Here is a 57,671-nt window from a genome sequence, read left to right as displayed (position 1 = left end):
AGGAGGTCGCGGTCTCCGGCACGCTGGCCGGCCCGAAGCACCTGCAGAAGCTCGTCGCGGTCGGCGAGTACGACGTCGACCTCGCGCTCGCCGACCACATGGTCGTCCTGCGGTACGAGGACCGTCCTGGCGTCGTCGGCACGGTGGGCCGGGTCTTCGGCGAGGCCGGCATCAACATCGCCGGTATGCAGGTGTCGCGGGCGGTGGCGGGCGGCGAGGCGCTGGCCGTGCTGACCGTGGACGACACCGTGCCCGCCGGGGTGCTGGCCGAGGTCGAGGCGGAGATCGGCGCGACGTCCGCGCGTGCGGTGAACCTGGTCTGAGAGTGGCCGTCGGCCGGGTTGCCGTACCTGGGGGCTCCGCCCCCGGACCCCCGGACCCCCGGCCTATGCCCACCCGCCGCCCGACTCGGTGGGCTGACAGGTGGACCTTCAAACGCCGGATGAGCTGAGGCAACTCGGCTCGTCCGGCGTTTTGCCGTGCACCTCGACCCGTCGCAGCGTCACCGCCGCCAGCACGGCGGCCCCCGCCAAGACCACCGCTCCGGCGATCGCCGCCCCCTGCATCCCACTGGTGAACGCCTCCCGAGCGGCCGTGGCCAGCCCGGGCACCTGGTCGGCCACGGCCAGCGCCCCGCCCAGCGTCTCGTGGGCCACGTCGGGCGCCGAGCCCGGAATCTCGTGCCGGTAGACCGCCGCACCGATCGCTCCGAGCACCGCCATGCCCAGCGCGCCGCCGAACTCCGCGCCCGTCTCCATCAGCGAGGAGGCGGAGCCCGCCCGCTCCACCGGGGCGGTGCCCATCGCGAGGTCCATGAGCTGGGACATCACGATGACGCCGCCGACGGCGAGGACAGCGCACGCGGCCAGCACCAGCCACATCGAGTCCGTGCCGGCGAGGGACAGCAGTGCGAAGCCGCCCGCGGAGATCGCGAAGCCCGCGGTGACGACGTGGGCGCGGTCGACGCCCCGCTGGACCAGGGCGGCGGCGACCGGGGCCGCCGCCGCGATGGGCAGCGACGGCAGCAGCGCCCACAGGGCCGCCTCCAGCGCGCTCTTGTCGAGCACCGACTGCAGGTACTGCGTGGTGAAGTAGGCCGACCCCATGATCCCGAACGCCGAGACCAGGTTCAGGGCGACGGCGGGTGCGAAGCCGCGGCCGCGGAACAGGGCTGGGGAGATCATCGGCGAGGCGGCGGTGCGCTGGCGGTGGACGAAGAGGGCCGCGAAGAGCAGACCGACGGTGATCGAGACGACGTAGCGGACGTTCCAGCCCTCGGACGGGATCTCCTTGAGGCCGTAGACCACGGGGAGCACGGCGGCCATCGACAGCGGGGCGCTCGGCCAGTCGAAGCGGCCGGGCTCGGGGTTCTTGGACTCGGGGAGCAGCACTCGCCCGAGGAGCAGCAGCAGGGTCATCGCGGGCAGGTTGACCAGGAAGACCGAGCCCCACCAGAAGTACTCGACCAGCACACCGCTCATGACCGAGCCGAGTGCGATGCCGGCCGTCATCACGCCGGACCACATGCCGATCGCCTTCGCACGCTGTCCGGGGTCGGTGAACATCGTGCGGGTCAGCGCGATCGTCGACGGCATCAGGGTCGCGCCGCCGATGCCGAGGACCGCGCGGGCGGCGATCAGGGTCTCGGCGCTGTTCGCGTACGCCGCCACCAGCGAGGCCGCGCCGAAGGCGGCGGCGCCGATCAGGAGGAGCCTGCGGTGGCCGATGCGGTCGCCGAGTGAGCCCATCGTCATCAGCAGGCCGGCCAGCACGAAGGCGTAGATGTCGAAGATCCACAGCTGCTGGGTGCCGCTCGGCTCCAGGTCCGCGCTGATCGCCGGGATCGCGAAGTAGAGGACCGAGACATCCATGGAGACCAGCAGCAGCGGAAGCATCAGCACGCCGAAGGCGGTCCATTGGCGGCGCCCGGCTCGGGGGCCCACAGAAGTGCTCGTCGGGTTCGTCGTCATGCGGAGGAATGTACGCACGTATTAAACGCTTGTCTAGAACGGATGTATAAGACGAGCGTCTGGGACGGTTGTATGCGGCGGCGGTAAGGTGGCTCGCATGGGACACCGTGAGGATCTGCTCGAAGGCGCCAAGCGCTGCCTCCTGCAGAAGGGCTTCGCCCGCACGACGGCACGCGACATCGTCAAGGAGTCGGGGACGAACCTGGCGTCCATCGGCTACCACTACGGCTCGAAGGACGCGCTGCTCGCGCAGGCCTACGTGTCGATCGTCGAGGACATGGGCGATGCCTTCGAGGGGGACGGGGCCGGCCTGAGCGCCGAGCCCGGCTCTCTCGAACGGTTCCAGGAGGTGTGGTCGAACATCGTCGGTACCATGCGTAAACCGGGTTCCATCTGGCACCTCAGCATGGAGGTCGTGGTCATGGGCGACCAGATGCCCGAGGTGCGCGATCACCTGGCGCGCGCCCAGCGCGAGGCCGGGCGCGGGCTCGTCCCGCTGCTCATGGGCGGGCGCGAGGAGGACGTCTCCGACGAGACGGCGGACACGCTCGGCCTGTTCTACGTGACCCTGATGACCGGCCTCATCGCGCAGTGGAGCTTCGACCCCGAGACCGCACCCGGCGCGGAGCAACTCACCGAGGGGCTGCGCCAGGTGATCGCCGGAGCCACGAAGAGCTGACCCGCCCCTCCCGCATCTCGATCACCCGGTCCGCGAAGTGCCGTACGACCGCCCGGTCGTGACAGATGAACAGGTAGCCGAGCCCCAGCTCGTCCTGGAGGTCGGCGAGCAGGTTCAGCACGCCGGCCCGCACCGACGGGTCGAGGGCCGACACCGGTTCGTCGAGGACCAGCAGGCGCGGCTCGGAGGCGAGCGCGCGGGCGATGCCGGCGCGCTGACACTGGCCGCCGGAGAGTTCGTGCGGGTGGCGGTCGCCGTACGACGGGTCGAGGCCGACCCGGTCGAGGAGTTCGGCCACGCGGGCGGGGCCGGTCTCCGCGTTCCAGCGGCCCTGGACCTTCAGCGGTTCCGCGACCGCGTCGCGGATGCGGTGGCGGGGGCTGAGGGAGCCGTACGGATCCTGGAAGACGGGCTGCATGCGCGGGCGGAGGGGGCGCAGCTCGCGTTCGGTCAAGGTGGTCAACTCCCGGCCCTCGAAGCCGACTTGGCCGCCGTCCGGGCGGCGCAGTTGCAGTACCGCCAGCGCCGTGGAGGACTTGCCGCAGCCGGAGGGGCCGTTGAGGGCGAGGGTCTCGCCGGCCTCCAGGGAGAAGGAGACGTGATCCACCGCCGTGACCGGTCCGTAGCGGACGACGAGGTCGCGGACCTCAAGAAGAAGAGGCATGCGGTTTCTCCATGAACAACTCGACGGCGAGGTCCGGGACTTGTGCCCATCGGTGACAGGCGACCAGCCGCTCATCCACCGGGACCGGCTCCGGCTCCTCGTGGTGGCAGGCCTCCGCGGCGAGCGGGCAGCGCGGCGCGAAGGCACAGCCCGCGGGCAGGGCGCCCGGGGCGGGCGGGGTGCCGGGGAGCGTGGGCAGGCGGCGGCCGCGCGCATGCTCGGGGAGTGAGGCCAGGAGGCCTGCCGTGTAAGGGGCCAGGGGCCGGGTCAACACCTCTTCCGCCGGGCCGAGTTCGGTCAGGCGCCCGGCGTACATCACCAGCGCGCGGTCCGCGTGCTGTCGTACGACGTCCAGGTCGTGGGTGACCAGGACGAGTGCCGCCCCGACCGCCTCGCGCTGCTCGCCGAGCACCCGGAGCACCTGGTCGCGGCGCTCCTCGTCCAGCGCGGTGGTCGGTTCGTCGGCGACGAGGACGTCCGGTTCGTTGATGGTCGCCATCGCGATCACCGCGCGCTGCCGCATGCCGCCGGAGAACTCGTGCGGATAGGCGCGGGCCTTGTTGGCGGCGTCCGGGATACCGACGCGGGCGAGCGCGGCCACCGCCCGGGCCCGGGCTTCCCTCCGGGAGACGCGGGCCACCGACCGTACGGCGGCGGCGAGTTGGTCGCCCACCCGGTGCACGGGGGAGAGGGCGGAGAGGGCGTCCTGCGGGACGAGGGCGATACGGCGGCCGCGCTGGGCGGCGAGGTCGGTCTCGCCCAGGAGCCGGACGGTCCCGCCGACCGTCGCGCCCGGGGGGAGCATGCCGAGGAGGGCGCGGGCCGTGAGGGACTTCCCCGCGCCCGACTCGCCGACCACGGCGAGGACTTCGCGCGGGCGGACGTCGAAGGACAGGCCGCGGACGGCCTCGACGCCGTCGAAGGCGATGCGGAGATCGCGTACCGAGAGCAGTGCCTCAGACCTCAACGAGGGCCTCCTTGTCCTTCGTGACGTGCTTAGTGACGCGCTTAGTGCCGCGCTTCGTGACGCGCTTCTTCGTGCCCCGCCCGGTGTTCCGACGACCCTGTGCGTACGCCGCGCCCGACACCGCGAGCCCCGCCAGCAGCGCCAGGGCCACCGCCGGGGCGAGGGCCGCCCACGGGGCGCGTTCCACGTAGGCGCGGGACTCGTCGAGGAGCAGGCCCCACTCGGGGGCCGGCGGCTGTGCGCCGAGGCCCAGGAAGCCGAGGGAGGCCAGGGCGAGGGCGATGCCGGGCAGCCGGAGGAGGGCGTGCCGGGCGACGGGCGCGGCCACCGACGGCAGCACGTGCCGGGTGAGGATCCACGACGGGGAGGCGCCGATGGCGCGTTGGGCGGTGAGGAAGGAGGACGCCCGGACCTCCTGCACCAGCGCCGCCGCGTGCGCGGCCAGGGGCGGCCAGGAGATCAGCGCGACCGCGAGGGCCGCCCCGCCGGTGCCGGGTCCGGCCGCCGCGGCGACCAGGATGCCGACGATCACCGGGGGCAGCGCGTTCGCGATGTCCGCCGCGCCGGCCGCGACGCCGGGCAGGAAGCCGAGCGCCAGCGCGACCAGCAGGCTGAGCAGGCATACGGCCGCCGCGGTGCCGACGGTCGGGGCCGCGCCGTGCCCGAGCCGGGCGAGCACGTCCCGGCCGAGACCGTCGGTGCCGAGCGGGTGCGACCAGGAGGGCGCCGCCAGGCGGGCGGTCGTGTCCACGGTGTACGGGTCGCGCAGCAGGCCCCAGCCGATGGTCACGGTCAGCACGGTGAGCAGTGTCAACGGGATCACCGGGTGGGTACGGACCGGCCGCACCGGCGGCAGCGACAGCCCGGCGTCACGCAGCGCCGGGCCCAGCAGCCGACGCCGTACGAGAGCCGCCGCCGCGCCCGCGACCAGGCCGAGCAGCAGCAGCGAGAGGACCGAGCCCTGGAGCAGCGGAAGATCCTGCGACTTGGCGGCGCCGAGCGCCGTACGGCCGATGCCGGGCACCGCGAACACGGTCTCGACGGCGACCGCGCCTCCCGTCAGTCCTACGGCCACCATCCCGAACTGCGGTACCAGCGGCGGGAGTACGCGCTTGAGCGCGGCCGCCGAGATGGTGCGCCGGCCGACTCCGGCGCCCCGCCACAGCTCCACCCACCGCTCGTCCAGCACGGCCGGCAGCGCGTCCGCGACCAGCCGGCCGAGCAGACCGCCCGCAGGGACGCCGAGAGCCAGCGCGGGCAGCACCATGTACTCGGGTCCCTGCCAGCCGGACGTCGGCAGCCACCCCAGCCACACCCCGCACACCAGCAACGCGAGGGTGGCCAGCAGGAACTCCGGCAACGCCGCCGCCATCGCGGCCCACGCCCCCGCCGACCCGCGCCCCCGCACCAGCACGGGCGCGACCAGCGCGCACGCCAGCAGCACCGCGACCGCGAAGGCCGCGCCCATCAGCCCGAGCGACACCTGAAGCCCGGCGGTGACGGACGGCAGGACGTCGGTACCGGAGACCCAGGACGTGCCGAGGTCCCCGCGCAGCAGGTCCGAGGCCCAGTTCCCCAGCAGCGACAGGGGGCCCGCGTCGAGCCCGAGATCCTGTCGTACGGAGTCCAGGGCCTCCTCGGTCGGCTCCTGCTCGGCGGAGCGGGCGCGCAGGACCGCCAGGGCGGGGTCCCGGCCGGAGAGCCAGGGCAGCAGGCCGACGGTGGTCAGGACGGCGAGGAGGCAGAGGGCCCGGGTCGCCCCGGCCGCTCGTGTGCGGAGCCTCACTTGACGTACGTGTCCGCCGTGATCAGCTCCCGCTCACGGGGGTCGTGGGCGGCGGCCGTGACCCCGGCGGCGTCGCCCTGGATCACCCGCTCGTGCAGCATCGGCACGGCCGCGTCGGTGGCGAGCACGGCGGCCTCGGCTTCGATCACGGCCTTGCGGCGAGCCTCGCCGGCCTGGGTGCCGCCCGCCTTCGTCAGGGCCTTGTCCACGGTCGGGTCCGCGAGCTGGGAGAGGTTGAAGGAGCCGTCGGAGGCGAAGTCGCTGTAGAGGTAGGCGGCCGGGTCGCCGGAGTCCAAGACGGTGGCGCGGGAGAGGATGAACGCGTCGAACTCGCCCGCCAGCGCGTCGGATTCGATGTTGGCGTACTCGCGGACGTCCAGCTTCACCTTGAAGCCGGCCTTCTGGAGCTGTTGCTGGAGGATGGCCGCGACCTCGGGGAGTTCGGCGCGGTCGGTGAAGGTGCCGATGGTGAGGGACTTCCCGGACGGGTTGCCCGCCATGGCGTGGGACACCGGTGTGCGCAGGTCGGCCGCCCACGGCAGCGCGGGTCCCAGCAGCCCCTCGGCGACGTCGGCGCGCCCCTCGTACACACCCTTCACGATCGACTCGGCGTCGATCGCCGCACGGGCGGCGGCGCGCAGCGAGGCGTCCTTGAAGACGCCTTTCTCGGTGTTCAGGTAGAGCGTGTTGGTGCGCGGCATCGGGACCTCGGTGATCAGGTCCTCGTCCAGCAGCGCGGCCTGCGACACCGGCACCGCCTCGGCGATGTCGGCCTCGCCGCTGCGCAGGGCGGCGGCGCGGGCGGTGCCGTCCGGCACGAACCGCACGTCGATACCGGGGGACTTGGCCTTGCCGCCCCAGTAGGCGTCGTAGCGGTCGAGGGTGGCCGAGGAGGTGCCGTTGACCTTGGTCAGCTCGAAGGGGCCGGTGCCGGCGCCGACGGGGCTGACCGTCTTCCCCTCGTACGCCTTCGCCGCGAGGATCGACAGCTGCGGGGAGCTGAGCCGCTGCGGGACGAGGGGGTCCTCGTCGCCGGTGGTGACGACGACCGTGTCCTTGCCCCCGGCCTTCGCCGTCAGCTCGACGCCGTCGAGGATGCGGGGCTTGGGGGAGGCACCGGCGGCCTCGGTGAGCGAGCGGACGACGTCCTCGGCGGTGAGCTCCGTACCGTCGTGGAAGGTGACCCCGTCTCTGACGGTGAAGGTCCAACTCCGCCCCGACTGCGTCCACTTGGTCGCCAGCGCGGGCTCGGCGTCCCCCTCCTCGTCCAGCTTCACGAGCGTCTCGGCCGTCGACCAGCGCGACAGCTTGAACGCGTCGTCGGACAGCGGCGACAGCCCGGAGCGCGGGGGCTGCATCATCGCGACACGTATGCGCTTGCCACCCCCGGCGTCTCCCGTGGCCGACTCCGCACCGGCGAAGCAGCCGGTGAGCAGGGCGGAGGCGGCCGTGAGGGCGGTGGCGGGGAGCAGGCGGTGAGCGGGCAGGCGCACGGGGCCCTCCGGGTAAAGGGGTGGTCAAGGGGTGAGTGTGCGCTGACCGTAGCACGATGACAATCGTTTTCAACAGCTGGCCCTTTTCGGCAACAGGAGACAAGAGTGCCTGTGAGCTCGGTGTCTCAGTGCCGGTAGTGGCTCAGGTAGGCGCGCTGGTCCTCGTCGAGTGCCGGTTCACCGTCATGGTCGAGGGCTTCGACGATGCGGTTCTCGATCCAGAAGCGGTACGCCCACTCCTCGAAGCTCGGAGCGCAGTACTGGAGGGCTTCCATCTGCTCCTCCAGGTCCTCGATGTCGCTGTCCCCGTTGAACTCGCCTTGGCTGGCGTGGGCTTCGTACTCCGCTTCGTACTCGAGGTGGGAGTGCACGACGAAGGGTGAGCTGCCGGGGCGCAGATAGAAGTACCAGAGGACGCAGTCCTGTTGGTCGCGGAAGAACCGGACGAGGAAGGCGCCCGGTTCGACCGGGCTGGGTATCGGCCCGGAAAGGCTGTTCCAGCAGCAGGTCAACGCGTGGTCGCCCAGAACGTCCGGAAGCTTCGCCGAGGTGAAGTAGGCGATGTAGTCCAGGGGCAGCGACAGCCCCTGCCGGTCGAGGTCCGCCGATACGGCTTCGAGCCTGGTGACGCGGGCCGCGGAGGTCCCGGTGTGATCCCCGAGCCATTCGAAGGTTCCCTTGAAGCGCTCCGCGTCCAGTGGCGGCAAGGAGTCGTGGGGATAGTCGGCGTAGGTGGCGGAGCAGGCGCGGTAATCCCCCAGCTCGCTCCCGCACCAACTGGCCTCGAAGCGGACGTGCACCCCTGATGCTCCTCGCATGACTCACCCGGTCGTCGCCGGACGGCGGCTGCGGCCACCTGACCCTAGAGCCGCGCCCCCTTCAACGCCATGTGCAGCAACAGCCGATCCTCCCCGTCGTCCAGGTCCAACCCCGTCAGCTGCTCCACCCGCGACAACCGGTAGTACAGCGTCTGGCGATGGATCCCCAGCTCCGCCGCCGTGCGGCCCGCCTGGCCCGCGCAGTCGAGGTAGACCTCGGCCGTGCGGGCCAGTTCGTGGTGGGTGGGGGAGAGGAGGGTGCGTACGGCGGGGTCGTGGGCCGTTTCCGGGGGGAGGGAGGTCAGGAGGCGGTACGGGCCGATGGACGACCACTCGGCGATCGGGCCGAGGTGGGGTTCCGCGAGGGCCGCGCGGGCGGCGGCCGCGGCCTCCCGCCAGGCGACGCCCAGGTCCACCAGCCCGGCACGGGCCGCCGCGATGCCGGCGGCGGCGCCGGTGCTCCGCGCCCGCTCCAGCAACCGCCCCGCCGCCGACGTCGCCGGTGTCATCACGTCCGCCGAACGCAGCCGTACCAGCAGGGCCAGCGCCGTGGCCGTCGTCCCCCAGGGCAGCGTGCACAAGGCCGTCGCTCCCGGGACCGTACGGACGGAGGGGGCGTCGTCCGGGTCGGCGGAGGGCCAGGGGGTCACGCAGATCACCGTGTGGAGGGTGTCGGCGCGGGGGCCGAGGGCGGTGCGGAGTTCGGCGACCGCCATGTCGCGCTGCCAGTCGCGCTCGGCGGTGAGCACCGCACGGAGTTCCCGCGAGAGGTCCGCCCCGTGCTGCGCCTCGTCCGCGAGCAGGGCGCCGATCCGGGTCGTCACCTCCATGGCGGCGGTCAGTTGCCGATCGGTCGGCCCGGGGTCGTCGTCCAGCAGCCAGACGTAGCCGAGGACGACACCGCGATGGCGTACGGGGAGACAGATTCGTCCGCGGTACACCCCCGCCTCCGGGGTGGGCGGAATGCGGACCGGGGCGGTCGCCCGGGTGATGCCGAAGCCCTCGAACCAGGTGCGGACCGCGGCCGTGGAGCGCCGGGTCAGGATCGAGCGCGTGCGCACCGGGTCCAGGGCGGAGGCGTCCAGCTCGCCCTCGCTGTCGTACGCCCCGAAGGCGATCAGCTCGAAGTCACGGTTCTCCAGCGTCGCCGGTGCGCCGAGGAGCTCCGAGATCTCGTCGACCAGTTCCTGGTAGTCGCCCTTGTGGTCCTTGTACTCCGACGTCGTCACCCGGGCATTCTCCCGCATTTCGCGCGCCCTTCATACATCTGTCTGAGATCTGCGGCACGGATGCGTGACAGCTGTCGATGGCAGACGATCGGAGGGATCCTTAGGTTTCACGGTGGTTCTCCGTGCCGTACCCGAATGACCGGGTCCCGGCCATCCGCTGCTCCTGTGGAGGTGCCCCGTGCTGGGTCCCGTGATTCTCGCCGCGTCGCGCAGCGACCGGATACGACGGCTGATCTCGGCGGCCCCGGTGACCAGGCAGGTCGTGGACCGCTTCATCCCGGGTGAGACCGTCGACGAGATCGTGCCGATCGTCCGGGAGCTGACCGACCGAGGGCTGGAGCTGACGATGGACGTCGTCGGCGAGGACATCACCACGCCCGGGCAGGCCGCCGCCGCGCGGGACGCGTACCTGGAGCTGGTCGACCGGCTGAAGCAGCTGGAGCTGGGCACCCGCGCGGAGTTGTCCGTCAAGCTGTCGATGTTCGGGCAGGCGCTCGCGGGCGGGCACGAGCTGGCTCTCGCCAACGTCCGGCCCGTCGTCGAGGCCGCGGCCGCCATCGGGACGACCGTCACGCTCGACGCGGAGGACCACACCACCCTCGACTCGATGTTCGCGATCCACGAGGAGCTGCGGAAGGACTTCCCGCAGACCGGCTGCGTCATCCAGGCCTACCTCTTCCGCACCGAGGCCGACGCCCGCCGCCTCGCCGGGAACGGCAGCCGCGTGCGCCTGGTGAAGGGGGCGTACAAGGAGCCCGCCGAGGTCGCCTACCAGCAGAAACACGAGATCGACAAGGCGTACGTCCGGATCCTGAAGGCCCTGATGGCGGGCGAGGGGTACCCGATGATCGGCTCCCACGACCCGCGCCTCATCTCCATCGCCCAGGAACTCGCCCGGCAGTCCGGCCGCAAGCTCGACGAGTACGAGTTCCAGATGCTGTACGGCATCCGGAGCGACGAACACCTGCGGCTCGCCGCCGAAGGTCATCGGATGCGCGTCTACACCGCGTACGGCACCGACTGGTACGGCTACTTCATGCGCCGCCTGGCGGAGAAGCCGGCCAATCTGCGCTTCTTCGCCCGCAGCATGATCAGCAAGGGCTGAGGTCACGAACGGCCGATCCCGCACCCCGCTCGAAACACCCGCTCAGTAAGGAGTTACGGAACTCATGGACGCTGTGACCCAGGTCCCCACCCCCGTCAACGAGCCGGTGCACGGCTACGCCCCCGGCTCGCCCGAACGGGCCCGGCTGGAGGCCAAGCTGAAGGAGCTGGCCGAGAACCCGGTCGACCTGCCGTGCACGATCGGCGGCGAGAAGCGGCTCGGCGGCGGCGAGCGGTTCGACGTCGTGCAGCCGCACAACCACAAGGCCGTCCTCGGGACGTACGGCAACGCCACCCAGCAGGACGCCCAGGACGCCATCGACGCGGCCCTCGCCGCCGCGCCCGCCTGGCGTTCGATGTCCTTCGACGACCGCGCGGCGATCATCCTGCGCGCCGCCGAGCTGCTGGCCGGGCCCTGGCGCGAGACGCTGGCCGCCTCGACCATGCTGGGCCAGTCGAAGACCGCCCAGCAGGCCGAGATCGACACCCCCTGCGAACTGGTCGACTTCTGGCGCTTCAACGTCAAGTACGCCCGTGACCTGCTCGCCGAGCAGCCCCCCGCCAACTCCCCGGGCGTCTGGAACCGCCTCGACCACCGCCCGCTGGAAGGCTTCGTCTACGCGATCACGCCGTTCAACTTCACGGCGATCGCGGGCAACCTGCCGACCGCGCCCGCGCTCATGGGCAACGTGGTGGTGTGGAAGCCGAGCCCGACCCAGACGCACGCCGCCGTGCTCCTCATGCAGATCCTCGAGGAGGCCGGTCTGCCCAAGGGCGTCATCAACCTCGTCACCGGCGACGGCATCGAGGTCTCCAAGGTCGCCTTGGAGCACCGCGACCTCGCCGGCATCCACTTCACCGGCTCCACCAAGACCTTCCAGTACCTGTGGAAGACGGTCGGCGCCAACATCGAGAAGTACCGCTCCTACCCGCGCCTGGTCGGCGAGACCGGCGGCAAGGACTTCGTCGTCGCCCACCCGAGCGCCGACCCCGCGATCCTCAAGACCGCCCTGACCCGCGGTGCCTTCGAGTACCAGGGCCAGAAGTGTTCGGCGACCTCCCGGGCGTACATCCCGGCGTCGATCTGGAACAACGGTTTCCGCGAGGAGTTCGCCGCCGAGGTCGACTACATCACCATGGGTGACGTCACCGACCTGTCCAACTTCATCGGCGCGGTCATCGACGAGCGCGCGTTCGCCAAGAACAAGGCGGCCATCGACCGCGCGAAGGCGGACCCGGCCTGCACGATCGTCGCGGGCGGCTCGTACGACGACTCGACCGGCTACTTCGTCCGGCCGACCGTCATCGAGTGCGCGGACCCGGAGAACGAGGTCTTCACCACCGAGTACTTCGGCCCGATCCTCGCCGTGCACGTCTACGAGGACGACAGGTACGACGAGATGCTGACCCAGATGGAGTCGGTGTCCGACTACGCGCTGACCGGCTCGGTCATCTCGGGCGACCGCGCCGCCGCCGCGTACACGATGGACAAGCTGCGCTACGCGGCCGGCAACTTCTACATCAACGACAAGTCGACCGGCGCCGTCGTCGGCCAGCAGCCCTTCGGCGGCGGCCGCTCCTCCGGCACGAACGACAAGGCGGGCGCCCCCCAGAACCTGATGCGCTGGACGCTGACCCGCGCCATCAAGGAGACCCTGGTCCCGCCGACCGACTACACGTATCCGCACATGGGCTGACGGTCGGTCAGGACATCAGAGGGGCCGGGTACTTGCCCGGCCCCTCGCCGGTTCCGGAGCGGGCAGACTCTGCGCCATGACGCAGACAGTGACGACCGACGACGGTGTACGGCTGTGGGCTTCGCGGCAGGGGCAGGGGCAGGGGCAGGGACAGGGACAGGGCCGGCCCCTCGTGCTGTGCCACGGCGGGCCCGGACTGTGGGACCAACTGGAGGACGTGGCCGAGCTGCTGGCCGACCGGGCCGCCGTCGTCCGCTGGGACCAGCGTGGCTGCGGGCGGTCGGAGCGGTGCGCCGGGCCGTGGACCACCGAGCGGTTCGTGGCCGATCTCGACGCCGTACGACGGCACTTCGGGCTGGAGCGCATGGCTCTGCTCGGCCATTCCTGGGGCGCGCAGCTGGCGTTGAGCTATGCGCTGGCCCGTCCGGAGCGGGTCGATGCGCTGGTCTACGTCAGCGGTACGGGCATCGACCCGGTGTCCGACTGGCACGGGCCCTTCAAGGAGAACTTCCTCGCCCGCCTCGGGGAGGTCCCCGAACGGCTCGCCCGCTGGCGGGAGTTGCCGGACGGGGACCGCGAGCGGGCGGTCCTGCAGTGGTCGATCGAGTTCGAGGACCGCGAGCGGGCGTCGGAGCACGCGGGACGCATGGCCGACCCCTGGTTCGGGATCAACACCGAGTGCAACAAGGCCCTGAACGACGAGACGAGGCGCGCCTGGGGCACCCCCGAGCTGTACGCCGCCTGCGAGGCCCTCGATCTGCCCGTGCTCATCGTCGACGGCGCCGAGGACATCCGGCCCCGCTCGGCCGTGGACTCCCTGGAGCGGGCGTTGCCGCGGGGACGGCGGGTGGTGCTGCGGGAGGCCGGGCACCTGCCGTGGGTGGAGGACCCGACGGGCTTCCGGGAGGCGGTCACGGGCGTGCTCTGAGTCCCGGACGGCCTCAGTCCGGCATCACCAGCACCACCCCGCCCCGCACACTGCTCGCCTCGCCCAGCTCGTGCGCCTCGGCCACCTCCGCGAGCGGGAAAGTCGCGTCCACGTGGAGGCGGATGCGGTGGTCCGTCAGCAGGGCGGCGATCTTCGTCAGGCGTTCGGCGGAGGGTTTTGCCTGTACGACCGCGAAGCGCATCCCGCGGGCCTCCACGTCCTCCGGGGCGAGGCCCAGGTCGCCGGGAACGGCGCAGATCAGCAGGCCCTTCGGACGCAGGGTGCCCAGAGTGCGCGGGCCATGGGCGCCGCCGACCAGGTCGAGGGCGACCTCGATGTCGTGGACGACGGTGGTGAAGTCGGTGGTGCTGTCGTCGACGAGTTCGTCGGCGCCGAGGTCGCGCAGGAAGGCGTGATCGTCGGCGCGGGCGGTGCCGATGACGTACGCGCCCTCCGCCTTGGCGAGCTGGACCGCCGTGTGTCCCCCCCCCGCCCGCGGCCGCGTGGATCAGCACACGGGTGCCCGGCCCGACCCGGGCGATGTCGATCAGGGCCTGCCAGGCGGTGAGCGTCGCCGTCGGCGCGGCGGCGGCGCGGACGTGGTCCAGCGGGGCGGGCTTCAGCGCGAAGCGGCCGGCCGGCGCGGTGACATGGAGGGCGTGACCGCCGCCGTCGACCGGACCGAACACCTCGTCGCCGGGGCGGAACCCGACGACCTCCGCACCGACCTCCTCCACCACGCCGGAGACGTCCCTGCCCAGCGTGAACGGCGGCTCCCCGTACACCGGGGCCGCCCCCGAGCGGGCCAGCCGGTCCTCCGGGCCGACGCCCGCCGCGCGCACCCGGACCAGCACCTCGCCGGCCGCGGGTACGGGCCGCGGCCGCTCCTCGACCGTCAGGACCTCCGGTCCGCCGAAGCGGTGCTGGGTCGTCACCTGGGTGGGGGGCTGTTCCGTGGTCGTGCGGGGCTGTTCCGTGGTCATCGGGGCTCCCTCCCGGACGTGCCGCTGCCTCCATCGTGGCGCCGCGGACCCCCGTGCGACACCCCGCCGTGCGGTAGCACGAAACCGCAGCTCAGAGCAGTGTGAGGAGGTCCCCCGTCTCAGATAGTAGGAAGTCCGAGTAATTGTGGAGACAGACGCGCGCTCCTCCCTTAGTTTTGTAGGAGCCGAACGTCTCGCTCGATCAAGCGAATGGCGGTCGTGAGCCGGGCCCCGAGCAGGCAACCCCTGCGGCACCGCTCCCCGCCTCTTCCGGCGTCTCGCATCCCTTTTGTGCACTCCAGTCGTGCATTCCAGGAACTCGAAGGAGTCGATTTCCCATGGCCGAGACGACCGCCCGCCGCCGAGTCCGTCGTATCTCCCGTACGAGCGAGTCCGACCGCAAGAACGCCGCAGCCGCCCTCCAGCGCGCCCTCGACCGCCGCGACAACGGCGGCTCGACCGGCCACTGAGCCGCTGCCCCGAACTGAGCCGCTGCCCCGAAAACAACCCCTTACCGGGAACCCATAAGCCGGGAGCCGCACCCGCACGAGGTGCGGCGCGGTCTCAACCGCCGCGCCGCACCTCGAAATGGTCGATGCGCTCCCCGCTCTGCGCCAGCGCCGACACCGTCAGCCGCGGCCGCGCCCCGCTCTCCGCCTCCACCGAGAGGAAGGAGAAGCCCCGGTAGCGCACCCGCGACCACTCCACGATCTCCTCCTCGGACTGCTTCGACTTGGTCCACTGGAAGGTCTCGACGGACTCGCGCTCGCTGACGTGCCCCTCGTAGCTCTCCTTCACGCCGGTCGGGAAGCCGTACAGGTCCTTGCCGCCGCCGCCCGCCGTGACGTACACGGTCCCGTCCCGCGTGGGGTCCGTGGACGCGCCGATCGGGACCGGCCGCCCGACCTGGCCGCCCTTGATCGCGTCGGTGCGCTCGTAGACGTGGTTGTGCCCGTTGATCACCAGATCCACCTGGTGCTCGGCGAACAGTGGCAGCCACGCGTCGCGGACCCCGCCGTCGGAGGCGTGCGAGGAGGTGGAGTACGCGCAGTGGTGGAAGAAGACGACGACGAAGTCCACCGAGGTGTCCGCCCGCAGCTCGCCCAGCTTCCGGTCCAGCCACGCCGTCTGCTTCCCGTCCGTGTACCCGAAGTTGGCGGGGATCTCGTACGACACGTCGTTCGCGTCCAGCGCCACGAAGCCGACGTTGCCGTACGTGAACGCGTACACGCCCGGTGCCTTGCGCGGGTCGAAGCCGCTGTCCGGGAGGGACCAGCGGGCCAGCTGGCCGCCGTAGCCGTCCGGCGAGTACCAGGCCTCCATGTCGTGGTTGCCGGTCGTCACCATCCACGGCACCGACTTCGTGACCGGCTCGTTCTGCTTGAGGAACAGGTCCCAGAATGCGGGGTCGTAGCCGTCCGACTTCTCACCCCGGCCGTTGACGTTGGCGTAGCAGATGTCGCCCGCGTGGAGATGGAAGGCGGGGTCGTGCCGCAGCAGCACGTGGTCGTTGGCGGCCGCGGCCTTGCTGACGCCCTGGTCGCCGAACGCGGTGAACACGAACCGCTCCGGGCTCGCCGGGGCCGTGCGGAAGGTGCCGATGGTCTTCCGGCGCTCGGGCGATGCCGGGTCGAAGCCCTCATGGCCGACGCCGTAGTAGTACGTCGTGCCGGGGCGCAGGCCGTCCAGGGCCGCGTGCAGGTAGTACTGGTCGAGCGCCGCCTGTACGCCGGTCATGCCCGGCGTGTGCAGGTCGCGCACCTCGGCCTCGATCCTGCGGCTCAGCTCCTCGGGATGGGTGCCGATCCGGACGTACGGCTTCCGCACCGCGAGCGGCACCTGCCAGGAGATCCGCATCTGCGTCTTCGGGTCGGCGCCGAAGGCGAGATGGCGGCCGAAGGGGGCGACGACCGAGCCGTGGACCTTGCCGAGGGACGAGGCGGTCGCCGACGCCGAGGCCGACGCCGTCGCATTCGGCGATCCACCGCCCGAACATCCGGTCAGCAGCCCGCCCGCCACCGCGCCCGCCGTCACCAGCGTGCGGCGCCGCGACAGCCTGGTCCGCAGGTACTCGTGTTGCTCGGCCATGCTCATCCGGCGCGCGAGCCGCGGGGGAATGCCGAAGTCCGGTGTCTCCATGCAGGTGAACTTCCCAGCGCAGCCCAACACCCGCCCCACATACGGGTGAACGGCAACCGAAGGGCTGAGGCCGTCCCCCGTGTGGGTGTCCGTATCGCGGACGGCCCGTGTCATCCCGTGGGACCAGGGGTACGGTGCCGACATGTCTCGCAGCCTCAATCTCGCAGTGATCCCCGGTGACGGCATCGGGCAGGAAGTCGTGGCCGAAGGCCTGAAGGTCCTCTCCGCCGTCCTCCCGCAGGATGTGAAGCTGGAGACCAAGGAGTACGACTTCGGCGCCAAGCGCTACCACGCCACCGGTGAGACCCTCACCGACGCGGACGCCGAGGCCCTCAAGCAGCACGACGCCATCCTGCTCGGCGCGATCGGTGACCCGTCGGTCCCGTCCGGTGTCCTGGAGCGCGGCTTCCTGCTCAAGCTCCGCTTCCTCTTCGACCACCACGTCAACCTGCGCCCCTCGAAGCTGCTGCCGGGTGTCGCCACCCCGCTGGCCGGCGAGCCGCAGATCGACTTCGTCGTGGTCCGCGAGGGCACCGAGGGCCCGTACACCGGCAACGGCGGCACCATCAGGAAGGGCACCCCGCACGAGGTCGCCACCGAGGTCTCCGTGAACACGGCCTTCGGTGTCGAGCGCGTGGTCCGGGACGCCTTCGCCCGCGCCCAGGCCCGCCCGCGCAAGAAGCTCGCGCTGATCCACAAGAACAACGTGCTGACCTTCGCGGGTCACCTGTGGACCAACATCTTCAACAAGGTGGCCGAGGAGTTCCCCGAGGTCACCACCGAGTACATGCACGTGGACGCGGCGACCATCTACCTGGTCACGCAGCCCGAGCGCTTCGACGTGATCGTCACCGACAACCTCTTCGGCGACATCATCACCGACCTCGCCGCGGCCGTCTCCGGCGGCATCGGCGTCGCCGCGAGCGGGAACATCAACCCCGCCGGCGAGTTCCCGTCCATGTTCGAGCCCGTCCACGGCTCGGCCCCGGACATCGCCGGTCAGGGCAAGGCCGACCCCAGCGCCACGGTCCTGTCCGTCGCCCTCCTGCTGCGCCACCTCGGCTACGAGGCCGAGGCCGCCCGCATCGAGGAGGCCGTCTCCGCCGACCTCGCGGAGCGCACCGGCAAGCCCGCCCGCAGTACCTCGGAGATCGGCGACGCGCTCGCCGTACGAGTAGCCGGCTGACCCGCCGCGCTGCCTGGTCTCCTCAGGGAGATCTTCACGAAGCCGCCGGGTCACTCAACACCCGGCGGCTTTCGCATGTCCCCGCCGGGTGCCACCATCATCCTCTGGGTCGCATTCACGCTGTTTTCGTCCACGGCCTCCGTCGCGCGATAATCGAACGCGGAGCCGCGGATTGAGGGAATGCTCGGACGTCCTAGCACTGGCCACTGGCAGTACGGGCGTGAGCGCGGCCCGTCACTATCCGACCGGTGAAGGACAACCACTCATGACGACGCCCACGATCGAGCTCAAGCCCTCCGCCAGCCCGCTCTCCGACGCGCAGCGCGACGCGATCCTGGCCGACCCCGGGTTCGGCCGCCACTTCACCGACCACATGGTGACCATCAAGTGGACGGAGGGCCGCGGCTGGCACGACGGCCAGCTCGTCCCGTACGCGCCGCTCTCCCTCGACCCGGCGACCATGGTCCTGCACTACGCGCAGGAGATCTTCGAGGGACTCAAGGCCTACCGTCAGCCCGACGGTTCCGTCGCCAGCTTCCGCCCCGAGAAGAACGCGAAGCGCTTCCAGTCCTCCGCCCGCCGCCTCGGCATGCCGGAGCTGCCGGTCGAGACGTTCATCGAGGCGTGCGACGCGCTGGTGCGCCAGGACCAGGCCTGGGTCCCGGCGCACGGCGGCGAGGAGTCCCTCTACCTGCGCCCGTTCATGATCGCGACCGAGGTCGGCCTCGGCGTGAAGCCCGCCAACGAGTACCTGTTCCTGGTCATCGCGTCCCCCGCGGGCGCGTACTTCCCGGGCGGCGTCAAGCCGGTCTCCATCTGGCTCTCCGAGGACCGCGTCCGCGCCGTCCCCGGCGGCATGGGCGACGCCAAGACGGGCGGCAACTACGCGGCCTCCCTCCTCGCCCAGGCCGAAGCGGCCGCCAAGGGCTGTGACCAGGTCTGCTACCTCGACGCGGTCGAGCACACGTGGGTCGAGGAACTCGGCGGCATGAACCTGTACTTCGTGTACGGCGACAAAATCGTGACGCCCGCCCTCACCGGCTCCATCCTCGAGGGCGTCACCCGCGACAGCCTCCTCTCCGTCGCCCGCGACCTCGGCTACGAGTCCGAGGAGGGCCGCATCTCCATCGACCAGTGGCAGCGCGACGCCGAGAACGGCACCCTGACCGAGGTCTTCGCCTGCGGCACCGCCGCGGTCATCACCCCGGTCGGCACGGTCAAGCGTGCCACCGCCGAGTGGAAGCAGTCGGGCGGCGAGCCCGGCGAGGTCACCCTCAGGCTCCGCCGGGCCCTCCTGGACATCCAGCGCGGCACGGCGCAGGACAAGCACGGCTGGATGCACAAGCTCGGCTGAGGCCGGGACTCCGCTCCCGGTCCTCCGACCACCGTCCGGGCGCCGGTGGTTCGTCCGACGCGTATCGCCTCCCCCGCGCGGGTATCTCCTGATTCCGCGGGGGAGGCGCGTCCCTTCCCCGTGCGCGGACCGAACGTCCTGGGCCGTCGAGGCGTAGTGGCCGGCGAAGACACAGGCCGTCGCGAGCACCGCGACCGCGCAGGTCGCCTGCGCGCGGGTGGTGCGCGGGAGGATGGCGTCCAGGTCGAGGCCCATGGAGTAGAGCATCAGGCCCGCGTTGCCGCCCGAGCGGAGGGGGTGTCGAGGGGGGAGTTCCGGGCCGTCGACCCCGACCGCTTCGCGTCCCGGCTGCGTGCCCTCCTCGACGGTTTCTCCATCCACGTGGCGATCGGGCTACGGGGAACCGACCGGGCGCAGATTCTCGGCCACGTACGGGAGTTCCTGGACGAAACGCTCCTCGCGGACGCCTGAGGTCGCGCCCGGGTTGTACGCAATAAGGCCGATTGACCCTGTGGGCGGTGGTGCGTTTGCCTCGAACAGAGCCCCAGGCCCTCCCGTCAAGGCTCCCGCCTGCCTCGCGGGGTCTGGCCCGCACGCTCGCCGCGTTGCCGAACCGCCCACGTGGCTCCGCCACGAGGGCGCTCCGGCGCCTTGCGATCGCACGCACCAGACCCCGCGAGGCCCGCCCTCCGGGCGGACGACGGGAGCCTTGACGGCAGGGCCGGCGCGGGGCCGGGGGCGAAGCGTCAACGGGGACCGCAGGGGGGAACATGTCCAGAGCCGTACATGTGTCCAGATGCTCATTAGGCGCGGTGCTGTTGCTCGCGCTCGCCGGAACAGCCGTTCCGAATGCGACTGCGGCACCACACGTACCGCACACACCGCGCGTCGAACGAGTCAGTACCGCCGCCGACGGCAGCCAGGCCGACGGGCCGTCCAACGGTGCCGCGATCAGTGCCGACGGCCGGCACATCGCCTTCACGTCCATCGCGCCGAGCTTCGGCTGCGCGCGCTTCTCGCCGTGCCTGCTCGTGAAGGACCTGGCCACCGGCGAGGTCACCACGATCGACCTCGGCAGCGGCCACACCTACGCCTCGCCGATGCCGAGCGCCGACGGGGGCCGTATCGCCTACTCCGCGGGCACCCGGTTCCTGGCCCCGTACGTGTACGACCGCGCCACCGGGCGCTCGGAGCGGCTGTGGCCGGAGAACCCGCCCGGTTCCAACGAACTGGGCCGCGTGGAGTCGATCAGCCCGGACGGCACGCACGTCGCGTACACCATCGGCAACCGCCACGGGCCGGAGAACACCCGGCTCCTGTACGTCCGCGACACGGCCACCGGCACCGACGAACTGGTCTCACCGGCCGAGGAGGGCTCCAAGCGCGGGGCCTCGGTGAGCGGCGACGGCGAGCGGGTCGCCTACCAGGTCCCGGGGCCCACCGAGGAGGACCCGGACGACGTCTTCGTCAAGGACCGGACGACGGGCGAGCGGGTCCAGGTCGACAAGGGTCTCGGCCAGGCCTCACTCGTCCGCATCACCGCGGACGGCCGCCGGGTCCTCCTCGACGCGGACGGGGGCCTGTACGTGCACGACCTCCGCACAGGTGACTCACGGCGCGTGGCCGAGGGCCGGACCTTCTCGGCCACGGCCGACGGCCGGTACGCGGTCGTCGCGGGCGAGGATGGCATGCGGGTGCGCGACCTGCGGACGGGCCGGCGCGGCGCGGCTCTCCCGGCGGACGCCCAGGCGGGTTCGGAGATGCTGGCTGCCCAGGGGCGTGCGGTGGCGTTCGGTTCGAGGGCCTCCCACCTGGTGGCGGGGGACACCAACGGGGAGCAGGACGTGTTCGTCTTCTCGGGCGCGCTCCGGGAGGACCCGGACCCGATGCCGTCCGTCACCGAACGGATCAGCATGACGTCGGACGGGCAGCAACGTCCCGGGGCGTCCCGCGACCCGGTGATGGGGGAGGGCAAGGTCGTCGCGTTCACCTCGCAGGGGATGGGCGACCCGAAGGACACGAGCGTGTTCGTCAACGCGCCCGGCGGCATCTCCCAGGTCGACTCCAGTGCACAGGGCCCCTCGCACGAGGGAACGCCCTGCTACAGCGGACGCATGGTCGGCTACGTGGCCCCGTCCGAGGCCGACGGCACCCCGGAGGTCGACATCCGCAACCGCTCGGTCGGCAAGCTGACCCGGCTGGGCTCCTACCAGGGTGTCCGCTTCACGTGGATGGGGCAGCCCAGCGTGGACCCCACCTGCCAGTGGATCACCTACGCCGCCACGCTCCCCGCCACCGACACCGACCCGTCGCCCCAGCCCCGCGTCTACCGCTTCAAGTTCAACGGCGGTACGACCGACCTGGTCAGCGCGCCCACGGGCGAGTCGGCGGGCAACCCGTCGATCAACTACGACGGCCGGTACATCGCCTTCGAACAGGGCGGCGATGTCCACGTCCGTGACCTGGACACCGGCGCCCTGGAGAAGGCCGGAGCGCAGGCCTTCGCCCCCTCCCTGAGCGCCAACGGGCGCAAGGTCGCCTTCCGGCAGGGCCGGGACGTCCACGTCCGCGACCTCGACACCGGGACCACGACCCGGGTCAAGGGCACGCAGCCCTCGCTCTCCGGGGACGGCACGCGGGTCGCGTACACCTTGGACCGTTCCGTGTACCTGCTCGAACTTGCCACCGGGAAGCGGCAGTTGATCAGCGTCGACCGCTGGGGCGGCCGCAACGACCTGCCGGCCCGCCACCCGTCCGTCAACGCCGACGGCACCGTCGTCGCGTTCGAGTCGGCGTCACCCGATCTGGTGGAGCAGGACACCAACGGGGTGTCGGACGTCTTCCTGCGGACAGCGCAATGACAAGCAACAACCACTACGGGGGAACAACCATGCACCGCAACAAGCGAGCCCTCGCGCTCGCCGTCGCCCTCGCCGCCGCCACGGCGACGCTGACCGGTCCCGCGGCGAGCGCCGCACCCAGGGCCCCGCACACCGAGCCGATAAGCGTCACGCCGGAGGGCAGGGCGGGCAACGGCGCCACGAGCACCGCCGTCATCAGCCGCAACGGCCGCCACATCGCCCTCACCTCGGACGCCGAGGACCTGGACCCCAATGTCCCGCACGGCGGCATGTACCTGCGCGACCCGCACACCGGGAAGCTCCGGTTCGCGGGCTTCGGCGGCCTGGTCGCGGTCCTGAACGACGGCCGCTACGTGTACGCCGAGTACGCCGCGACCACCGACGTGTGGATCCACGACATCGCCACGGGCAAGCGCGTCGGGTTCGGCATCGAGGTTCCCGAGGGCTTCACCGGGCAGCCCGCCGAGGTCTCCGTGAGCCCCAACGGCCGCTACGCCGTCTACACGCTCCAGGATCCCGCCGACGGCACCAGCGTGGTCTTCCTGCGCGACCGCGTCGCCGGCACCACCGAGCGGATCAGCCACCCGAAGCCCACCTGGGAGCCCCGCAACGCCTTCCGGCCCACCGTCAGCGACGACGGGCGCCGTGTCGTCTACCAGTACACCTACGCGAACGGCCCGCGCGGCGACGACTGGGGCGACGTCTGGATGTACGACCGCACCACGGGCAAGCACACCCAGATCGACCGCTCTCACGACGGCTCGAAGACCGAACGGGAGTCGCTGAACCCGTCCATCAGCGGCAACGGCCGTACGGTCGTCTTCGAGTCCCGGGACACCCACCTCGTCCCGGAGGACGACGACGTCAGCTGGAACGTGTTCGTGCACGACATCGCCACGGGGAAGAACCAGCGAATCCACGGCACCCAGGGCGGACCCGGCGAGGTCTACACCCGGGGCGCCGCGGTGAGCGCCGACGGCCGGTACGTCACGTTCATGTCGGAGGTGACGGAGCCCGGCAGCCAGTACGGCAAGGAGTACCCCGTCTACCTGCGGGACCTGAAGAAGGGCACCACGACCCTGGTCACCCCGGACACCACCGGCGGCACCGCGACGGCCGAGGTCCTGCCGGGCCGGATCGCCGACGGCGCCCGCGGCGTCCTCTTCCAGTCCTCCGACCCGACGCTGATCCCGGCCGGCGACACCAACGAGGGCACCGACGCCTTCGTACGGCACCTGCGGTGATCAGCACAGTGCTCGCATCCTGAGACGGACAGTGAGCACGGGGACGGTCTGTGCCAGACTGCCTCCGTGCTCTCGTTCGCCACGATTATTGGCAGCAGGCGCGCCGGTCCGCAGTGACCGCTCCGTACGACCAGGTACGAGCGGACACCGTCGTCTTCGACCCGCGCGCAGACCTCTCGCACCCGCGAGAGGTTTTTCGCTTTTCTGGCCCACCCGCAGCCGGAGGCGAGAGCGCGAGGGACCATGTGAGGACGGTGGAGCCGGTCATTCCGGTACAGACCGAGATCCGACACAGGAGCCTTGACACCATGACCGAACCCAGCGAACTCGACGATTCCTTCCACGTCTTCGACACCACCCTGCGCGACGGCGCCCAGCGGGAGGGCATCAACCTCACCGTGGCGGACAAGCTGGCCATCGCACGGCACCTGGACGACTTCGGCGTGGGCTTCATCGAGGGCGGCTGGCCCGGCGCCAACCCGCGCGACACCGAGTTCTTCGCCCGCGCCCTGCAGGAGATCGACTTCAAGCACGCCCAGCTGGTCGCCTTCGGCGCCACCCGCCGGGCCGGCGCCAAGGCCGCCGAGGACCCCCAGGTCAAGGCGCTGCTGGACTCGGGCGCCCAAGTGATCACCCTGGTGGCCAAGTCGCACGACCGGCACGTGGAGCTCGCCCTGCGCACGACGCTGGACGAGAACCTGGAGATGGTCCGCGACACGGTGTCGCACCTGAAGGCCCAGGGCCGCCGGGTCTTCGTCGACTGCGAGCACTTCTTCGACGGCTACCGCGTCAACCCGGAGTACGCGAAGGCTGTCGTACGAGCCGCGTCCGAGGCCGGCGCCGACGTGGTCATCCTCTGCGACACCAACGGCGGCATGCTCCCCGCGCAGGTCCAGGCGGTCGTCTCGACGGTCCTCGCCGACACCGGCGCCCGCCTCGGCATCCACACCCAGGACGACACGGGCTGCGCGGTGGCGAACACGCTCGCCGCCGTGGACGCGGGCGCGACCCACGTGCAGTGCACGGCGAACGGCTACGGCGAGCGGGTCGGCAACGCCAACCTCTTCCCGGTCGTCGCGGCCCTGGAACTCAAGTACGGCAAGAAGGTCCTCCCCGACGGCAAGCTCCGCGAGATGACCCGCATCTCGCACGCGATCGCCGAGGTCGTGAACCTCACCCCCTCCACCCACCAGCCCTACGTCGGCGTCTCCGCCTTCGCCCACAAGGCCGGCCTGCACGCCTCCGCCATCAAGGTCGACCCGGACCTGTACCAGCACATCGACCCCGAGCAGGTCGGCAACACCATGCGGATGCTGGTCTCCGACATGGCCGGCCGCGCGTCGATCGAGCTCAAGGGCAAGGAACTCGGCATCGACCTCGGCGGCGACCGCGCGCTGGTCCAGCGGGTCGTCGACCGGGTCAAAGAGCGCGAGCTCAGGGGCTACACGTACGAGGCGGCCGACGCGTCCTTCGAACTCCTGCTGCGCGCCGAGGTCGAGGGCAAGCCCCTCAAGTACTTCGAGGTCGAGTCCTGGCGCGCGATCGTCGAGGACCGCCCCGACGGCACCCACGCCAACGAGGCCACGGTCAAGCTCTACGCCAAGGGCGAGCGCATCGTCGCCACGGCCGAGGGCAACGGCCCGGTCAACGCGCTGGACCGCGCGCTGCGGGTGGCCCTGGAGAAGATCTACCCCCAGCTCGCCAAGCTCGACCTCGTCGACTACAAGGTCCGCATCCTGGAGGGCGTCCACGGCACGTCCTCCACCACCCGCGTGCTCATCTCCACGTCCGACGGGGCGGGGGAGTGGTCCACGGTGGGCGTCGCCGAGAACGTGATCGCCGCGTCCTGGCAGGCCCTGGAGGACGCTTACACCTACGGGCTGCTGCGGGCGGGCGTGGAGCCGGCGGAGTAGGACATCGTTCGGCTGTCGCTCAAGGCCGGGGGCGCCACGCACACGTGGTGCCCCCGGCCTGTTGCTCGTCGCCGCCTTGGCGGACAAGTGGGGTGTGGGGGAGCGGGATCCGGGCAAAGTCGTGTGGTGCGAGGTCAGGGGTGCCGGGTGCCTTGACGGCTTTCTGGGCCACCAGTTCACTCACGGCGTGAGGTAAGCCACGAGTGGACGAAGAGAGCCAAGGGGGAGCTCCATGCGAAGAACCGCCCTGTTATCCGCCGCCGCCCTGCTGACCGGACTGCTTCCGATGGCGTCCGCGCAAGCCGCCGACGGCCCGGCCCCCGTCCCCGTCGACCGCTTCGAGGGCGAGGTCCCCTTCGCCGACCCACCCGCCGGAGGCATCTTCACCTGGGGCAGCGACACCGACGACCCGCCCGCCCTCGAGCTCACCGCCCGCGACGACGCCCCCGAGGGCGACAAAGCGGCGAGGCCTCCGAGCTCTGGACGACCTCCTTCACGGACGACTTCAGCGGCTGGAAACAGATCGAGCTCCCCTTCACCGACTTCACGTATCGCACGGACTACCAGCCCGTCGGCGGCATCGACCAGGTTCTCGGCCTGACCGAGACCTGGGGGTACGCCGTCACCCTGCCCGTGGGCGTCAAGGGCGAATTCGCCATGGACGCCGTCGAGTTGTACGGCAAGGCCGACCAGTCCCTGCGCGCGTCGGTGACCACGGACGCGGCCGTGTACCCGGTGGCGGAGGGCAGGACCGCCGCTGTCAGGCTCACCGTCGCCACCACCGGCGCCGCCCCGATCGACGAGCCGGTGACCGTCGCCTACGAGACGACCACGACCGGCACCGCCTCGGCCGACGACTTCACGCCGCTCAAGGGCGAGTTCACCTTCCCCGCGGGCACACCCTCCGGCACGACCCGCACTCTTGAGGTCCCCACTCTCAAGGACAAGAGGGCGGAGTCCGCCGAGACGATCCCCCTCAAGCTGACGGTCACCGGCGCCAAGCCCCCGGCCGAGACCCCGCAGATCGTCGTGGACGCGCACGGACTGCCGTATCTGAACAGCAAGTTGCCGGTGCAGAAGCGCGTCGCCGACCTCCTCTCCCGCATGACCCTCGCGGAGAAGGCCGGCCAGATGACCCAGGCCGAACGCGGCGCGGTCACAGCGCCCGGTGACATCGCCACGTACGACCTCGGCTCGCTGCTGTCCGGCGGTGGCTCGACACCGACGCCCAACACCGCAAAGGCGTGGGCGAAGATGATCGACGCGTTCCAGCTGCGCGCGCAGGCGACCCGCTTCCAGATCCCGCTGATCTACGGCGTCGACGCCGTGCACGGCCACAACAACCTGGTCGGCGCGACGATCATGCCGCACAACATCGGCATCGGGGCGACCAGAGATCCCCGACTGGCCCAGCGGACAGGCTCCGTGACCGCCGCCGAGGTCCGCGCCACCGGCATCCCCTGGGACTTCGCCCCCTGCCTCTGCGTCACCCGCGACGAACGCTGGGGCCGCTCCTACGAGGCGTTCGGCGAGGACCCGGCGCTCGTCGAGCAGATGGAGACGGTCATCCAGGGCCTCCAGGGAGCCCCGGACGGCAGGGACCTCAAGGACGCCGACAAGGTCCTCGCCACCGCCAAGCACTTCGTCGGCGACGGCGGCACCGAGTACGGCTCGTCCACGACCGGCACGTACACCATCGACCAGGGCATCACCAAGGTCACCCGGCAGCAGTTGGAGGCCGTGCACCTGGCACCGTACGAGACGGCCGTCGACCGCGGTGTCGGCACGGTCATGCCGTCCTACTCCTCGCTCGACCTCGCCGGCGACGGCCGGGGCCCGGTGAAGATGCACGCCCGCGCCGACATGCTGAACGGCGTCCTGAAGGGCCGGATGGGCTTCGACGGCTTCGTCATCAGCGACTGGGCGGCCATCGACCAGCTCCCGGGCGACTACGCCTCCGACGTCAGTACGTCGGTCAACGCGGGCCTCGACATGATCATGGTCCCGTACGCGTACCAGGACTTCCACGCCACGCTCCTGGACGAGGTCGAGGCGGGCCGCGTCAGCGAGCGGCGGATCGACGACGCCGTGTCGCGCATCCTCACCCAGAAGTTCCGGCTGGGGCTGTTCGAGAAGCCGTACGCCGACACGAGCGGCGCCTCCGAGATCGGCTCCGCCGGGCACCGGGCCGTCGCGCGCGAGGCGGTCGCCGAGTCCCAGGTCCTGCTGAAGAACGCCGGAGGGCTGCTGCCCCTGAAGACCTCGCAGAAGGTGTACGTCGCCGGCTCCAACGCCGACGACATCGGCAACCAGACCGGCGGCTGGACCGTCACCTGGCAGGGCTCCTCCGGTGACATCACCCCCGGCACGACCGTCCTGGAAGGGATGCGGAAGGCGGGCGGCGACGTCACGTACTCCAAGGACGCCTCGGCGCCTCTCGGCGGGCACGACGTCGGAGTGGTCGTCGTGGGCGAGACCCCGTACGCCGAGGGCGTCGGCGACGTCGGCAACGGCCACGACCTGGAGCTGTCCGCCGCCGACCGGGCAGCCGTCGACAAGGTGTGCGCGGCGATGGAGTGCGCGGTGCTGATCGTCTCCGGGCGCCCCCAGCTCGTCGGCGACCGGCTCGGCGACGTCGACGCGCTGGTCGCCTCCTGGCTCCCCGGCACGGAGGGCGACGGCGTGGCCGACGTCCTGTACGGCAGGCGGCCCTTCACCGGACAGCTTCCGGTGACCTGGCCGAAGTCCCAGGCGCAGCTGCCGATCAACGTCGGCGATGCGGCGTACGACCCGCAGTACCCGTACGGCTGGGGCCTGACGACGCTCGGCAAGGCCCCGGAGGGCGGGGCGGCGACGCTGAAGGCGCTCGCCGTCGCGGCCGCCGTGGCCGAGAAGGCCGGCGCCGAGGAGGCGGGACGCGCGCTCGTGACCAAGGCGCGGCTGATCGTCCAGCGGAAGGCGGGCCAGGACATCACGGCGGCGGTCGCGAAACCCTTCGCCGACGCGGACCATCTGCTGCTGACCGGACGGTACGGAAAGGCGGTGGAGAAGCTGACGGCGGCGTACCGGGCGTCCTGAGAGCCTCCGCCGCACGTATGTCTGATTGTGAGCCTTTCGGGTAGTTTCGAGGTATGAAGGCCGCGAACCCCGCCCGAGGCCCCATCGGTCTGCTGACCGCACTGGCGCTCGCCGTCCTGACCGCTCTGGCGGTCCTGATGGCGGGCGCCCCGCGCGCCTCCGCGGCCACCGACGTCTCGACGATCGCCGAGGCCCTCCGCGAGGACCCGGTCTACGTCGCCCCGGCCGCCGCCGACCAGTTGTCGTCCGCGGACGCGGACGCGCTGTCCGAGCAGATCAGGGCTGCCGACAAGGCCCTGTTCGTGGCGGTCCTGCCTGCCGACCAGCCCACGGAGAAGCTCTTCACCGACCTGCGCACCGCGACCGGCATCACCGGCCTGTACGCGATCCGTGTCGGCGACCGCTTCGACGCCCAGGCCGACTCGTCGGTCCTGCCGTCGGCCGCCGTGGACAACCTCGTCAGCAGCGTCGCGACCGAGAAGGACACCGAGACCCAGCTGGACGACTTCGCCGACCGCGCCCTGACCAACATGGGCGGCGCGGCCCCCTCCGCCTGGGACTCCACCGACAACGACGGCGGCGGATCCACCACCGCCCTGATCACCGCCGGTGCGGTCCTGGTGGCCGGCGGCGGTGGCGCGTACGCACTGGTCCGGCGCAGGCGGCGCCGGCACGAGGAGGAGCAGCGGGCCGCGCTGGAGAAGCTGCGGGTCGTGGTCGACGAGGACATCACCGCCTTCGGCGAGGAGCTGGACCGTCTGGACTTCCACCCCGGGGAGCCGGCCGCGACCGACGCCATGCGCGAGGACTACGAACGCGCGCTCGACTCGTACGAGAAGGCGAAGACGTTCATGGCCCAGGCCGTGAAACCGGAGGACGTCCGGGCCGTCACCCAGTCCATCGAGGACGGCCGCTTCTCCCTCGCCAAACTCGCCGCCCGCCGCGAGGGCCGGCCGCTGCCCGAACGCCGGGCGCCCTGCTTCTTCGACCCGCGCCACGGCCCCTCGGTCGCCGACGTGACCTGGACGCCGGTGGACAGCGCCGCGCGCGAGGTCCCGGTCTGCGCGGCGGACCGCACCCGCCTGGCCGACGGCCGCGACCCGGTGATCCGCGAGGTCGACACCGACCGGGGCCGCCGCCCCTACTGGGACGCGGGCCCCGCCTACGGCCCCTGGGCCGGCGGCTACTTCGGCGGCGGCATCCTGCCCGGCCTCCTCATCGGCACCATGCTCGGCAGCATGATGGCCACCCCGGCCTACGCGGCCGACTACGGCTCCGGCTACGGCGACTTCGGCGCCGCCGGCTACGAGGGCGGCGACGTCTCCGGCGCGGACTTCAACACCGACGACTTCAGCGGCGGCTTCGGCGGCGGGGACTACGGAGGCGGCGGGGACTTCGGCGGAGGGTTCTGATCCCCTGCCCCCGGCGGGGGTGCGCGTCCCTGGGGGGCTCCGCCCCCAGACCCCCGGACCTATGCCCACCCACCACCCGACGCGGTGGGTCGAGAGGCGAAGGCCGAGGGCTCCCTCTCATCCGACCGAGTCGGAGGTAGAGGGTCCCTCTCATCCCACCGAGTCGGGTGGTGGGTGGGCGAAGGCCGGGGGTCCAGGGGGCGGAGCCCCCTGGTACGGGGTCGAAGGGGCGGCGCCCCTGGAGGATGGGACGGGTAGGGGCGGCGGGGGCGAAACACGGCACGGGCCCGGCACAAGACGCACCGGACCCGCGGACGTACGTACGAGAGACGAGCCGCGCGTCAGAGCGACGACGCGGCCGAGGCGATCGCGGAGGCGAAGGTCGAGACCTCGGTGTACACACCGGGCGCGTTGGGCCGGGCGCAGCCTATGCCCCAGCTGACGATGCCGACCTGGATCCAGGCGTTGGCGCTGTCCCGTCGGAACATCGGCCCGCCCGAGTCGCCCTGGCAGGTGTCGACGCCCCCGGACGCGTACCCGGCGCAGATCTCCTCGGAGGCGACGAGACCGCTGTAGCCGCTGTAGGAACGACACGTGGCGTCGCTGACGAACGGCACACTGGCCTTCAGCATGTACCGCTGCTGTGCCCCACCCTCGGAGGCCGACCCCCATCCGGCGACGGTGAAGGTACCGGTGTTGTACTGGTTGGTCGTGGCGATCTTCAGCGTCGGCAGGTTGATGGGCGAGGCGAGCTTGATGAGCGCCCAGTCCTTGCCGGTGCCGTTGTAGCCGGGCGCCCGGTAGACGTAGGTGGACCGGACCTGGACCCGGCCGCTGGTGGACTGCAGGTCCACGACGCCGGCGGTCGCGGTGATGCTGGTGTTGGCGCCGGTCGAGCCCACGCAGTGCGCGGCGGTGAGCACGATCTGCTGGGTGTACAGCGCACCGCCACAGCCCATCGAGAGCCGGACCATGAACGGGAACTCGCCCTGCGCGGCGCGGGTTCCGCCGACGACGGGCGCGGGGGCGGCGGTGGCCGTCGAGACGGGCTGAAGGCTGGCGATCGCGAGGGCGGCGGCGCCGACGGCCGCGCATCTCTTGAGGGCCGTGAGGAGTCTCTTCAACGTGATGCCTTCCGTGGGGGGGTTGACCTGGGGACCGTGCAGCACGTGCGGGCGAAACACAGAATTGACGTGCGCATGACATTACTGACCACAAACAAATGCCCATGTGCTGGCATGGGCAGGTCAAATCTGTTGCTGGATTATGGGAACGCCGTAAGCACCGGCACAAGGGGTGTGATTCAGCCATGCGCGCAGCGCTCACCGGCCGCCTGGCGGGTGAGTGAACCCGAGGCCGAACGAGGACCGTTCCTGACCTACTCCCCGCCTACGGTGTCCCCATGACCGCCCCCGAAGACCCGCAGCCCCAAGCCTTCGAGACTGCCTTCGGCACCGCGACCGACCTCGACGCCTGGCTCACCGCCCACCCCGCGCCCCACCCCGGCCTCTGGGTGAAGGTCGCCAAGAAGTCCTCGGGCCTGCCCTCGGTCACCGCCGCCGAGGTCAACGACGTGAGCCTGTGTCACGGCTGGATCACCGGTCGGCGCAGGAGCCTCGACGCGACGCACTACCTGCAACGGATCACCCCGCGCCGCCCCGGCAGCCTCTGGTCGATGGTCAACGTCCGGCGGGTGGCGGAACTGACGGCGGCCGGCCGGATGCGCCCCGCCGGACTCGCCGAGGTGGCGGCCGCCAAGGCCGACGGCAGATGGGACGCGGCGTACGAGTCCCAACGCGAGGCCACGGTCCCCGACGACCTGGCCGCGGCCCTGGAGCGGAACCCGCGAGCCAAGGCCGCGTTCGAACGCCTCGGCAAGACCGACCAGTACCTCACCATGCTCCCCGTGCTGCGCGCCCGTACCCCGGAGAGTCGCGAGGCCCAACTCACGGCAAGTGTCAAGAAATTGGCTCAGGGATGACACGCCGAGCGCCCGCCCTCCCGGTGCGCCGGAGTGGAGGGCGGGTGCGCTCGAAGGCCGAAGGCCGCGTGGCGCGAAGGGGTCACCGGCGTTGCCGCCGGCTGCCTCACGCGTTCTTGATCGCCGAGATGTCGAAGTTCAGCTTGATCTTGTCGGAGACCAGGACGCCGCCCGTTTCCAGCGCCGCGTTCCAGGTCAGGCCCCACTCGGAGCGGATGAGCTCCGCCTTGCCCTCGAAACCGACGCGCTCGTTGCCGAAGGGGTCCTTCGCGGCGCCGTTGAACTCGAGGTCGATGGTGATCGGCTTGGTGACGCCGAGGATGCTGAGGTCGCCGGTGATGCGGTAGTCGTCGCCGCCCAGGGCCTCCGCCGACGTCGAGCGGAAGGTCATCGTGGGGAACTCGTCCGTCTTGAAGAAGTCCGCGCTCTTGAGGTGACCGTCGCGGTCCGCGGAACCCGTGTCGATGCTGTCCATCTTGACGTCGATGGACGCCGTGGACGCGGACGGGTCGCTGCCGTCGAGGTGCAGCGAGCCGCTGAAGTCGAGGAACTTGCCCTTGACGTTGGTGACCATGGCGTGCCGGGCGACGAAGCCGAGCGCGGAGTGGGCGGCGTCGATGGTGTAGTCGCCGGTCAGAGCGGCCAGGTCGGGGTTCACGGCGGCGGGCGCCGCGGCGGTCGTGTCGGTGCTGTCCTTGCGGCCGAAGATGCTCATCAGACTGCTCCTTGCCGTTGATGTTGAACGTTCAACCATGCCAACAGGAACGACGGTAGTCCTATTCCGGGCGCGCATCAACGTCATCCGAGGAGTGTTTGCGTGATGACTCCGCGGTGGTAGACGAGACGGTCATGAACCCCCAGCGCCGACGCTTCCGCCGACCCTTCGCCTTACCCGGACGCGGACGCGGGCCCACCCGCCGAGGCGTGCTGCTCACGGCCGCCTTGATGGCCACGACCGCCGCGCGAACCCCCGGACCGCCGGCCGACGACGACCCCTACGACGCCCTCCGCCGCCGCTGGCTCGACCTCGCCCTCGGCACCGGCTACGACCCCGCCACCGAGCCGTACGCCTCCCGCCTCGCCGAATCCGGCGACCTCGCCCGCGGCTTCCGCGCCACCATGGCCCCGACCCCCGCCTCCCTCTGGCCCGACCGCCCCTACGACCCGCCCTCCGGCATCACCCAGAGCTACGGCCGCCTGTGGACCATGGCCCAGGCCTACGTCCAGCCGGGCACCGGCTCCACCGCCGACCCCGCCCTCCTCACGGACGTGATCCGCGGCCTCGACCACCTCTCCGCCACCGTCTACAACCCCTCCACCACCCGCTACGGCAACTGGTGGGAATGGCAGATCGGCAGCCCCCGCCTCCTCATGGACCTCACGGCCGCCCTGTACGACCACCTCACCGCCGCCCAACGGGAAGCCGCCTGCGCGGCCGTCGACCACTTCATCCCCGACGCGATGCTCACCGACTACTCCGGCACCTCCACCGGCGCCAACCGCGTCGACCTGTGCCGCTCCGTCGCCCTGCGCGGCATCCTGGGCCGGGCCCCCGACCGGATCGCGCTCGCCCGGGACGCCCTCTCGCCGGTCTTCCCGTACGTCAGGCGGGGCGACGGGCTCTACGCCGACGGCTCGTTCGTGCAGCACACCTGGGTCGCCTACTCGGGGACGTACGGCCAGGTCCTGCTCGACGGCCTCGGCCGCCTCTTCGCGCTCCTCGCCGGGTCGCAGTGGGAGGTCACCGACCCGAACCGGCAGATCGTCCTGGACAGCGTGGAGCGCGCCTACGCGCCCCTGATCCACGACGGGTTGGTGATGGACTGCGTCAACGGCCGTGCCATCAGCCGGGGTTACCTCAAGAGCGACGACCGCCAGGTCCTGCGCAGCGACCACTTCCACGGACAGGGCGTCATCGCCGCCATCGCGCTCCTCGCCGAAGCGGCGAGCGCGGCGGAACGCGAGCGCTGGTACGGCCGTATCAAGGGATGGATCGAACGGGACACGGTGGCCCCGATCCTGACGGCCCGCCAGTTCGACGTGGCCGATCTCGCCCGACTGCACGCCGTCGCCGACTCCCCGGTCGCCGGCATCCCCGAACCCGTCGGCCACCACCTCTTCGCCGCCATGGACCGGGCCGTCCACCGCAGCCCCGCCTTCACGGCGAGCCTCGCCATGGCCGGCGACCGCATCGCGCACTACGAGTGCGGCAACGGCGAGAACCCGCGCGGCTGGCACACCGGCGCCGGGATGCTCTCCTGGTGGCCGACCGGGCGCAGCGGTCGGGCCGGTCCCGCCGATCAGTACACCAACTGGTACTGGCCCACCGTCGACTGGTACCGCCTCCCCGGCACCACCGTCTCCACCAAGCGTCTCCCCGACCGCGCGGGCGGCGAGTGGGGCGAGCCCAAGCCGGACGTGCGCTGGGTCGGCGGCACCACGGACGGCGAGTACGCGGCGATCGGCCAGCACCTCAAGGGGCTGGACTCCACCCTCCAGGCCCGCAAGTCGTGGTTCTGCCTCGCCGACGCGGTCGTCTGCCTGGGCGCCGGGATCACCTGCACCGACGGCGTCCCGGTCGAGACGGTCGTCGACAACCGCAACCTGGGCGAGGGCGGCACGCAGGACTTCGTACGGGGCACGGGCTGGGCGCATCTGGAGGAGCACGGCGGCTGGGTGATCGTGGCAGGGCACCTGCGGACCCTCCGCGAGGACCGCACCGGCGCCTGGTCCGACATCAACACCGGCGGTACGGCCGAGCGCCGCACCCGCCGCTGGCAGACCCTCTGGCTGGACCACGGCACCGACCCGGTGAACGCTTCGTACGTCTACGTCCTCCTGCCCGGAGCCACCCGCCGTACGGTCACCGCCCGCGCCGCCGACCGGCACTGGCTGTCGGTCCTCGCCAACGACGGCACCTGCCAGGCCGTCCGCGTTCCCTCTCTCGGCCTCACGGCCGCCACCTTCTGGCAGGCCGGGACCGCGGGCGGACTGACCGCGTCCGCCGGCGCGAGCGTGCTGGTCCGGCGCCGCGGCCGCACCGCTACCCTCTGCGTGAGCGAACCGCCCCGCACCGGCGAGCCGCTGGAGATCACCTGGGACCACCCGGTCGGCGCCGTGATCCGCGCGGACGACGCGGTCGAGGTGATCTCCGCAGACCGCCGACTGCGCCTTCGGGTCACCCCTGGGAGGGCATGTGCCACCCATCGATGTGAGGTGACTCTCACCGGATGAGTTTGTACGACCCCTACAAGCGCGGGGCCCTCTGAGCAGTCGGAACGGCTGCATGGCGGCGAGGTTCTGTTCAGTCGCACCAGGAAAACGGTCCGGAGACTGTACGGAGTCGACGGCGAGCTTTTCTTGGTGGGCTTCGTAAGGTCGCTACATGACCGTTTTGGATGAGGCGCCGGGTGAGTCGACGGACGAGTCGACGAGTGAACCGACGAGTGAGCCGACGGGCGAGCCGACGGACGCGCGCGGGCGGGTCGCCGAGCTGCACGAGATTCGTGCGCAGGCGCTGGCCGGCCCCAGCGAGAAGGCGACCGCGGCGCAGCACGCCAAGGGCAAGCTGACCGCGCGGGAGCGCATCGAGCTGCTCCTGGACCCCGGTACCTTCCGGGAGGTCGAGCAGCTGCGGCGCCACCGGGCGACCGGGTTCGGCCTGGAGGCCAAGAAGCCGTACACGGACGGCGTGATCACCGGCTGGGGCACGGTGGAGGGCCGCACGGTCTTCGTCTACGCCCACGACTTCCGCATCTTCGGCGGCGCGCTGGGCGAGGCCCACGCCACGAAGATCCACAAGATCATGGACATGGCCATCGCGGCCGGCGCCCCGCTGGTCTCCCTGAACGACGGCGCGGGCGCCCGTATCCAGGAGGGCGTCTCGGCCCTCGCGGGCTACGGCGGCATCTTCCAGCGCAACACCAAGGCCTCCGGGGTCATCCCGCAGATCTCCGTGATGCTCGGCCCGTGCGCGGGCGGCGCGGCCTACAGCCCCGCCCTCACCGACTTCGTGTTCATGGTCCGCGAGACCTCGCAGATGTTCATCACCGGCCCGGACGTCGTCAAGGCGGTCACCGGCGAGGAGATCACCCAGAACGGCCTCGGCGGCGCGGACGTGCACGCCGAGACGTCCGGTGTGGCGCACTTCGCCTACGACGACGAGGAGACGTGCCTGGCCGAGGTGCGCTACCTGCTGTCGATGCTCCCGCAGAACAACCGCGAGAACCCGCCGCGGGTGGAGCCGGGCGACCAGGTGGACCGCCGCGGGGAGGTCCTGCTCGACCTGGTCCCGGCCGACGGCAACCGGCCGTACGACATGACCAAGGTCATCGAGGAGATCGTCGACGACGGCGACTACCTGGAGGTCCACGAGCGCTGGGCCCGCAACATCATCTGTGCGCTGGCCCGTCTCGACGGCCAGGTGGTGGGCATCGTCGCCAACCAACCGCAGTCCCTGGCCGGGGTCCTGGACATCGAGGCGTCGGAAAAAGCTGCACGCTTTGTCCAGATGTGCGACGCTTTTAACATCCCGATCATCACTTTCCTGGACGTCCCCGGGTTCCTCCCGGGTGTCGACCAGGAGCACGGCGGGATCATCCGGCACGGAGCGAAGCTGCTCTACGCCTACTGCAACGCGACCGTGCCGAGGATCTCCCTGATCCTGCGCAAGGCCTACGGAGGTGCGTACATCGTCATGGACAGCCAGTCCATCGGTGCGGACCTCACGTACGCCTGGCCGACGAACGAGATCGCCGTGATGGGTGCGGAGGGTGCGGCCAACGTCATCTTCCGCCGCCAGATCGCCGAGGCCGAGGACCCCGAGGCCATGCGGGCCCGCATGGTCAAGGAGTACAAGTCCGAGCTGATGCACCCCTACTACGCGGCCGAGCGCGGCCTGGTGGACGACGTCATCGACCCGGCGGAAACCCGCGAGGTTCTGATCAAGTCCCTGGCGATGCTGCACACCAAGCACGCCGACCTGCCCTCCCGCAAGCACGGCAACCCCCCGCAGTAACCCCGCGGAACCTCTGCGGTACCCCCGCGGAAACCTCTCTCACGGAGACTGACGCCCATGAGCACCCCTGACATTCGTGTCGAGAAGGGCCACGCCGAGCCCGAGGAAGTCGCCGCCATCACGGCCATCCTCCTGGCCCGCGCGGCGGCCCAGCCCTCCACGCCCCCCACCCACCGCGGCCGCCGGAAGGCAGGCTGGCGCCGCCTGGAGCGCGAGCCCGGCTTCCGCGCCCCGCACAGCTGGCACTGAGCGCTGTACAACAAGAAGGGCCCCTCTTGAGAGGGGCCCTTCTTCGTGCCCCAAAGGGGCGCGGGGCTGTATCGATAATGCGGCTCCGCCGCGTGGGCGCGACCAGCCACTGAGCACCCGCAGACGGCGTACCACCATCCGCGGCAGCCCAGTGGCCGCACGTCGACTACCGCAAGCGAGCCATCAACGCGTGCTCGACCAGCGTGATCAGCGCTGACTTGGCATCCGCCCGATGCCGAGCATCCGTAGTGATGATCGGAGTGTCCGGACCGATCTGCAGAGCTTCCCGCACCTCGTCCGGGTTGTACGGCTGGTTGCCGTCGAACCCGTTGAGGGCGATCACAAACGGGAGACCCGAGTTCTCGAAGTAGTCGACCGCGGGGAAGCAGTCGGCGAGGCGGCGGGTGTCCACCAGCACGATCGCGCCGATGGCGCCGCGCACCAGGTCGTCCCACATGAACCAGAAGCGGTCCTGGCCGGGCGTACCGAAGAGGTACAGGATCAGGTCCTGGTCCAGCGTGATGCGGCCGAAGTCCATGGCGACCGTGGTGGTGGTCTTGTCTCCGGTGTGGGTGAGGTCGTCGATGCCCGCCGAAGCAGACGTCATCACGGCCTCGGTGCGCAGCGGGTTGATCTCCGAGACGGCGCCGACGAACGTGGTCTTGCCCACGCCGAAGCCGCCAGCCACCACGATCTTCGCGGACGTGGTGGAGCGGGAAGGCCCTCCGCTAGAGCTTGCGAAGTCCACTGAGCACCCTTTCGAGCAGTGTCACGTCTGGCTGGCCGCCGGCGTTCTCGTCGCCGCCGGGCTGATGGATGGCGACCAGGCCCGCCTCCGCCAAGTCGGCGACGAGGATCCTGGCCACGCCGAGAGGGATCGTCAGGAGGGCCGAGATCTCGGCCACCGACTTGATCTCACGGCAGAGGTTGCAGATCCGCTGATGCTCGGGCAGCTGGCCCTGCATCTGGTGCGGCTGCGCGGTGGTGTGCACCAGTGCCTCGATGGCGAGCTGGTAGCGCGGGCGGGTCCGGCCGCCGGTCATGGCGTACGGACGCACCAACGGGTTGTTCGCCGCCCCGGCGGGCGCCGGCTCGGGGGAGCGTCGCTGCGGCTGCACGGGCTGGATGCGCGGCGCCTGCGGCTGGTCGTACGGCGACGGCCCGGGACCCTGGGGGCCCTGGGGCGCGTACGGCTGCTGGCGCCGCTGGCTCGGGGCGGAGGGGAAGTTGTAACGGTTGGGGTTCTGGGAACCGTCGCCCGGGCCCTGGGCAGGGCCGTACGACCAGTTGCCCGAAGGTGAACCGCCTGGGGGTGTTGCCACTTTCTCTCCTCCTCCGACTGTGCCGGGCACCCATCACTGTGGAGCCGCGTCCCGAAACCTTATGGCCTCGGGACGTCAAAACGCACCGTGTGTCTGTTAGTTGAGAAGGCTCCCTTGGAGCTCCGCACGCAGATCGGGTGTCAGGACCGTACCGGCACGGTCCACCAGAAGCGCCATCTCGTACCCAATGAGGCCGATGTCCGCCTCCGGATGCGCGAGCACCGCGAGCGACGAACCGTCGGAAATGGACATGATGAAGAGGAATCCCCGCTCCATCTCCACAACCGTCTGGTTCACGCTGCCGCCCTCGAAGATACGGGAGGCGCCTGCCGTCAGTGACGTCAGACCGGAGGCGACGGCCGCGAGCTGGTCGGCACGGTCGCGCGGAAAGCCTTCGGACATCGCCAGAAGGAGTCCGTCGGCGGAGACCACCACCGTGTGGGACACCCCCGGGGTGTTGTCCACGAAGTTGGTGATCAACCAGTTCAGGTTCTGCGCCGCCTGGCTCATCGGGCTCACACTAACGCTCCTGGTTGTAGGTGCTGTCAGAACCGAAGCCCTGACCGTTCGTTTCGCTTCCTGCGCTGCGGCCCCGCTCGACACCGCGGCGCAGGTTGCTCAACCTGCCCCGGACGTCCTCGGGCGCGCGGGAGACCTGTGGGCCCCCCTGGGGGGTGGATTCGGCGGCTCCCTCGACCAGGTTGGCCTTGGGCACCCGCCGCGGCAGACCGGAGGAGGTGACCCCGCCCGCCTTGGGCTTGCGGAGCGCTGAGGCCTGCTGCCAGCGATCGTCGTTCGCCGAACGCCAGTCGCCCTTGCTCTCCGCGGGGGCCGACGGCTCCGGGCTCACGTGCCGCGCGGCACCCGAGCCGTTCGCACCGCTCGGGGTGGATCCGCGGCGCGGGAGGCCGGCGTCGGTCAGGTCGTGGCTGGCGGAGGAGGTCGGTCCCGGTCGGTCGAAGCCTACGCGGTCCCGCTCACTCACGTCAGCGGCCTGCACGGATTCCGCTTGCGGAGCGTACTGGTCCGGGTAGCCGTTGCGGTAGGTGTCCTGCTGCGGCCAGTCGTCCTGGTAGGACTGCTCCCCGAAGCCCGAGAAGGTCTCGGGAGCGGCGGCACTGGGCTGCGCCTGCTCCTCACGGACCGGCTCCGGATACGTCGGCTCGGGGTAGCCGCCGTTGGACGAGAAGGCGTCGTTCTGCGGCAGGCCGCCGTTCGGCGCGTAGTACCCCTCGTCGTACGCCGGCCGCTGCGGGTCCTCGTAGGCCGTCTGCTGCTGCTCTTCGTACGTCGGCTGCTGCGGGTCCTCGTACGCCGTCTGGTGGTCGTACGACGCCTGCTGCTGCTCCTGGTAGCCGCCCTGGCCGTCGAAGCCCTCTGCGTAGCCGGGGGAGTCGGGGGACTGCTGGTCGGGGCTCGTGCCCTCCAGGGCCGCGCGGCGCTCCTCCCGCATCAGCGAGCGGCCCACCGGGTCCAGCTCGCGGATGTCGTCCGGGACCTGGGTGTAGCGGCTGTCGTCGAAGCCGAGCTCCGCGGCCGTGCGCATCGGCAGGCCGTTGTTGAAGTTCTCGCCCTGGAAGTTCGGCTGCTCCGGGATGATCTGCGAGACGGTGAACTCGTCGCGCTGGTGCTCGCCGCCGCCACCGCCGTGCGTGATCGCGTCGGGGAGCATGACCAGCGAGGTGGTGCCTGCCTGCTCGCCGGAGGGGCGCAGCTGGACGCGGATGCCGTGCCGGTCGGACAGCCGGCCGACCACGAACAGGCCCATGCGCTGGGAGATCGCGGCGTCCACGGTCGGCGGGTTGGCCAGCTTGTGGTTGATGTCCGCGAAGTCCTCGGCGGTGAGGCCGATGCCCTTGTCGTGGATCTCGATCATGATGCGGCCGTCGGGGAGACGGGTCGCGGTGACGCGGACCTTGGTCTGCGGCGAGGAGAACGTGGTGGCGTTCTCCAGGAGCTCGGCGAGCAGGTGCACGAGGTCGGTGACCGCGCGGCCGTGGATCTCGGCCTCCGGGACGCCCGACAGCTCGATGCGCTCGTACTGCTCCACCTCGGAGGAGGCGGCGCGCAGCACGTCGACCAGCGGAACCGGCTGGTCCCAGCGGCGGCCCGGCTCCTCGCCGGCGAGGACCAGGAGGTTCTCGCCGTTGCGGCGCATACGGGTGGCCAGGTGGTCCAGCTTGAAGAGGTTCTCCAGCTGGTCCGGGTCGGCCTCGTTGTTCTCCAGGTCCGTGATCAGGGTCAGCTGGCCCTCGATCAGAGACTGGTTGCGGCGCGACAGGTTGGTGAAGATCGCGTTGATGTTGCCCCGCAGCAGGGCCTGCTCGGCGGCGAGCCGGACGGCCTCGCGGTGGACCTGGTCGAAGGCCCGGGCGACCTCGCCGATCTCGTCCCGGGTGTTGATCGGGATGGGCTGGACGCGGGTGTCGACGCGGCCGGGGTCGGTGCGCGAGAGCTGGTCGACCAGCATCGGAAGGCGCTGCTCGGCGATACCGAAGGCGGCGTTGCGCAGCTGGCGCATCGCGCGGCTCATCTGGCGGGCCACCGCGGCGGCCAGGATGAAGGCGAGGAGCAGGGCGATCACGACGGCGGCACCCACGATGAAGGCGTCACGGCGGGCCTCGTCGGCGATGCTGGAGGCCTCGCTCACCGCCTTGTCCGCCAGATCCGACTCGATCTGCTGGTAGGCGTTGTACTTGAGGGTGTTGACCGCCCACCAGTTGTCGGCGGTGATGCCCTTCTCGGCGAGCGCCTGGCGCTCGCTGGTGTCCGTGGACGTGAGAGTCCCGATGCCCCTGACCATGTCGACCGGGTTGGACGGCGGGGGCACGTAGTCCGGGTTCTTGGCCGCGGCCTCCTTGGACATCGCCGCGCCGTCCGCCTTGATCTGCTTCTCGGCGTCGCGGAGCTTCTGCTCGTCCGCCTCCGTGCCACCGCCGATGTACTCGTTGACGGCGATGCCCTCCAGGTACGCGTACGAGGAGAGGGCGACGCGCTGGGTGGCGAGGTCGGTGTCCTTGGGGCCCGGGCTGACCAGCAGATGCATGCCGATGGAGCGCTGCAGCGACAGGGCCGCCTTGGTGAGCTCGATGGCGTAGACGGTCCGGCCGTAGCTCGTGATGTTGCCGGTGCCCAGACCGAGCTCGTTGGCGAACTCCGTCAGGGGGTGCGCGACGACGGTGTAGCCCTCTTCGGTCTCCACGCCCTTGAGCTTGGTGGTGTACGCGTTCGTGCGCAGCGCCTGGAGCTTGGGCTCCTCGTCGCGGAACAGCTGCAGACGGCGCAACAGGCCGGGTGTCTGCGGCATGGTCTGAGCCGCCTCGTCGAAGGCGTCGGCGGCCTGGTCCGTCTTCTTGCGGGCGGCCGTGACGACGGCCTTGTCCTTGCCCAGCAGAATCGGGGCGACCGTGCTGTCCCGCTCGACGTAGAGGGCGTCGGCGTAGTTGAGGGACGCCCGCACCAGACGCGCGGTGTTCTCCGCGTCCTCGGCCTCCTGCCAGGTGTCGATCGAGCTCTTCACCTGGAAGCCGCCCATGACGAGGCCGACGACCACGGGTATGAGCAGGATCGCGTTCAGCCTGGTCGGCACCCGCCAGTTGCGCGGGGAGAAACGGCCGCCGCTCGTCGGCGGCGCGGCCGTTGGCTCCGAACCGGGCACAGGGGCGGGCGCCGCTCCGCGCGGCGGCGGGGTGAAGTTGCCCCGGGCCGACGGCTCGGGACCGTTCTTGCTTCGCCTCACTCGACCAACAACCTTCCGGCGGTCGGCACCTTACGTTGTGCCGCAGTGTCTCAGAGCCCGGTGCGCCATCGACTGGGGACTACGTCTTTGACTATTGGGCAGTTCAGGCATTCCAGCACGTCGGCCTACGCAGTTCCAAACAGTGCAGGGCAGGGATTCGAAGTGATGTAAGCCCCAGATAAAACGGTCATAAAGAGCGAGCCCCGTCAAAAGACGGGGCCTTCGTGCGCGCAGCGACACCACTTGACCGCGACGAGTGGCCGTACCACCCGATTCCTCTGCCGAAACGTTATGAACACCGGGGCCGACCGTGTCAAAAGACACAGCCGGCTCCGGAGCGTCTACGACAACTTCCGTACGGGATCGCAGATTTGAGTGCTACCTCAGCCGTGCCATCAGAGCGTGCTCGACCAGCGTGATCAGCGCACTCTTCGCATCGGAGCGGTGGCGGGCGTCCGTCGTGATGATCGGGGTGTCCGGACCGATCTGCAGCGCCTCGCGGACCTCTTCGGGAGCGTACGGCTGGTGCCCCTCGAAGCCGTTGAGCGCGACGACGAACGGCAGGCCCGAGTTCTCGAAGTAGTCGACCGCGGGGAAGCAGTCGGCGAGGCGGCGGGTGTCCACCAGCACGATCGCGCCGATGGCGCCGCGCACCAGGTCGTCCCACATGAACCAGAAGCGGTCCTGGCCCGGTGTACCGAAGAGGTACAGGATCAGGTCCTGGTCCAGCGTGATGCGGCCGAAGTCCATGGCGACCGTGGTGGTCGTCTTGCCTCCGGTGTGGGTGAGGTCGTCGATGCCCGCGCTCGCGGACGTCATCACGGCCTCGGTGCGCAGCGGGTTGATCTCGGAGACGGCGCCCACGAACGTGGTCTTGCCCACGCCGAAGCCACCGGCCACCACGATCTTCGCGGAGGTGGTCGCCCGGCCTCCGTCAGAGCTTGCGAAGTCCACTGAGCACCCTTTCGAGCAGTGTCACGTCCGGAGCGCCGGTGCTCTCGTCGCCGCCGGGCTGGTGAATGGCGACGAGTCCGGCCTCCGCGAGGTCCGCGACGAGGATGCGGGCCACGCCCAGGGGCATGGCAAGGAGCGCCGAGACCTCGGCGACCGACTTCACCTCACGGCACAGGTGACAGATCCGCTGGTGCTCCGGGAGCAGTCCCATGAGCGCCGCCGGGTCGGCCGTGGTGCTGATCAGGGCCTCGATGGCGAGCTGGTAGCGCGGCCGGGTCCGGCCGCCGGTCATCGCGTACGGACGTACCAGCGGCTGGTCGCCCTCATCCTCGTACGGCTCCGCGTACGGATCATGAGAGGCGGTGGGCGGGGTCATGAATCCTCCGGGCGGGACAGCAAGTCGGTCAGCAAGCCGTCGGACAGGGGCCGGTGGGGGGATTGTGGCGGCCGGACGGTGATTTGGTGAGGCGGGTGGATCCTGCGCAGTCAGTGGAGCAGACTGCCTTGGAGTTCGGCGCGCAGGTCGGGCGTGAGCACCGCGCCCGCGCGGTCGACCAGGAGCGCCATCTCGTAGCCGACGAGGCCGATGTCGCAGTCGGGGTGGGCGAGTACGGCCAGGGACGAGCCGTCCGAGACGGACATGAGGAAGAGGAATCCCCGTTCCATCTCGACGACCGTCTGTGCCACGCTGCCGCCCTCGAAGATCCGGGATGCCCCGGCCGTCAAGGACGTCAGACCGGAGGCGACCGCGGCCAACTGATCGGCGCGGTCGCGCGGGAAGCCTTCGGACATTGCCAGAAGGAGTCCGTCGGCGGACACGACGACGGTGTGGGACACCCCGGGGGTGTTGTCCACGAAGTTGGTGATCAACCAGTTCAGGTTCTGTGCCGCCTGGCTCATCGGACTCAACTAGTGCTCCTGCTGGTGAGTGGGGCTCGGGAAGCTGCCGGTCTGGCCGGTGGTACCGGCCTGTCGACCTTGAGCGATGCCCCGACGGAGATTGGTCAGCCGGCCGCGTACGTCGTCAGGCGCACGCGAGACCTGCGGACCTGCTTGGTGCTGTTGCTGCTGAGCCGTACCCGGGACGAGGTTCGCCCTGGGCACCCGGCGCGGCAGGCCGGAAGTGGTGACGCCGCCCGCGGCCGGCTGCCGTACGCGCTCTGCCTGCCGGACGAGATCGTCGTTCGGAGAGCTGCGCCAGGAGCTGGCTACGGGACGCTGAGGAGCGGCAGGAGCCTGCGGCTGCTGCTGCGGGGCCGCCGGAGCGGGAGCGGAGCCGTTGCCCTGCTGCCCGTTCTGCTGACCGTGGAACCAGTTGGTCTCGAGCGTGTCGTACAGCGGCGTACGGCCGTCACCGGGACCCGCGGGCGGCAGCGCCTCGGGGTCCTGACGGGCGGGCCGCTGCTGCGGACGCGGCGGGACCGGCGGACGCGGGGCACCGAAGTCGGGGCCGCCGTTCGTGGAGCCGTTGCCGTAGGCCGGCGCGGGGAACTGGCCGGTGGAGCCGCTGTCGTACGACGGCGGCATCGCGAACTGACCGGTGGCCGAAGGACTCGACGCCGCGGAGTTGTTCTGGCCGACCGGGGAGCCGAAGACGTCCGGGCGGACGAAGTGGCCCGAGTCCTGCACGCCGTTGCTGCCGGGACGGGGGAACTGACCCGTGCTCTGGGAGTCGTTGTTCCGGCCGGAGGCCGGTCCACCGGGGCCCTGGCGGCTGTCGCCGCGCGGGATCGCCGGCATCTCCGTGGTCGCGCCCGGGCCCTGCCGGTCGTCGATCCGCGGCATCCGGGAGGTCTGCCCCGAGTCCTGCTCGTCATGGCCGCGCGGGGTGTCGAGCGAGGCCCGCGGCACCGGCGGCTGCGCGTTCTCGTCGCTCCAGCTCGGCACGCGGGGCTGCGGGTTGTTGCCGCCGGGCAGCTCGGCCCGCGGACCGCCGCGGCCCGGCAGCTGCGGCCGACGACGCCGGCCCTGCGGCTCGTTGCCCGGACTCGACGGCTGCGCCGACTGCCCCGACTGCCCCGACTGCCCCGACTGCGGCGGCTGCGGCGGTACGGGGGGCCGACCGCCACCGAAGGCGTCCTGGCCCGGCGCGTTCGTGCCCGTGGCCTGCAGGCCCTGCGGGCCACCCGGAGCCTGACCGCCGAAACCGGCACCGGCCGGAGCGGGGCGGCCCTGCGGAGGCATACCCGGACCCTGCGGCCCGCGCGGTCCGCCCGGCGCTCCGCCGGGACGACCGCCACCGTCACGTCCGGGCAGCGCCGCGCGCGGCCCTTGACCGGCGGTGAGCCGGCCACCCGTGGGCGCACCGGCACCGAGCGCACCGGCGCCCGCTCCGGCGGGGGCGCCGCCGAGGGCACCGCCACCCTGACCACCGCGGCGAGCGGCGGCCACACCGGCGGCCGCGGCGGCGGCGCCGACACCCGCGCCCTGGCCCTGGCCGGGCTTGGGCTGAGGCTTCTTGCCGCCCTGGGCGACGTCCACGGGAAGCATGACCAGGGCGGTCGTACCACCGGAGTCGGACGGGCGGAGCTGGATGCGGATGCCGTGACGCTGCGACAGCCGGCCGACCACGAACAGACCCATGCGGCGGGACACTGACACGTCCACGGTGGGCGGCGAGGCGAGCCGCTCGTTGATCGCGGCGAGGTCCTCGGGGGAGAGGCCGATGCCGGTGTCGTGGATCTCGATCAGCACCCGGCCGTCGGGCAGCGCGTGACCGGTGACCTTGACCTTGGTCTGCGGGGAGGAGAACGAGGTCGCGTTCTCCAGCAGCTCGGCGAGCAGGTGCACGAGGTCGTTGACCACGCGGCCGGCCACTTCGGTGGTCGGTACGGAGGACAGCTCGATGCGCTCGTACTGCTCCACCTCGGACGCGGCGGCGCGCAGCACGTCGACCAGCGGGACCGGACGGGTCCAGCGGCGGCCGGGCTCCTCACCGGCGAGAACGAGCAGGTTCTCACCGTTACGGCGCATGCGGGTCGCGAGGTGGTCGAGCTTGAACAGCGAGGACAGCTGGTCCGGGTCGGCCTCGCGGGACTCCAGTTCGGAGATGAGCGACAGCTGGCGCTGGATCAGACCCTGGGAGCGGCGCGAGAGGTTGGTGAACATCGCGTTGACGTTGCCCCGCAGCAGGGCCTGCTCGGCGGCGAGGCGGACCGCCTCGCGGTGCACGTCGTCGAAGGCCGCGGCCACCTGGCCGATCTCGTCCCGGGAGTGCACACCGACGGACTCGACGGAGGTGTCGACGTCCTGCGGGTCGGACTCGGACAGCTGCTTGACCAGCTCGGGCAGCCGGTCCTGGGCGACCTTGGTGGCGGTCTCCTGGAGGCGGCGCAGCGAGCGGATCATGGACCGGGCGACGACGAAGGCGCCGACCAGCGAGACACCGAGCACGAGCAGGATCAGCGCGCCGGAGATGATCGCCTCGCGCTCCGACTCGTTGCGCAGCTCGCGGGCCTTCTGCTCCATGTCCTCGAGCAGCGTGTGCTCGATGTTGCCCATCTGCTCGATCTTGGTCGAGCTGTCGTCCACCCAGTCCTTGTACGACCGCTTGTCCAGGTCGGCGAGACCACCCGACGTCCGCAGGGCGCGGCTGGCGTAGGTGTCGGTGGACTGGATGGTCGGGTTGCCCTCTTCGATGGGCTTGAGGAGCTCGGGGGCGTTCTCGGTGCCGTAGATGCTCCGGAAGCTGGAGAGGTCGGAGTCCTCGCTCTCCAGGGCGCCCTCGGCGTACAGCCGGTCGCTCTCGGAGAGCCTGCCGAAGGTGGTGTTGCCGACGGGCAGGGCCGCCGCGAGGATCGCGCGCTGGATGGACGCGTACTCCTTGGCGGACGAGAAGGCCGCCAGGGCGCGCGTGCGCTGGATCATCTCGGGGTTGCTGGTGGCCTCCGCCATGTCCTGCGAGAGGTCGAGCAGGTGGGTGACGAGGCGGTGGTAGCCCTCGACCGTCTGGGAGGCGTTGTTCTTGGTCTCGTAGGCGGCGCTGCGGATCTCCTCGAGACCGTTCAGGTCGCGGATGAGGCCGACGAGGCTCTCGCGGACGCCCTGGAGGTTGCCGTCCTTGCTGGAGGTGTCGATCTCCTCGGCGGCGTCCTGGAAGGCGGTCCTGGCCCGGTCGGTCTTGTCCCGGACGCCCTTGACCGTGAAGTCGGTGGCGGTCGAGCCGTGCGCCAGCGGACCGGCCGACTTGTCGCGCTCCTCCTGGAGCGCGGCGGCCAGCTCGGTGGCCTGCTTGGTCATCTCCGTCAGCAGCTTCATGTTGTCGAGCTGCTGGATGTCGTCCATGGAGTCGTTGATACGCAGCGCACCCAGTGAGGTGGCGGCGACCACCGGGAGTGCGAGCAGCGACACCAGGCGCGTGGAGATACGCCAGTTGCGCAGGGCTATTCGTGGGCCGGGGCCGCTCGGGCCCTTCGGCGGCTTCACGGCCGGCGTGGTCGGAGTGGCGGAGCCGGTCGACGCGGACGCGCCGGGGCGCCCGGAGCGCTCACCGCCGTCGCCGGACGGGGCCGGGCCCGGGTTCTGGGCGTGCTGGGGCGAGGAGCTGCCGGCCGTCGGGCCAGTCCCGCCGTGCGGCTCCGGCTCCGCCGAAGCACTGCCATCCCTCTTGAAACGTCCCTGCACTAGCGTCGCAACCTCTGGACCAGGCGCCCCTCCGCGCGAACGGAAGGACGGTGTCGGCGTCGTAGGGGGCGCCCTGAAAAACGCCCCCCGTGGTGGTCGTGAGTGACCGGCGCGCTGGTTCCCCCTATCTCGCCGCCGCTCGGCGCTTCTCTGCGCCCCCTGTGCGCCGGCTCGATCCTGCGGCGGTCCGTGGAATTCCAGCACAGTGCAGGATCTCCAACAAGGGCCATGGGTCAGGCCGTGACCTACGTGACACCGCGTGAGTGCCGAGTCACCGGACGTAGAAGCTTATCTCCCCCATACCGGACGTATGCCCGCGAGTCCCCCGGATGTAAGCGGTGTCCCAGTCGCCATGATCAGGAGCGGAATGAGGGCTTCAGGGGGTCAATGTCCGTTTCGTAGGGGTCGGTTGCTGGTCTGTTTTGACCGTTTTGCCCATAGGTAAGTGAGGAAACTCACATGCCCCTCCTGGGGTCTGTGCGTCCCAGGAAGGGAATTGCATGTTTAGCCTGACGCTTTACAGAGATGGCAAAACCGACAACCCGCGCCGGTCCAGGGGCTCTTCGGCACCCCGCTCGCCCGGCGCCACCTACAGAACAGGTCTCGTACAACCGTGAAGACGACGATGATGTTCCGCAACACCGCCAACCCGCGGCGCACGACGCTGGCCCACCTCGAGGACGCCGACGAACTGCAGACCCCGGAGCAGCCGGACCACGCCGTCGCCCTTCCGACCCAGACCGCCAACCCCCGCCGCACGATCCTGATGGAAGTGCCGGTCCAGGCCGGCTCCGCCCAGGAGTAGATCACCAAGCCCGACGTGGATCAAGGGCGCCCGCCACACAGCACGAGCCGCAAATGCGCGAGGCGCCCGCCCCTTACCGCGTTAGCCTGGAGCGTCAGACTCCAGCCAGCTCAGTGAGGGGCGCAAGGATCCCGTGCGCATCGCCAGATTCTCCATCGACGGGAACGTCGCCTTCGGTGCGGTCGAGGGTGACAAGCCGGACGAACTCGTCCTCGACATCATCAAGGGCATCCCGTTCGCGGACTTCGAACTCTCCGGTACGAAGGTCTCCCTGGCCCCTTCGGATTCAAAAGCAAGGGTCAGGCTGCTGCCGCCGGTGCTCCCCAACAAGGTCGTGGCCTACGGCCGCAACTACGCGGAGCACGCGAAGGAACTCGGCAACGAGGTGCCCGACGCCCCGTTCGCCTTCTTCAAGCCCTCCACCTCGGTGATCGGCCCCGGCGACGAGATCCAGTACCCCTCCTTCTCCGAGGACCTCCACCACGAGGCCGAACTGGCCGTCGTCATCGGCCGGATGTGCCGCGAGGTCCCGCGCGAGCGCGTCAAGGACGTCATCCTCGGCTACACCTGCGCCAACGACATCACCGCCCGCGACGTCCAGAAGCGCGAGAAGCAGTGGGCCAGGGCCAAGGGCTTCGACACGTCCTGCCCGCTCGGCCCCTGGGTGGAGACGGACCTCGACCCGTCCGACCTGACCATCCAGCTCACCGTCAACGGTCAGCAGCGCCAGCTCGGCCGCACCAGCGAGATGATCCACTCGATCGAGGATCTGATCGTCAACATCACCGAGGCCATGACGCTGCTCCCCGGCGACGTGATCCTCACGGGCACCCCGGCAGGCGTCGGACCGCTCACCGTCGGCGACGAGGTCGCCGTCACCATCGAAGGCATCGGCACTCTCACCAACAAGGTTGTCAAGCGTGGCTAGCGCACCCGTCCCCGCCGTCCGAGTACGGTTCTGCCCGTCGCCCACCGGTAACCCCCATGTGGGCCTGGTCCGCACCGCCCTGTTCAACTGGGCGTTCGCCCGGCACCACCAGGGCACACTGGTCTTCCGCATCGAGGACACCGACGCGGCCCGCGACTCCGAGGAGTCCTACGACCAGCTGCTCGACTCGATGCGCTGGCTGGGCTTCGACTGGGACGAGGGCCCCGAGGTCGGCGGCCCGCACGCGCCGTACCGCCAGTCGCAGCGCATGGACCTCTACAAGGAGGTCGCGGACAAGCTCCTGGACGCCGGCCACGCCTACCACTGCTACTGCTCCCAGGAGGAGCTGGACACCCGCCGCGAGGCCGCCCGCGCCGCCGGCAAGCCGTCCGGCTACGACGGCCACTGCCGCGACCTGAGCGCGGAGCAGGTCGAGGAGTTCAAGGCCCAGGGCCGTACGCCCATCGTCCGCTTCCGCATGCCCGACGAGGCGATCACCTTCACGGACCTGGTCCGCGGCGAGATCACCTACCTGCCGGAGAACGTGCCGGACTACGGGATCGTACGAGCCAACGGAGCCCCGCTCTACACGCTCGTGAACCCGGTCGACGACGCGCTGATGGAGATCACGCACGTCCTGCGCGGCGAGGACCTGCTGTCGTCGACCCCGCGGCAGATCGCCCTGTACAAGGCGCTGATCGAGCTGGGCGTCGCCCGGCGGATCCCGGCCTTCGGCCACCTGCCGTACGTGATGGGCGAGGGCAACAAGAAGCTGTCCAAGCGTGACCCGCAGGCCTCGCTCAACCTCTACCGCGAGCGCGGCTTCCTCCCGGAGGGCCTGCTCAACTACCTCTCCCTCCTCGGCTGGTCGCTCTCCGCCGACCAGGACATCTTCACGATCGACGAGATGGTCGCGGCCTTCGACATCGCGGACGTGAACCCCAACCCGGCGCGCTTCGACCTGAAGAAGTGCGAGGCGATCAACGCCGACCACATCCGGCTGCTCGACGTGAAGGACTTCACCGAGCGCTGCCGCCCGTGGCTCCAGCCCCCCTTCGCCCCCTGGGCGCCGGAGGCCTTCGACGAGACGAAGTGGCAGGCGATCGCCCCGCACGCCCAGACCCGCCTCAAGGTCCTCTCCGAGATCACCGACAACGTCGACTTCCTGTTCCTCTCCGAGCCGGTCTTCGACGAGCCGAGCTGGACGAAGGCGATGAAGGAGGGCTCGGACGCCCTGCTCCGCACGGCCCGCGAGAAGCTGGAGTCGGCGGACTGGACGTCCCCGGAGTCCCTGAAGGAGGCCGTCCTGGCCGCCGGCGAGGCCCACGGCCTCAAGCTCGGCAAGGCCCAGGCCCCGGTCCGCGTGGCCGTCACCGGCCGCACCGTCGGCCTGCCCCTCTTCGAGTCCCTGGAGATCCTGGGCAAGGAGAAGACGCTGGCCCGCGTCGACGCGGCGCTGGCGAGGCTGGCGGCGTAATCCGTACGCCCGTGAGGTGCGGCACCCCGTGCGGGGTGCCGCACCTTCGTCGTTCCGCCGGACGCGTCGCCCGGCCCCGGGTTACCGTCGGACCATGAGCATTCGGGCCGTGGTCTGGGACGTCGACGACACCCTCTTCGACTACACCGCGGCCGACCGCGTCGGCATGCGCGTCCACCTCGAGGCCGAGGGGCTGCTCGACTCGTACGACAGTGTCGAGCAGGCCATCGTGCGGTGGCGGGAGATCACGGACCGGCAGTGGGCGCGGTTCGCGGCGGGGGAGCTGACCTTCCAGGGGCAGCGCCGGGACCGCGTACGGGTGTTCCTGGGCGAGGAGCTGAGCGACGCCGACGCGGACGCGTGGTTCGGTCGGTACGTCGCGCACTACGAGACCGCCTGGGCCCTCTTCCCGGACGTCCTGCCCGTCCTGGACGCCCTTGCCGCCAGCCACCGCCACGGCGTGCTGTCCAACTCCAGCATCCGCGTCCAGGACCGCAAGCTGCGCGTCCTCGGCGTGCACGACCGCTTCGAGGTCATCCTGTGCGCGGCGGAGCTCGGCGTCTCCAAGCCCGAGGCCGGCGCCTTCCTGGCGGCCTGCGACGCGCTGGAGCTGGCCCCGCACCAAGTGGCGTACGTCGGTGACCACCCGGAGATCGACGGGCGGGGTGCCGCCGACGCCGGACTGCTGTCGGTCTGGATCGACCGCGAGGGTGTGCACACCCTCGGGGACGCTCCCGGCGGGCCGCACCGGATCGCCTCGCTCGCCGAACTCCCCGCCGTCCTCGGCGCGGATACCCGTTTTGGAGCCCCGTCCACCTTCGGGTAATGTTCTTCCTGCGCCGCCGGGGAGCGGGCCGAAAGGCCGGAACCCGGGGGAGCACACTAGAACAAGATCCCCGCAGGGGCTTGAGTTCCAGTGGCCTATGGTGTAATTGGCAGCACGACGGTTTCTGGTTCCGTTAGTCTTGGTTCGAGTCCAGGTAGGCCAGCTCGCAGAGCTCATCTGCAACAGCGGGGATCATCTCCGCGAAGCCCCCGTTGTGTAGCGGCCTAGCACGCTGCCCTCTCAAGGCAGTAGCGCCGGTTCGAATCCGGTCGGGGGTACGGATCCTGGTTCTCCGGGATCACTAGGGCCCCCGTTGTGTAGCGGCCTAGCACGCCGCCCTCTCAAGGCGGTAGCGCCGGTTCGAATCCGGTCGGGGGTACTGCTGGTCTAAACCACACTGGTTTAAACCACATTGGTCTATGGTGTAATTGGCAACACTACGGTTTCTGGTACCGTCATTCTTGGTTCGAGTCCAGGTAGACCAGCTCCGACCTGCAGAAACGCAGAGTCCAGGCCCCCGTTGTGTAGCGGCCTAGCACGCCGCCCTCTCAAGGCGGTAGCGCCGGTTCGAATCCGGTCGGGGGTACGCGACTGAAGGGCCCTCCCTCGGGAGGGCCCTTCAGTGTTTCCCCGGTCGGGTCCCGGGTCACTTCCCGCCGAACCGTCGGCGCGACTCCTCCGCCTGAGCCAGCCGGCGCAGGCTCAGCAGCACCGGTTCGTACAGCACGGTCAGCGCCACCGCCGCCTCCACCTGCTCCTCCGGCGTCCCGTAGCGCTCCACCAGGTCGAGATCGGTGACAGCCATGCGCTCCACCGCGCGGCCGTACGGCTCCAAGTCCCGGACGGAGCACGGGTATCCGAGCCGGGACAGCGTGGCGATCGCGGTCACCAGCATCCCGTACGCCGGTGCGGCGGGAGCTTCGGACGCAGGGCGGTAGCTCCAGTCGAGCCGGTCCAGCAGGGCATCGGCGGTGCGCCGGCCCACCTCGGTCGCCGGGTCGTCGTCGTCCGGTGCCGGCCCGTGCGGCAGGGCCCACACGGCGCTGCCCAGCCGTTCGTTCCGGTCGAGGTCCCCGTCCTGCAAGGCGGCGAGCACCTCCCGGGCGGAGGCCACCGGGATCTTTCCCACCTGGATCAACGCGCGCACCAGACGCAGGCGCCGCAGATGCCCCTCGTCGTACTCGGCCTGCGTGGCAGTGACGCGGCGGCCGGGGTGCAGCAGCCCTTCGCGCAGGTAGTACTTGATCGTTGCCGTGGAGACACCGCTGCGCGCGCTCAGCTCCGCCAGTCGCATCCGGCTCGCACCCTCTTTCCTCTTGCGCTCCCCATTGGGGAGTGCCACTATCCAAGCATGGATAGCTTCACTATCCAACACGTGCTCGTGAGGAGTGGGGGACACGATGGGTGGCAGGCCGATCGAAGGACGCACGACGGCGGCGGGCGAGGACGAGATGGTCGTCTTCCTGATCGGAATGCGGATCAACAGCTTCGCTGCGCCGCGCAGTTGGCTGCCGGTGGCCAGGGCCATGGGCCCGATGATCGCGGAGCTGTCGCGGGAGAAGGGCAGCGGGCTGCTCGGTCACCAGTTCCTGTTGGGCTTCCCGCGCGTGCTGTACGTGGTGCAGTACTGGGACTCGAAGGAGAAGCTGCTCGCCTACGCGTCGGCGCCGGACCGGACACACCGGCCGGCGTGGGCCGCCTTCAACCGGCGGCTGCGCGAGGGGAAGGGCAAGGTCGGCTTCTGGCACGAGACATACGTCGTGCCGGCGGGGTCGTACGAGTCGGTCTACGTGAACATGCCCGAGTTCGGCCTCGGGAAGGCCACCGGGGTCGTTCCGGTCGGGCGGCGGGGCGACCGCGCGGCCGACCGTCTCCGGATCTCCTGAGGTGTCGGCTGATCGTCGGGGTGCTGCCGGGGGGCGCCTGCCGCGGCGTTGAGGCGGGCCTCCCCGGTGACGTCCCGCCGGTCAGCCCGTGCGGCGCAGGGCCTCGGAGAGGCGGCCGGCGGCGTCGATGACCGCCTGGGCGTGCATACGGCCCGGGTGGCGGGTCAGCCGCTCGATGGGGCCGGAGACGGACACGGCGGCCACCACGCGGTTGGAGGGACCGCGCACGGGCGCGGAGACGGACGCGACACCCGGCTCGCGCTCGCCGATGGACTGGGCCCAGCCCCGGCGTCGTACGCCCGAGAGCGCGGTGGCCGTGAAACGGGCGCCCTGGAGGCCGCGGTGCAGGCGCTCCGGCTCCTCCCAGGCCATGAGGATCTGGGCGGAGGAGCCCGCCTTCATCGTGAGCGTCGAACCGACCGGGACGGTGTCGCGCAGGCCGGACAGGCGCTCCGCCGCGGCGACGCAGATGCGCATGTCGCCCTGGCGGCGGTAGAGCTGCGCGCTCTCGCCCGTGATGTCACGGAGGTGGGTGAGCACCGGGCCCGCCGTCGCGAGGAGGCGGTCCTCGCCGGCGGCCGCGGCCAGCTCGGCGAGGCGAGGGCCGAGAATGAAACGGCCCTGCATGTCACGCGCCACCATCCGGTGGTGTTCCAGAGCCACGGCCAGCCGGTGAGCCGTGGGCCTTGCCAGTCCGGTCGCCGCGACCAGACCCGCGAGGGTGGCCGGACCGGACTCCAGAGCGCTCAGAACAAGGGCCGCCTTGTCCAGAACGCCGACGCCGCTACTGTTGTCCATGAAACGATACTCGCGTCTCACTCTGTGAAACGCAAGTTCAATTTTCGGTGGAACACGCCACTCTTGAAGACACAGCAAGACACCGTGGCCCGCGGACCGACGGGCCCGGCGGCGGACGCCCGGACACAGGGGCGCGGGCGGGCCGCCACCTCAAGATCTCTAGTTGGGCCGGTGCACCGTTTGACCGGCCGGAGGGAAAGCGATGGGTAGGACACTCGCGGAGAAGGTCTGGGACGACCATGTCGTCCGGCGCGCCGAGGGCGAGCCCGACCTCCTCTTCATCGATCTGCACCTGCTGCACGAGGTGACCAGCCCGCAGGCCTTCGACGGCCTTCGCAAGGGCGGTCGCCGGGTGCGCCGGCTCGACCTGACCATCGCCACCGAGGACCACAACACCCCGACCCTCGACATCGACAAGCCCATCGCCGACCCGGTCTCCCGGATCCAGCTGGAGACGCTGCGCAAGAACTGCGCCGACTTCGGCGTCCGGCTGCACCCGCTGGGCGACGTCGAGCAGGGCGTCGTCCACGTCGTGGGCCCGCAGCTGGGTCTGACCCAGCCGGGCATGACGGTCGTCTGCGGCGACTCCCACACCTCCACGCACGGCGCCTTCGGCGGTCTGGCGTTCGGCATCGGCACCTCCCAGGTCGAGCACGTGCTGGCCACCCAGACGCTGCCCATGGCCCGCCCGAAGACCATGGCCATCACCGTCAACGGCGATCTGCCCGACGGGGTCACCGCCAAGGACCTGATCCTGACGATCATCGCCAAGATCGGTACCGGCGGCGGCCAGGGCTACGTCCTGGAGTACCGCGGCTCCGCCATCGAGCAGCTCTCGATGGAGGCCCGGATGACCATCTGCAACATGTCGATCGAGGCCGGCGCCCGCGCGGGCATGATCGCCCCCGACGAGACCACCTTCGAGTACCTCAAGGGCCGCCCGCACGCCCCCAAGGGCGAGGACTGGGACGCGGCCGTCGCGTACTGGAAGACGCTGAAGACGGACGCGGACGCCGAGTTCGACGCCGAGGTCGTCATCGAGGCCGCCGAGCTGGCGCCGTTCGTCACCTGGGGCACCAACCCGGGCCAGGGCGCCCCGCTTTCGGCGCACGTCCCCGATCCTGCTTCGTACGAAGACGCATCGGAGCGCCACGCCGCCGAAAAGGCCCTGGAATACATGGGGTTGGAGGCCGGGCAGCCGCTGCGCTCCATCAAGGTGGACACCGTCTTCGTAGGCTCGTGCACCAACGGCCGCATCGAGGACCTGCGCGCCGCCGCCGAGCTCGTGAAGGGCCGCAAAGTCGCCGACGGCGTACGGATGCTGGTCGTCCCGGGCTCCGCGCGGGTCGGTCTGCAGGCCGTCTCCGAGGGCCTGGACGTCGTCTTCAAGGAGGCCGGCGCCGAGTGGCGGCACGCGGGCTGCTCGATGTGTCTGGGCATGAACCCCGACCAGCTGGCCCCCGGTGAGCGCTCCGCGTCCACCTCCAACCGCAACTTCGAGGGCCGGCAGGGCAAGGGCGGTCGTACGCACCTGGTGTCGCCGCAGGTCGCAGCCGCTACGGCGGTCCTGGGGCACCTGGCCTCCCCGGCCGACCTGTCCGACGCCGAGACCCGTACGCCCGCTGGAGTCTGAGAGTCATGGAAGCATTCACCACGCACACCGGCCGGGCCGTCCCGCTGCGCCGCTCCAACGTCGACACCGACCAGATCATCCCTGCTCACTGGCTCAAGAAGGTGACCCGGGACGGATTCGAGGACGGGCTGTTCGAGGCCTGGCGCAAGGACCCGTCCTTCGTCCTCAACCAGCCCGAGCGCAAGGGTGCGACCGTCCTGATCGCCGGCCCCGACTTTGGCACCGGCTCCTCCCGTGAGCACGCCGTCTGGGCGCTGCAGAACTACGGCTTCAAGGCCGTCATCTCCTCCCGCTTCGCGGACATCTTCCGCGGCAACTCGCTCAAGAACGGCCTGCTCACGGTGATCGTGGAGCAGAAGATCGTGGACGCGCTGCAGGAGCTCACGGAGAAGGACGCGACTGCTGAGGTCACAGTGGACCTTGAGGCTCGTGAGGTTCGCGCCGAGGGCATCACCGCGGCCTTCGAGCTCGACGAGAACGCCCGTTGGCGGCTGCTGAACGGGCTGGACGACATCTCCATCACGCTGCAGAACGAGGCCGACATCGCCGCGTACGAGGCCAAGCGCCCCTCGTACAAGCCGAGGACGATCCAGGTCTGACCGGAGCGATCGCCCCAAGCAACTGAACAGGTCGAGTTTCGGCCACCGTGACACCCCCGCCGTACCCCCGATCAGCCCGATCGGGGGTACAGCTGTGTCTGCACCCGAACGGCCCTGCACGCCCCGGCGCGCCATCTCAACTTCCCACGTTACGACGGTTGTTGTCGGGGTACGCGACCGTTGTGACCGTGGCTCCCACGGGCGCCCGGGAGGCCGTTCGAGGCGGCAGTTGCACCCTGAGCAGGCGACAACTCGCCCCAGATGGCACAATCTGTGCATGGAACACGACGGCCAACTCGAGCTCTATGCGGCAGTCGCGGACCAACTCAAGGAAGCGCACACAAGAGTGCGCGCACTGCAAGTCCCGGAGGGCGTACGGATGGCGCTGACCCGGAAGCTGCTGGTCATTACGGCCGCGGCCAAGCACGATCTCGCCGATGCGACAAGGCGTCTGGAGCGGTTCGTGGCGGACCTCGACGCGGGTCGATTCCCCGAAGAGGAACGCTGAACGAGTCCGAGACAGTCGAGTTCGTTGCGGCGCACGGGTGATAAGCCCGTTTCGTGTTTGATTTGCGGTATATATCTGCCTAACGTGCGAAAAAGCTTGAACACTTTCGTTCTGGCAATGTCTCCGAAGGGGAAGACGTGAACAAGGCGCAGCTCGTAGAAACCATTGCCGACAAGATGGGCGGCCGTCAGCAGGCCGCCGAGGCTGTCGACGCCGTCCTGGACGCCGTCGTCCGCGCGGTCGTCGCGGGTGACCGGGTCTCGGTCACCGGCTTCGGTTCGTTCGAGAAGGTCGACCGTCCGGCCCGTTACGCCCGCAACCCTCAGACGGGCGAGCGGGTCCGGGTCAAGAAGACCTCCGTGCCGCGCTTCCGCGCGGGCCAGGGTTTCAAGGACCTGGTGAGCGGCTCGAAGAAGCTCCCGAAGGGCGACATCGCCGTCAAGAAGGCGCCCAAGGGCAGCCTGACCGGTGGTGCCTCCGCGACGGTCAAGAAGGCCGCCGCCAAGAAGGCCACCACCAGGACGGCCGCCGCGAAGAAGACCACGGCGCGCAAGACGACGGCCAAGAAGACCACGGCCGCCGCCAAGAAGACGACGGCCAAGCAGGCGCCCGCCAAGAAGACCACGGCGACCGCCAAGTCCACCGCCGCGAAGCAGACCACCGCCAAGAAGACGACGGCCAAGAAGGCCCCGGCGAAGAAGGCGACGGCCAAGAAGGCCCCCGCCAAGAAGTCGACGTCTCGCACCACCACCGCCAAGAAGGCCACCGCCCGCAAGAGGTAAGGGCACAGGGGCACTCACGCGCCGGGCCGGACTCCCCAC

The 57,671-nt window shown here is 70.7% G+C and carries 46 protein-coding genes, 5 tRNA genes and 4 pseudogenes (1 of these 55 running past the window's edge); 32 read left to right on the top strand and 23 right to left on the bottom strand.

The annotated features are described in order from the left end of the window. Positions 1–323: the end of a phosphoglycerate dehydrogenase gene (gene serA / locus OG252_RS16915; protein ID WP_266433464.1), read on the top strand. 1,267 nt of this gene lie to the left of the window's left edge; 323 of the gene's 1,590 nt are visible here — the last part of the coding sequence; the start codon falls outside the window, past its left edge; the stop codon is at positions 321–323. Between the two features lie 108 nt (positions 324–431). On the opposite strand, the gene OG252_RS16910 is transcribed toward serA, so the two are convergent. Then, positions 432–1,970 (bottom strand): MFS transporter, encoded by a 1,539-nt coding sequence (locus OG252_RS16910; RefSeq protein WP_329336989.1) that lies wholly within the window; start codon positions 1,968–1,970, stop codon positions 432–434. Positions 1,971–2,067: 97 nt separating this feature from the next. Between OG252_RS16910 and OG252_RS16905 the strand changes: the two genes are divergently transcribed. Further along, positions 2,068–2,649, top strand: a complete 582-nt coding sequence (locus tag OG252_RS16905; protein ID WP_266433447.1) for a TetR/AcrR family transcriptional regulator — start codon at positions 2,068–2,070, stop codon at positions 2,647–2,649. On the opposite strand, the gene OG252_RS16900 is transcribed toward OG252_RS16905, so the two are convergent. The 6 genes from OG252_RS16900 to OG252_RS16875 form a co-directional block, all read right to left on the bottom strand. Beyond that, the gene (locus tag OG252_RS16900; protein WP_329336986.1) at positions 2,603–3,313 is read right to left on the bottom strand and encodes a dipeptide/oligopeptide/nickel ABC transporter ATP-binding protein; all 711 of its coding nucleotides are present in this window, start codon (positions 3,311–3,313) and stop codon (positions 2,603–2,605) included. The genes OG252_RS16905 and OG252_RS16900 overlap by 47 nt on opposite strands. Beyond that, positions 3,297–4,280 carry an ABC transporter ATP-binding protein gene (locus OG252_RS16895; RefSeq protein WP_329336984.1) on the bottom strand — a complete coding sequence of 328 codons (984 nt, stop codon included), beginning with the start codon at positions 4,278–4,280 and terminating at the stop codon, positions 3,297–3,299. The genes OG252_RS16900 and OG252_RS16895 overlap by 17 nt, the downstream gene beginning before the upstream one ends. Then, on the bottom strand, positions 4,270–6,066 hold the full coding sequence (locus OG252_RS16890) for an ABC transporter permease subunit (RefSeq protein ID WP_329336982.1): 1,797 nt from the start codon (positions 6,064–6,066) through the stop codon (positions 4,270–4,272). Before OG252_RS16890 ends, OG252_RS16895 begins: the two co-directional genes overlap by 11 nt. Further along, positions 6,063–7,559: an ABC transporter substrate-binding protein gene (locus OG252_RS16885; RefSeq protein WP_329336981.1), complete on the bottom strand. Its 1,497-nt coding sequence runs from the start codon at positions 7,557–7,559 to the stop codon at positions 6,063–6,065. Before OG252_RS16885 ends, OG252_RS16890 begins: the two co-directional genes overlap by 4 nt. A gap of 125 nt (positions 7,560–7,684) precedes the next feature. Next, a complete protein-coding gene (locus OG252_RS16880; RefSeq protein ID WP_329336979.1) occupies positions 7,685–8,359 on the bottom strand; it encodes a hypothetical protein in 675 nt (224 codons plus the stop codon). A gap of 62 nt (positions 8,360–8,421) precedes the next feature. Next, positions 8,422–9,624: a helix-turn-helix domain-containing protein gene (locus tag OG252_RS16875; RefSeq protein ID WP_266433431.1), complete on the bottom strand. Its 1,203-nt coding sequence runs from the start codon at positions 9,622–9,624 to the stop codon at positions 8,422–8,424. 160 nt (positions 9,625–9,784) lie between these two features. Here OG252_RS16875 and OG252_RS16870 point away from each other — a divergent pair, with 160 nt between their 5' ends. From OG252_RS16870 to OG252_RS16860, 3 genes are all read left to right on the top strand, one after another. Next, positions 9,785–10,711, top strand: coding sequence for a proline dehydrogenase family protein (locus OG252_RS16870; RefSeq protein ID WP_329336977.1), 927 nt, complete (start codon positions 9,785–9,787; stop codon positions 10,709–10,711). A 64-nt stretch (positions 10,712–10,775) separates the two neighbouring features. Beyond that, on the top strand, positions 10,776–12,407 hold the full coding sequence (gene pruA, locus OG252_RS16865) for an L-glutamate gamma-semialdehyde dehydrogenase (protein WP_329336975.1): 1,632 nt from the start codon (positions 10,776–10,778) through the stop codon (positions 12,405–12,407). Between the two features lie 76 nt (positions 12,408–12,483). Then, entirely contained in the window at positions 12,484–13,335 is an 852-nt protein-coding gene (locus tag OG252_RS16860; RefSeq protein ID WP_329336974.1) for an alpha/beta fold hydrolase, read from the top strand. 13 nt (positions 13,336–13,348) lie between these two features. Here OG252_RS16860 and OG252_RS16855 read toward each other — a convergent pair whose 3' ends face one another. Together OG252_RS16855 and OG252_RS16850 are read right to left on the bottom strand one after the other, a co-directional pair. Next, positions 13,349–13,774: a zinc-binding dehydrogenase gene (locus OG252_RS16855; protein WP_329345151.1), complete on the bottom strand. Its 426-nt coding sequence runs from the start codon at positions 13,772–13,774 to the stop codon at positions 13,349–13,351. Positions 13,775–14,075: 301 nt separating this feature from the next. After that, positions 14,076–14,318, bottom strand: a pseudogene (locus OG252_RS16850) (alcohol dehydrogenase catalytic domain-containing protein); the annotation flags it as partial. A gap of 338 nt (positions 14,319–14,656) precedes the next feature. Between OG252_RS16850 and OG252_RS16845 the strand changes: the two are divergent. After that, the gene (locus tag OG252_RS16845) at positions 14,657–14,788 is read left to right on the top strand and encodes a hypothetical protein (RefSeq protein ID WP_107091473.1); all 132 of its coding nucleotides are present in this window, start codon (positions 14,657–14,659) and stop codon (positions 14,786–14,788) included. Positions 14,789–14,882: 94 nt separating this feature from the next. Here OG252_RS16845 and OG252_RS16840 read toward each other — a convergent pair whose 3' ends face one another. Then, positions 14,883–16,457, bottom strand: a complete 1,575-nt coding sequence (locus OG252_RS16840) for a purple acid phosphatase family protein (protein ID WP_329336973.1) — start codon at positions 16,455–16,457, stop codon at positions 14,883–14,885. 142 nt (positions 16,458–16,599) lie between these two features. Between OG252_RS16840 and OG252_RS16835 the strand changes: the two genes are divergently transcribed. Next, positions 16,600–17,643, top strand: coding sequence for a 3-isopropylmalate dehydrogenase (locus OG252_RS16835; protein ID WP_266433415.1), 1,044 nt, complete (start codon positions 16,600–16,602; stop codon positions 17,641–17,643). Between the two features lie 265 nt (positions 17,644–17,908). Next, on the top strand, positions 17,909–18,997 hold the full coding sequence (locus OG252_RS16830) for a branched-chain amino acid aminotransferase (protein ID WP_266433413.1): 1,089 nt from the start codon (positions 17,909–17,911) through the stop codon (positions 18,995–18,997). A 198-nt stretch (positions 18,998–19,195) separates the two neighbouring features. On the opposite strand, the pseudogene OG252_RS52345 reads toward OG252_RS16830, so the two are convergent. Next, positions 19,196–19,252 (bottom strand): annotated as a pseudogene (locus OG252_RS52345) (hypothetical protein); the annotation flags it as partial. 21 nt (positions 19,253–19,273) lie between these two features. Here OG252_RS52345 and OG252_RS16820 point away from each other — a divergent pair. The 6 genes and pseudogenes from OG252_RS16820 to OG252_RS16795 form a co-directional block, all read left to right on the top strand. Further along, a pseudogene (locus OG252_RS16820) lies at positions 19,274–19,468 on the top strand (TetR family transcriptional regulator C-terminal domain-containing protein); the annotation flags it as partial. Between the two features lie 299 nt (positions 19,469–19,767). After that, complete coding sequence (locus OG252_RS16815) at positions 19,768–21,858, top strand: hypothetical protein (RefSeq protein ID WP_329336970.1); 2,091 nt, start codon at positions 19,768–19,770, stop codon at positions 21,856–21,858. Next, positions 21,855–23,102 carry a hypothetical protein gene (locus OG252_RS16810; RefSeq protein WP_329336969.1) on the top strand — a complete coding sequence of 416 codons (1,248 nt, stop codon included), beginning with the start codon at positions 21,855–21,857 and terminating at the stop codon, positions 23,100–23,102. Before OG252_RS16815 ends, OG252_RS16810 begins: the two co-directional genes overlap by 4 nt. A 308-nt stretch (positions 23,103–23,410) precedes the next feature. Beyond that, the gene (gene cimA / locus OG252_RS16805) at positions 23,411–25,015 is read left to right on the top strand and encodes a citramalate synthase (protein WP_266433409.1); all 1,605 of its coding nucleotides are present in this window, start codon (positions 23,411–23,413) and stop codon (positions 25,013–25,015) included. A gap of 232 nt (positions 25,016–25,247) precedes the next feature. After that, a pseudogene (locus tag OG252_RS16800) lies at positions 25,248–28,093 on the top strand (glycoside hydrolase family 3 N-terminal domain-containing protein). Positions 28,094–28,146: 53 nt separating this feature from the next. After that, entirely contained in the window at positions 28,147–29,505 is a 1,359-nt protein-coding gene (locus OG252_RS16795) for a hypothetical protein (RefSeq protein ID WP_329336967.1), read from the top strand. A 341-nt stretch (positions 29,506–29,846) separates the two neighbouring features. Here OG252_RS16795 and OG252_RS16790 read toward each other — a convergent pair whose 3' ends face one another. Beyond that, the gene (locus tag OG252_RS16790; RefSeq protein ID WP_266433403.1) at positions 29,847–30,629 is read right to left on the bottom strand and encodes a serine protease; all 783 of its coding nucleotides are present in this window, start codon (positions 30,627–30,629) and stop codon (positions 29,847–29,849) included. A 278-nt stretch (positions 30,630–30,907) separates the two neighbouring features. Between OG252_RS16790 and OG252_RS16785 the strand changes: the two genes are divergently transcribed. Next, a complete protein-coding gene (locus OG252_RS16785) occupies positions 30,908–31,486 on the top strand; it encodes a YdeI/OmpD-associated family protein (protein ID WP_329336965.1) in 579 nt (192 codons plus the stop codon). A gap of 106 nt (positions 31,487–31,592) precedes the next feature. Here the strand turns inward: OG252_RS16785 and OG252_RS16780 are convergent, their stop codons facing one another. After that, positions 31,593–32,201 carry a YceI family protein gene (locus OG252_RS16780; RefSeq protein ID WP_266433399.1) on the bottom strand — a complete coding sequence of 203 codons (609 nt, stop codon included), beginning with the start codon at positions 32,199–32,201 and terminating at the stop codon, positions 31,593–31,595. A gap of 230 nt (positions 32,202–32,431) precedes the next feature. Between OG252_RS16780 and OG252_RS16775 the strand changes: the two genes are divergently transcribed. From OG252_RS16775 to OG252_RS16765, 3 genes are all read left to right on the top strand, one after another. Continuing rightward, positions 32,432–34,720, top strand: coding sequence for a polysaccharide lyase 8 family protein (locus OG252_RS16775; RefSeq protein WP_329336962.1), 2,289 nt, complete (start codon positions 32,432–32,434; stop codon positions 34,718–34,720). A 151-nt stretch (positions 34,721–34,871) separates the two neighbouring features. Next, positions 34,872–36,503: an acyl-CoA carboxylase subunit beta gene (locus OG252_RS16770; protein WP_266433394.1), complete on the top strand. Its 1,632-nt coding sequence runs from the start codon at positions 34,872–34,874 to the stop codon at positions 36,501–36,503. Positions 36,504–36,560: 57 nt separating this feature from the next. Next, the gene (locus tag OG252_RS16765) at positions 36,561–36,752 is read left to right on the top strand and encodes an acyl-CoA carboxylase subunit epsilon (RefSeq protein WP_266433392.1); all 192 of its coding nucleotides are present in this window, start codon (positions 36,561–36,563) and stop codon (positions 36,750–36,752) included. Positions 36,753–36,918: 166 nt separating this feature from the next. Here OG252_RS16765 and OG252_RS16760 read toward each other — a convergent pair whose 3' ends face one another. The 8 genes from OG252_RS16760 to OG252_RS16725 all read right to left on the bottom strand — a co-directional run bounded on the left by OG252_RS16760 (position 36,919) and on the right by OG252_RS16725 (position 47,390). Further along, a complete protein-coding gene (locus OG252_RS16760; protein WP_026248371.1) occupies positions 36,919–37,500 on the bottom strand; it encodes a GTP-binding protein in 582 nt (193 codons plus the stop codon). Then, a complete protein-coding gene (locus OG252_RS16755) occupies positions 37,481–38,074 on the bottom strand; it encodes a DUF742 domain-containing protein (protein WP_266433390.1) in 594 nt (197 codons plus the stop codon). The genes OG252_RS16760 and OG252_RS16755 overlap by 20 nt, the downstream gene beginning before the upstream one ends. Before the next feature lie 96 nt (positions 38,075–38,170). Next, positions 38,171–38,584: a roadblock/LC7 domain-containing protein gene (locus OG252_RS16750; protein ID WP_004983065.1), complete on the bottom strand. Its 414-nt coding sequence runs from the start codon at positions 38,582–38,584 to the stop codon at positions 38,171–38,173. A 10-nt stretch (positions 38,585–38,594) separates the two neighbouring features. Continuing rightward, positions 38,595–41,813 (bottom strand): sensor histidine kinase, encoded by a 3,219-nt coding sequence (locus tag OG252_RS16745; protein ID WP_329336958.1) that lies wholly within the window; start codon positions 41,811–41,813, stop codon positions 38,595–38,597. Between the two features lie 378 nt (positions 41,814–42,191). Further along, entirely contained in the window at positions 42,192–42,767 is a 576-nt protein-coding gene (locus OG252_RS16740; protein WP_046258886.1) for a GTP-binding protein, read from the bottom strand. Next, positions 42,748–43,143: a DUF742 domain-containing protein gene (locus OG252_RS16735; RefSeq protein ID WP_030611532.1), complete on the bottom strand. Its 396-nt coding sequence runs from the start codon at positions 43,141–43,143 to the stop codon at positions 42,748–42,750. Before OG252_RS16735 ends, OG252_RS16740 begins: the two co-directional genes overlap by 20 nt. A gap of 110 nt (positions 43,144–43,253) precedes the next feature. Further along, positions 43,254–43,667, bottom strand: coding sequence for a roadblock/LC7 domain-containing protein (locus OG252_RS16730; RefSeq protein ID WP_030611534.1), 414 nt, complete (start codon positions 43,665–43,667; stop codon positions 43,254–43,256). 9 nt (positions 43,668–43,676) lie between these two features. After that, positions 43,677–47,390, bottom strand: coding sequence for a sensor histidine kinase (locus OG252_RS16725; RefSeq protein WP_329336955.1), 3,714 nt, complete (start codon positions 47,388–47,390; stop codon positions 43,677–43,679). A gap of 613 nt (positions 47,391–48,003) precedes the next feature. Here OG252_RS16725 and OG252_RS16720 point away from each other — a divergent pair. The 9 genes from OG252_RS16720 to OG252_RS16680 all read left to right on the top strand — a co-directional run bounded on the left by OG252_RS16720 (position 48,004) and on the right by OG252_RS16680 (position 52,012). Beyond that, positions 48,004–48,195: a hypothetical protein gene (locus tag OG252_RS16720; RefSeq protein ID WP_266433383.1), complete on the top strand. Its 192-nt coding sequence runs from the start codon at positions 48,004–48,006 to the stop codon at positions 48,193–48,195. Positions 48,196–48,328: 133 nt separating this feature from the next. Further along, a complete protein-coding gene (locus OG252_RS16715) occupies positions 48,329–49,123 on the top strand; it encodes a fumarylacetoacetate hydrolase family protein (protein ID WP_266433381.1) in 795 nt (264 codons plus the stop codon). Then, the gene (gene gltX / locus OG252_RS16710; protein ID WP_266433379.1) at positions 49,116–50,600 is read left to right on the top strand and encodes a glutamate--tRNA ligase; all 1,485 of its coding nucleotides are present in this window, start codon (positions 49,116–49,118) and stop codon (positions 50,598–50,600) included. Before OG252_RS16715 ends, gltX begins: the two co-directional genes overlap by 8 nt. 94 nt (positions 50,601–50,694) lie before the next feature. Further along, on the top strand, positions 50,695–51,426 hold the full coding sequence (locus OG252_RS16705) for an HAD family hydrolase (RefSeq protein WP_266433377.1): 732 nt from the start codon (positions 50,695–50,697) through the stop codon (positions 51,424–51,426). 91 nt (positions 51,427–51,517) lie between these two features. After that, positions 51,518–51,589: transfer RNA gene (locus OG252_RS16700), tRNA-Gln, on the top strand. Between the two features lie 42 nt (positions 51,590–51,631). Next, positions 51,632–51,704, top strand: a tRNA-Glu gene (locus tag OG252_RS16695). Between the two features lie 28 nt (positions 51,705–51,732). After that, positions 51,733–51,805, top strand: a tRNA-Glu gene (locus OG252_RS16690). A gap of 34 nt (positions 51,806–51,839) precedes the next feature. Then, positions 51,840–51,911: transfer RNA gene (locus OG252_RS16685), tRNA-Gln, on the top strand. Positions 51,912–51,939: 28 nt separating this feature from the next. After that, positions 51,940–52,012 (top strand) — tRNA-Glu (locus OG252_RS16680). A 60-nt stretch (positions 52,013–52,072) separates the two neighbouring features. Here the strand turns inward: OG252_RS16680 and OG252_RS16675 are convergent. Then, positions 52,073–52,720, bottom strand: a complete 648-nt coding sequence (locus tag OG252_RS16675; RefSeq protein WP_329336951.1) for a MerR family transcriptional regulator — start codon at positions 52,718–52,720, stop codon at positions 52,073–52,075. Between the two features lie 106 nt (positions 52,721–52,826). Here OG252_RS16675 and OG252_RS16670 point away from each other — a divergent pair, with 106 nt between their 5' ends. Beyond that, positions 52,827–53,312: a DUF4188 domain-containing protein gene (locus OG252_RS16670; protein WP_266433373.1), complete on the top strand. Its 486-nt coding sequence runs from the start codon at positions 52,827–52,829 to the stop codon at positions 53,310–53,312. 81 nt (positions 53,313–53,393) lie between these two features. Here OG252_RS16670 and ndgR read toward each other — a convergent pair whose 3' ends face one another. Then, positions 53,394–54,110 carry an IclR family transcriptional regulator NdgR gene (ndgR, locus tag OG252_RS16665; RefSeq protein ID WP_028806673.1) on the bottom strand — a complete coding sequence of 239 codons (717 nt, stop codon included), beginning with the start codon at positions 54,108–54,110 and terminating at the stop codon, positions 53,394–53,396. Between the two features lie 202 nt (positions 54,111–54,312). Between ndgR and leuC the strand changes: the two genes are divergently transcribed. The 4 genes from leuC (at position 54,313) to OG252_RS16645 (ending at position 57,632) form a co-directional block, all read left to right on the top strand. Next, a complete protein-coding gene (gene leuC / locus OG252_RS16660) occupies positions 54,313–55,743 on the top strand; it encodes a 3-isopropylmalate dehydratase large subunit (protein WP_266433370.1) in 1,431 nt (476 codons plus the stop codon). 5 nt (positions 55,744–55,748) lie between these two features. After that, positions 55,749–56,342, top strand: a complete 594-nt coding sequence (gene leuD / locus OG252_RS16655; protein WP_266433368.1) for a 3-isopropylmalate dehydratase small subunit — start codon at positions 55,749–55,751, stop codon at positions 56,340–56,342. Between the two features lie 277 nt (positions 56,343–56,619). Beyond that, the gene (locus OG252_RS16650; protein WP_030045295.1) at positions 56,620–56,850 is read left to right on the top strand and encodes a hypothetical protein; all 231 of its coding nucleotides are present in this window, start codon (positions 56,620–56,622) and stop codon (positions 56,848–56,850) included. A 137-nt stretch (positions 56,851–56,987) separates the two neighbouring features. Further along, positions 56,988–57,632 (top strand): HU family DNA-binding protein, encoded by a 645-nt coding sequence (locus OG252_RS16645; RefSeq protein WP_266433364.1) that lies wholly within the window; start codon positions 56,988–56,990, stop codon positions 57,630–57,632. The last annotated feature ends 39 nt before the right edge of the window (positions 57,633–57,671 follow it).

Origin of the sequence: Streptomyces sp. NBC_01352, from assembly GCF_036237295.1 — a bacterium.
GTDB classification, from domain to species: Bacteria; Actinomycetota; Actinomycetes; order Streptomycetales; family Streptomycetaceae; genus Streptomyces; species Streptomyces plumbiresistens.
The sequence above is the reverse complement of the archived record's forward strand: the minus strand, read 5'-3'. Positions and strand labels throughout refer to the sequence as shown.

Excerpts from the sequence above, each read along its gene's own strand:
- OG252_RS16910 (WP_329336989.1), bottom strand. The coding sequence starts at position 1,970 with ATGACGACGAACCCGACGAGCACTTCTGTGGGCCCCCGAGCCGGGCGC.
- OG252_RS16905 (WP_266433447.1), top strand. The coding sequence starts at position 2,068 with ATGGGACACCGTGAGGATCTGCTCGAAGGCGCCAAGCGCTGCCTCCTG.
- OG252_RS16900 (WP_329336986.1), bottom strand. The coding sequence starts at position 3,313 with ATGCCTCTTCTTCTTGAGGTCCGCGACCTCGTCGTCCGCTACGGACCG.
- OG252_RS16875 (WP_266433431.1), bottom strand. The coding sequence starts at position 9,624 with ATGCGGGAGAATGCCCGGGTGACGACGTCGGAGTACAAGGACCACAAG.
- pruA (WP_329336975.1), top strand. The coding sequence starts at position 10,776 with ATGGACGCTGTGACCCAGGTCCCCACCCCCGTCAACGAGCCGGTGCAC.
- OG252_RS16860 (WP_329336974.1), top strand. The coding sequence starts at position 12,484 with ATGACGCAGACAGTGACGACCGACGACGGTGTACGGCTGTGGGCTTCG.
- OG252_RS16845 (WP_107091473.1), top strand. The coding sequence starts at position 14,657 with ATGGCCGAGACGACCGCCCGCCGCCGAGTCCGTCGTATCTCCCGTACG.
- OG252_RS16840 (WP_329336973.1), bottom strand. The coding sequence starts at position 16,457 with ATGGAGACACCGGACTTCGGCATTCCCCCGCGGCTCGCGCGCCGGATG.
- OG252_RS16835 (WP_266433415.1), top strand. The coding sequence starts at position 16,600 with ATGTCTCGCAGCCTCAATCTCGCAGTGATCCCCGGTGACGGCATCGGG.
- OG252_RS16830 (WP_266433413.1), top strand. The coding sequence starts at position 17,909 with ATGACGACGCCCACGATCGAGCTCAAGCCCTCCGCCAGCCCGCTCTCC.
- OG252_RS16815 (WP_329336970.1), top strand. The coding sequence starts at position 19,768 with ATGTCCAGAGCCGTACATGTGTCCAGATGCTCATTAGGCGCGGTGCTG.
- OG252_RS16810 (WP_329336969.1), top strand. The coding sequence starts at position 21,855 with ATGACAAGCAACAACCACTACGGGGGAACAACCATGCACCGCAACAAG.
- cimA (WP_266433409.1), top strand. The coding sequence starts at position 23,411 with ATGACCGAACCCAGCGAACTCGACGATTCCTTCCACGTCTTCGACACC.
- OG252_RS16795 (WP_329336967.1), top strand. The coding sequence starts at position 28,147 with ATGAAGGCCGCGAACCCCGCCCGAGGCCCCATCGGTCTGCTGACCGCA.
- OG252_RS16785 (WP_329336965.1), top strand. The coding sequence starts at position 30,908 with ATGACCGCCCCCGAAGACCCGCAGCCCCAAGCCTTCGAGACTGCCTTC.
- OG252_RS16780 (WP_266433399.1), bottom strand. The coding sequence starts at position 32,201 with ATGAGCATCTTCGGCCGCAAGGACAGCACCGACACGACCGCCGCGGCG.
- OG252_RS16775 (WP_329336962.1), top strand. The coding sequence starts at position 32,432 with ATGGCCACGACCGCCGCGCGAACCCCCGGACCGCCGGCCGACGACGAC.
- OG252_RS16770 (WP_266433394.1), top strand. The coding sequence starts at position 34,872 with ATGACCGTTTTGGATGAGGCGCCGGGTGAGTCGACGGACGAGTCGACG.
- OG252_RS16765 (WP_266433392.1), top strand. The coding sequence starts at position 36,561 with ATGAGCACCCCTGACATTCGTGTCGAGAAGGGCCACGCCGAGCCCGAG.
- OG252_RS16750 (WP_004983065.1), bottom strand. The coding sequence starts at position 38,584 with ATGAGCCAGGCGGCGCAGAACCTGAACTGGTTGATCACCAACTTCGTG.
- OG252_RS16735 (WP_030611532.1), bottom strand. The coding sequence starts at position 43,143 with ATGACCCCGCCCACCGCCTCTCATGATCCGTACGCGGAGCCGTACGAG.
- OG252_RS16730 (WP_030611534.1), bottom strand. The coding sequence starts at position 43,667 with ATGAGCCAGGCGGCACAGAACCTGAACTGGTTGATCACCAACTTCGTG.
- OG252_RS16705 (WP_266433377.1), top strand. The coding sequence starts at position 50,695 with ATGAGCATTCGGGCCGTGGTCTGGGACGTCGACGACACCCTCTTCGAC.
- OG252_RS16675 (WP_329336951.1), bottom strand. The coding sequence starts at position 52,720 with ATGCGACTGGCGGAGCTGAGCGCGCGCAGCGGTGTCTCCACGGCAACG.
- OG252_RS16670 (WP_266433373.1), top strand. The coding sequence starts at position 52,827 with ATGGGTGGCAGGCCGATCGAAGGACGCACGACGGCGGCGGGCGAGGAC.
- ndgR (WP_028806673.1), bottom strand. The coding sequence starts at position 54,110 with ATGGACAACAGTAGCGGCGTCGGCGTTCTGGACAAGGCGGCCCTTGTT.
- leuC (WP_266433370.1), top strand. The coding sequence starts at position 54,313 with ATGGGTAGGACACTCGCGGAGAAGGTCTGGGACGACCATGTCGTCCGG.
- leuD (WP_266433368.1), top strand. The coding sequence starts at position 55,749 with ATGGAAGCATTCACCACGCACACCGGCCGGGCCGTCCCGCTGCGCCGC.
- OG252_RS16650 (WP_030045295.1), top strand. The coding sequence starts at position 56,620 with ATGGAACACGACGGCCAACTCGAGCTCTATGCGGCAGTCGCGGACCAA.